Genomic DNA, 55628 nt, shown 5'->3' on the forward strand with positions numbered 1-55628 from the left:
CTGCCAGGTGGAAGTGGCCAATAGCGCGCCGCAAGAGAGCGTCAGCCGCTGGCTTGCCGCGACCACTGATATGCTCAGCTTTACCGCGAGCTGGATAGGCCGTGCACCCAGCGACGACAACACCATCGTGCTTGGCGAACAAGAAGCGCAGCGCCTAGGCGTTACCACCGGCGATACCCTACGGCTACTCGAGACCTAGGCGACGTTTACAGGAGAGTTTTTTATGCACGCCCAACAGCAGCAACTGATCAATGGCGCCTGGGTAGCTGGCGAAGCGGCCACCTTGACCAAGGTCGACCCGGTGGCCGGGTCGCTGCTTTGGCAGGGGGCAGAAGCCTCCGGTGAACAGGTCGCATCGGCCGTCAGCGCCGCACGGAGCGCCTTTCCCGATTGGGCGCGTACGCCGTTTGCCGAACGCCAGGCGCTGGTCGAGCGTTTTGTCGAGGTGCTGACCGCCCGCCGCGAAGCCTTGGCCGCCGCCATTGCCTCCGAGACCGGCAAGCCGCTCTGGGAAGCGCGCACCGAAGTGGGCGCAATGATCGGTAAAGTGGCGCTTTCACTCAAGGCTTACCACGAGCGCACCGGCGAGCGCGAAAAAGACGTCGGCAGTGCAAAGGCGGTGCTGCGCCACCGCCCCCACGGCGTGATGGCGGTATTCGGTCCCTATAATTTTCCTGGTCACCTGCCCAACGGCCATATGGTGCCCGCGCTGTTGGCGGGAAACTGTGTGGTCTTCAAGCCCAGCGACCAGACGCCGCTGACCGCCGATTTGACCCTGCAGTGCTGGCTGGAAGCCGGTCTGCCCGCAGGCGTCATCAATCTGGTGCAGGGTGGCGTGCCGGTCGGCCAGGCGCTGGCAGGCAGCCCCGATATCGATGGACTGCTGTTTACCGGCAGTGCCAAGGTGGGCGGCATGCTCCACCAGCAGTTTGCCGGTCAACTGGATAAAATCCTCGCGCTTGAGCTGGGTGGTAACAACCCGCTGGTGGTGAAAGATGTGGAAGATGAGCGCGCCGCGGTGCTGAGCATACTGCAGTCGGCGTTTCTATCCGGTGGCCAGCGCTGCACCTGTGCGCGGCGCTTGATGGTGCCAAAGGGCGAGGTCGGTGACAGGCTGATCGACGCGTTGTCTGACGCTATCGCCAAGCTGCACGTGGCGGGCCAGTTCGAGGAAGAGCCCGCGCCGTTCTTCGGCGGGTTGGTCAGCGTGGCGGCCGCGGATGGCCTGCTCAAGGCCCAGGATGAGCTGGAGTCCATGGGCGGCACGGTGATCAATCGTATGCAGCGTCTACAGGACAATACCAGCCTGCTCAGCCCCGCGCTGATCGACGTGACTGGCTTGGACGTGCCCGACGAGGAGCACTTCGGCCCGCTGCTGAAAATCCACCGTTATAGCAACTGGGATGAAGCGCTACGGCTTGCCAACAACACCCGTTACGGTCTCTCGGCCGGGCTTATTGGCGGCGAGCAGGCCGACTGGGACGACTTCCTGCTGCGCATTCGCGCCGGGATCGTCAACTGGAACCGCCAGACCACCGGCGCCTCCGGCGATGCGCCCTTCGGCGGCGTGGGTGACAGCGGCAACCACCGCCCCAGCGCCTACTATGCGGCGGATTACTGCGCCTACCCGGTGGCCTCCATGGAAGCCGATACCCTGGAAATGCCCGATACCCTGCCCCCGGGAGTCAATCTATGAACACAACGGCCATCAGCAACGTCCAGGAAGTCAATTTCGACGGCCTGGTCGGCCCGACCCACAATTACTCGGGTCTGGCCGTGGGCAATGTAGCCTCAATGAGCCATGGCGGCTTGGTCTCCAATCCCAAAGAGGGGGCACTGCAGGGGCTTTTAAAGATGAAGTCGCTGATGGAAGCAGGTTACGCTCAGGGTGTGCTGCCCCCCCAACAGCGGCCGAATATTGGCGCGCTGCGTGATCTGGGCTTCAGTGGCAGCAACCGTGAGGTGCTGGCCCGTGCCGCCAAAGAGGCACCGCAACTGCTGCGCGCCGTCTGTTCCGCTTCGAGCATGTGGACGGCAAACGCAGGCACCATCACGCCAAGCGTGGACGCGCCGGATGGCCGGGTGCACTTTACCCCGGCCAACCTGCAGTCAAGCTTCCACCGCTACCTGGAGCCACAAACCACCGGCCGCGTACTGCAGGCGATTTTCCATAACGAGCAGCACTTCGCCCACCACCCAGTGCTGCCCGCTACCCCCGCGTTTGCCGACGAAGGCGCGGCCAACCATACCCGTCTGTGCGGTGAGCATGGCGAGCCGGGCGTGCACCTGTTCGTGTATGGGCGCCAGGCGTTTGGCGGTGAAAAAGAGCCAAAACGCTATCCTGCCCGCCAAACCCTGGAAGCCAGCCAGGCGGTGGCGCGCCAGCACGGGCTGACGGACGCGCAAACGGTGTTTGCCCAGCAGCACCCGGATGCCATCGACGCGGGCGTGTTCCACAACGACGTCATCGCCGTGGGCAACGGCCCCGTGCTGCTCTACCACGAAATGGCCTTTCTTGACGAAGAGGGCACCCTGGATGAGCTGCGCGCCAAAATGGCCACGCCGCTGATTCCTGTGCGCGTGCCCTTGGAAGCGGTAAGCATGGAAGATGCGGTAGCCTCGTATCTATTTAATTCGCAGCTGCTCTCCAACCCTGATGGCACCATGACCCTAGTGGTGCCCGGCGAATGCCAGGAGCGCGAAGCAGTATGGAACACCATCCAAAATCACCTGCTGGCAGGCAATAACCCCATCAGTGAGGTGATCGTCAAAGACGTCAAGCAGAGCATGCGCAACGGCGGCGGCCCCGCCTGCCTGCGACTGCGCGTGGTTCTTTCCGAGGCAGAGCGAGCAGCGCTAACCGGCCGCGTGCTGCTCACCGATGCGCTCTATGATGAGCTGACCGCATGGGTGGAGCGCCACTATCGCGACCGGCTGGCTGTGGACGACCTTAAAGACCCTCAGCTCGCAGAAGAGTCGCTGACAGCACTGGATGAACTTACCCAGCTGTTAAAGATCGGGTCTGTTTATCCGTTTCAGTTGGGGTAGGGGCTCCCTCAAGTTGGCTATAATGAGAAGCCGTAGGCTTGCCGTGTTCAGGTCGATGCCCCTTGCAGGAGTATCCAAGGATGCTATGATTTGTGTTAATTATTAACACAGGGTTCAGATCATGCCCAGATCATCATCCAGAACAACGAGCGTTACTATCGGTGCACCACTAGACGACTTCGTGGGGAAATTGGTCGCGTCTGGTCGTTACGGCTCAACCAGTGAAGTCGTGCGTTCAGCCTTGAGGCTGCTTGAGCGCCAGGAAAACCAAACGGCCGCGTTGAGAAGTGCTGTGGAAGCCGGTGAGCGGAGCGGGGAGAGCGATTTGTCTTTGCACGATATAGCCGCCCAGGTAAAACAGAAACACGATGTATAAGCTGTCCAACCTTGCGGCAGAAGATTTTGCCTCCATCTACGAATATACTTTCCTTAACTTCGGCGCACTCCAAGCCGATGCTTACACTGATAATCTTGAGAGCTCCTTTCGTCTTCTGTCTGGTTCTCCGCTAATGGGTTATGAGTGCCCAGAAATCGCCGATGGTATACGCCGCCATGATCACCAACGACATGTCATTTTTTACCGGCAACGCGAGCAAGATATTTTCATTATCAGGATACTCCATCAGCAGATGGAGCCGCTGAAACATATCTTTGAACTGTGATGGTGAGGCGTTTTGGCTCCGACATGACCAACCGTTGTCATTGGATTCTTGATATATGGCCTTGGTCGAAGTCCGCGCTGCACTTGCAGCCGTTTGACAGATATTCAGACCTGCGCGCGGTTAGTCTATGCAAAGTACATCCAGCGTATCGGTCGTGAACCCGTACTAGGAATCGACACATGACGCCTATCATTCGACCGACGAACGACAAGGCGTTCGCGGAAGGCATCATTCGTCAGAACATGTCGGCCTACTATAAGCAGTTGGATATGCACTGGGATACAGCTCTGTTTGATAAACAGTGGGATGAGTTCGAAAGCTACGAGTTAGTCATAAATGCTTCACGAGCGGGGCTGCTATGCATAAACCACGATGAAAATGCTTACTATATTCGCGAACTACAAATTGATCAGAAGTGGCAGTGCCAAGGCGTAGGTACAGCGGCAATCCGCTACACCGAGGAAATTGCTAAACAAGCAGGCATTCACTTACTTCGGTTACGTGTATTTTGTATCAACCCCGCAAGCGCTTTGTACGAGCGTATGGGATTTCGCGTGCGTAAAACCGAGGGCGGGACTCACTATATGGAGCGGAGTATCCTTTAACGATAAAACCGACCAGGAAAAGGCGCCACCAACCAAATGTCTACCTCGAATCCTCCTTTTTCCGATGCTGAGCGGCGCGGGCTCTACCGCGCTATACATGAGCGGCGCGATGTGCGCTCGCAGTTTCTGCCCGACCCGATTCCCCCTGAAGTACTAACACGACTGTTGGAGGCCGCGCATCATGCGCCTTCCGTGGGATTCATGCAGCCCTGGGATTTCATCGTGATTGAAAGTCGCGACGTCAGGGAAACGGTGCTGGCGATGTTCGAGCAGGAGAACCAGAAGGCCGCCGAGCGCTTTGAAGGCGAGCGTAAAGCGCAATATCAAAGCCTTAAGCTGCAAGGGATTATGGAAAGCCCGTTGAACCTTTGCATTACCTGCGACCGTAGCCGTGGCGGGCCCCATGTGCTGGGGCGCAATAGCATTGTGGAAACCGACCTCTTCAGCACTTGTCTGGCGGTGCAAAACCTCTGGTTGGCTGCGAGGGTAGAAGGTATCGGTGTTGGCTGGGTGAGCATTCTTGACCAGGAACAGCTGAGCACGGCGTTAAACCTGCCTGAGCATGTTTACCCGCTGGCGTATCTCTGCCTTGGCTACGTGAGCGAGTTTTTAGATCAGCCAGAGCTTGAAGCCAAAGGCTGGCGCTCCCGCTTGCCATTAAGTGAACTCGTGCATCGGGACAAGTGGGGGCAACCGCTAGATAACGGCAGACTTACTCTATAGCGATATCATTCATTTGCCGCTACTGTATTCGCTTGTGCTAAACAAGGTAGAGCGCCATTTATGCAAAGCGATATCGCCCTTCAGCGACTGAGTGCTGACGATCCAAATGCTGAAATCGTCGCGGGTTGGACATTTGCTGCCTGGGGCCATTTACACCCTGGCCTCACTCAAGAACAGGCTATTGAACGTTTAAAAGCCGAATGTGGGCAGGCTGGGGTGCCTTCCATCTTTGTGGCGATGCAAGGCAGAACCCCGGTGGGAACCGCCAGCCTGATTGCCGATGACATGAGCATACGCCGTGAACTTACCCCCTGGCTGGCCTCTGTATTCGTCGTGCCTGAGTGGCGCGGGCAGGGCATTGCCTCTGCATTGGTGCGCCGGGTAGAAGCAGAAGCCGTTGAGAACGGCTTTGAGCACTTCTATCTCTATACGCCTGATCAACAGGCGCTTTATCGACGGCTGGGGTGGCAGGCGTTAGAAAGCCTCGAGTACCGAGGCGAAACCGTCACGGTGATGTCACGGCAGTTGACCTAACCATGTTCAGGGAAAACCGCCGTGTTGGCATCTCAATACTTTATGGGACGCGTGATGCGCTTGAGCTCAAGGTAGGCGTCCAGACCCGAGTCGCCCAGTTCGCGGCCTATGCCGCTGCACTTCATGCCGCCCCAGCTCCCCTGGGGCGGCGCTAATTGTTCGCTATTGCACCAGACGTTGCCGACCTCCAAACGCCGGGCGATGGATTCGGCGTGGTCAGGGTCGCCGGCCACCACCGTGGCGGCCAGGCCGAAGTCGCTGTCGTTGGCCAGGTCAACGGCCTCGGCATCGTCTGACACGCGGCGTGCGCAGAGCAGCGGGCCAAATATCTCCTCCTGCCACAGACGACTGGTGGTGGGCACCTTACGGTAAAGGCGTGGCACCACGAAGAAGCCACGCTTGGGCCGTGCGAGAAGGGGCGTCTCGCTGTAGAGTTCCTCCTCCGCAGCCAGGGCCACATACGCCTGCACCCGGTCCCGCTGGGCGGCGCTGACCAGAGGCCCCATATCGGTTTCCGCCGCCAGGGGATCCCCCAGATGTAGCGCTGCCATGGCGGTGTCGATAGCAGCGTAGAGATCGTCCGCCAGGCGTTCATGGACCAGCAGCCGACTGGTTGCCGAGCACATCTGGCCAGCGTTATAGCAGATGCCAGCCATCACCAGATCCCGAGCGAGTTCGAGATCGGCGTCTTCGGTGACAATAATCGGTGATTTGCCGCCCAACTCCAGGGAGACCGGCCGGACGCCCTGAGAAGCGGCGCGCATCACCGCTTCGCCTACCGGGTTGCTGCCAGTGAAGGAAAGCTTGTCGATGCCGGGATGGCGGCTAAGTGGAGCACCGATACCCTCGCCGTCGCCCAGCAGCAGATTGAATACGCCCGATGGCAGGCCTGCCTCCATGACAACCTCCGCCAGCATCTGTTCGGGGAGGGGCGTGATCTCGGAGGGCTTGAACACCACCGTACAGCCAGCGGCGAGTGCTGGCGCCAGTTTCCAGGCGCTACTGACCAAGGGAAAATTCCAGGGCGTGATCAGCCCCACCACCCCGATGGCATCCCAGTAGTGGCGCGCTTCCAGGTCGGGCTGGCCTGCGTCTTCCACTTTTCCCTGGCGTTGACCCAGAGCCACAGCGGCCTTGGCATAGTAGCGGTAACAGGCGATAGCGTCGTCCAGGTCTTGGTAAGCCTCCGCCAGAGGTTTGCCGTTGTTGCGGCTGGAGAGTTCGGCCAGTGGCTGACGGCGGGACTCAAGCCCCGCCGCGATGGCCTGTAGATACTCACCACGTTTGGCCTCTGGGGTAGTCCGCCAGCCGGGCAGAGCGCGTCGGGCCGCAACCACTGCAGCATCAACGTCCGCCGGGTCACCACAGGTCACCTCAGCGATGCGTATTTCGCGATAGGGGTCGAACACCGGGCGGTGCGTCTCGCTCTTGCTCGGCACCCAGGCGTTGTCGATGAACTGTTCGCTCAGGGTGTCGTTGTAAATGTTGATGGAAGCGGGCATGGCGTATTTCCTGGTTAGCGAATGGGCAGCCAGCGGCGTTGGGTTGGTTGCATACCGGGGAAGTTGAGCTCCACAAGGCGCAGTACCAGCGTCAGCACCACGGTGGTCGCGAGGTAGATACCGGCGATCAGCAACAATGGTTCGTAGACCAGAAACGTTTCGTCGCGAATGATATTGGCCGCCTGAAGCAAGTCCATCAGGGCGATGGTGGAGACCAGCGGGATCGACTTGAGCAGCAGGATCATCTCGCCGGTGAGGGTCGGTAGGCAGAGTTGGATGGCACGGGGTAGCCACAGCCGAGTGAGTACCTGGAAGCCGGAGAGCCCGAAAGCACGGCCCGCCTCCAGCTCGCCTGGTGGCACGCTTTGCATGGCGCCGCGGATTACCTCACCGGAGTAAGCACCCACGCTGAGGATGAAGGTCAGGGCGGCGAAGAAGAAAGGGTTACGCAGCAGTGGCCACATAAAGGTTTCGCGGATGCCCGGCACACCTTCCATCAGGTGGCCCACGCCGTAATAGAAGAAGAACAGCTGCACCAGCAGCGGGGTGCCGCGCATCACGGTGGTAAAGGCCCAGACCAGCCAGGCCAGGGGCCGAGGGCCGCGCAGCCTTGCTAGCGCCACCAAAACGGCAAGGAGCAGGCCGCCAACCGCAGAGACCAGCAGTAGCCACAGCGTATTGACGAAGCCTTCCCACAGGTAGCGCTGGTAGAAAGGATCGCTCAGCCAGGAATAATCCATGTCAGGCCTCCGTGGGTTGGCCTCGGCGTACATGACGCTCAAGGCGGGCGAAGAGTGCCGTGGAGCTCAGGGTCATCAACAGGTAGATAACACCAGCGGCGGCATAGAAAAGGAAGTAGGCGCGGCTACTGGCGGCGGCCTGTTGAATGGTGAAGAATAATTCGTTGAAGCCAATCACGCTGATCAGGGCGGTGTCCTTGATCAGAATCAGCCACAGATTGGACATGCCCGGTAGGGCGTTGGGCAGCATCCCCGGGAGCACGATGCGGTGGAAGCGAGTCCAGCGCGAGAAACCAAAGGCGTCGGCGGCCTCCAACTGGCCGCGCGGGATGGCCAGGATGGCGCCGCGGAACACCTCGGTCATATAGGCCCCCTGGACAAAAGCCAGCACGCCCACCGCCGTGGCAAAACCGGTGATCTGCACGGCACCGGCCATGCCCACATGCGTCAGCAAAGCATCCAATGCCTGGGCGCCCGCATAGTAAAGCAGGATGATCAGCAACAGTTCAGGTACGGCCCGGATGAGGGTGGAGTAAGCGGTGGCCAGGCTGCGTAAAGGCCTCCAGGGGCTCAACTTGGCGCCAGCGCCAAGCAGCCCGAGCAGTAGGCCGATGGCATAAGCCAGCACGGCGATCTGCACCGTGGTCAGGGCCCCGCTCAGGATGGGACCCGCCCAGTCGATGAGCCCCTCTGGTGTCATCGAAGTCATGGTTGTCTCTTTCCTCGGTCACGGAACAGTCAGTCACAGAATAAAACCCCCAATGCCAGTGGCGCCGGGGGATATAGAGCTTTGGTGAACGTGGTTCAGTCGTAGACGCAGACGTCGGTGCTCAGGTACTGCTCAGAAAGGCTGGCGCAGGTGCCGTCTTCGATCACTGAGGTGATCGCGACATTAAGCGCTTCGCGTAGTTCGTCCTCCCCTTGACGCAGACCGATGCCGATACCCTCACCGTAGGCCTCGTGAAGCGGCGCAGTGGCCTTGATCTCGAAGGCTTCTGCCTCGTCGCGGTCAAGGAACTGCACCATGGCGATCTCGTCGGCGAGAATGACGTCCAGACGCCCTGACAGCAGATCATTGTTGACCTGCTCGGCCTGATCATAGAGACGGATATCCACACCGCTGTCGCGTAACGCGCGGCGGGCATAGGTAGCATTGGTGGTGGCCGACTGAACGCCCATCACCAGGCCGTCCAGTCCGTCGGGAATATCCAGGGGCTGTTCGGTGGCGGCGACATAGGCACCCGGTGTGAAGTAGTAGGGGCGCGTGAAGTCGATGACCCGCTTGCGCTTATCGGTGATCGACATGGAGTTCATGATCATGTCGATACGTCCGGCATTGAGCGAGGGGATAATACCGCTCCAGCCGGTGGGCGCGATTTCGCACTCGCGGTTCATGGCATCGCACAAGGCATGGGCCAACTCCACCTCAAAACCGGTCCAGTCACCGCTGGACGCCTTGTAGGTGAAGGGCGGATAGGGCTCGCCGGAAATGCCAACCTTGAGTGGCTCGGCGGCTTGGGCGGAGTGGCCGAGGCCAAATGCGGTGACGGCGGTAGCGATCATCATCGGGAATTTCATGGACTTCTCCTGTCTTTATGTCGTTATGGTGTTTTGGAGCTATCAGGCAGCGGGCGCCATGAATTGGCGACAGCGGGGATCCGCGAAGACTTCTTGCGGAGTGCCCTCAGCGGCAATGCAACCCTGGTCGAGGTAGACCAGTTGGTCAGAGACCTCTTGGGCAAAGTGCATCTCGTGGGTAACCAGCAGCATGGTGCGGCCCTCGTCGGCGAGGCCGCGGATCACCCCCAGCACCTCGTTGACGCGCTCAGGATCCAGCGCCGAGGTGGGTTCATCGAAAAGCAGTAGACGCGGTTCCATGGCCAGTGCCCGGGCAATGGCCACACGCTGCTGTTGTCCGCCGGAAAGAAAAGCGGGATAGGCGTCCCGACGGTCAGCCATGCCGACCCGCTCCAGGTAATGCTCGCCCAGAGCTGTGGTCTGCTTGCGTGAAAGACCCTTGACCCGCATGGGGGCCTCAATGACGTTGCCCAGCACGGTTAAATGGGGCCAAAGATTGAATTGCTGGAAAACCATTGCCACCTTGGCGCGCAGTCGTTGTAGTTGCCGCCGATCCAGACCGGTGATGTCGCCCTGGGGATTGCGGGTGAAACGAATCGCCTCATCCGCAATCGCCAGTTCGCCCTGGTCAGGTCTTTCTAATAGGTTCATGCAGCGCAGTAAGGTGCTTTTGCCGGAGCCGCTGGCACCGATAATTGACGTAACGCTGCCTTCTGGCACTTCGAGGGAGACGCCCTTGAGCACCTCTAGCTCGCCAAAGTGTTTGATCAGTTGGCTGGCCACCACCGCAGGCGCGGAGGTGGGGCAGGGACGGGATGACGGCGGAAATGATGATGTCATAGGCAATCGGCCTCCGTGGCCGGGGTAGGTGACAGTTCGGCCCGGGCACGTTCGGCGCAGGCCGCCAGGCGCAGGCTGGCCGCAGTGAGGCGCTCTGCCTCGACGGTCAAGCTGAGTCGTACAAAACCGGCCGCGGACGGTCCAAACGCTTCTCCGGAGAGCACCGAGATGCCTTCCTCGTCGAGCAGGCGATCAGCAAAGCTTTGAGATGAGAGGCCTGTGGCACGAATATCCACCATCAGAAACATTCCCGCTGGTGGACGGATCGCGGTCACCGCAGTGCTTTCGGCGAGCGCCCCGCAAACAGCGTCGCGGCGCGCCCGGTAGGCCTCACGCATGGCCTGCAACTCGGCGGGCGGTGTCTGAAGGGCATCGCAGGCAGCGTCCTGAATAAAGTCGGGGCAGCCATAGAGCATGCATAACGCCAAGTGGGTGAGGTGTTCGATCAGCGCTTCGGGGCCCACTACCCAGCCCAGGCGCCAGCCGGTCATGGCGTGGGACTTGGAGAGACTGCTGACAATCACGCTGCGCTCGGTCATGCCCTCCAGCGTGGCAGGGCAGAAATGTTTGCCTTCAAAAATCAACTCGGCGTAGACCTCGTCGGTGATCAACCATAGGTCGTGGCGCCGACATAGTGCCGCGATGGCTTCCCAGGCGTCGGCGTCGATCAACTGGCCGGTGGGGTTGTGGGGACTGTTGAGCAGGATCGCCCGGGTCTGGGGTGTGATGGCGGCCTCCAGAGCGACCGGGTCGAGGCGGAAGTCTGCCTCGCCGGGAAGTGGCACCTGCACCAGTTCTGCGCCGGTGGCACGTAGCACGGCTTCGTAGGTGACATAGCTGGGTTCGGGCACCAGTACTTCGTCGCCGGGATCCAGCAGGCACTGGGCGGCGGCATACAGGCCGCACTGGGCACCGGCCATGACAATCACGTTGTCTGGGCCTGCATCAAGGCCCTGGTGGCGATAGCCGTCGGCGATCGCCTGGCGCAGTGCCAACTTGCCCTGGACATCGGAATAGTGGGTAGCACCACCGCGTAAGCTAGCCACCGCGCGCTCGATAATGGGCGTCGGGGTGGCGAAATCCGGGTCGCCCACCGAGAGCAAGGTGATGTCGTCCCCGGCGGCCTGGCGGGCCAGGGCGCGGTAGTGGATGTCCCAGGCCGCAGCACCCTCGCCGGCGATACGGTCGGTCAGTCGTGAATAGTGCATAGGGCTCTCGTTCTGATGTTGGTTAGCAGGAATCGCCAGCGTCATCCAGCCGACGTCGTTCAGCTTGCCAAGCCCGGTCGCTCCCCGCGTGGCTTGCTGCCCAGGCTTCGTACTGCTTTGCTACGTGTTCAGCCATGGTCGACGACACCAGACGCAACGGCTGGCCGGTGGCCTGAGCCGCCAACTGTGCCTGGCAACTGCGTTCCAGGTTGCGCATGCGCAGGAAGGCGTCGCCAACGCTTGCGCCGCAGGTCAGCAAACCGTGCTGACGCAGAATCATGGCCGAGTGATTGCCCAGGTCGTCAGCCAGCCGCTGGCGTTCATCGAGTGCCAGCGCAATGCCTTCGAAGTCGTGGTAGGCCAGCCGGTCGTAGAACGCCAATGACCATTGGTTGAGCGGCAGGAGGCCTTCCTCGAGACAGGAGAGCGCAACGCCAGCCACGGTATGGGTGTGGAGTACGCAGTTAACGTCGGGGCGGGCGGCATGCAGAGCGCTGTGTATGATAAAACCGGCCGGGTTGATGCCCAGTCCCGTAGGGTCGTCGAGCACCTTGCCGTCGGCGTCTACCGTCACCAGGCTGTCGGCGCGTACCTCGGCGAAACGCAGGCCGTAAGCGTTGAGCAAAAAGCGTTCGCCGGGCAGGCGCGCCGAGATATGCGTATCGATACCGTCGTCCATGCCGTCCAGAGCGATCAGCCGATAGCAAGCGGCCAGGTCTCGGCGAATTTCGCGCTCCTGTAACGTATTATCGCTCATAGCGTGGCTTCCACGGCGGCTTGAGCATCCTTGCTACCGTCGTAGGTGGTGACACCTTCAAGGAAACGGGCAACATGCTCTGGGTGTTGTTCAATCCACTCCTTGGCAACGGCATCGAGGTCACGCTCTTCCAGGCTGAAGGCGCTGATGAATTCGCTCTGCTCCTCGGCGGTGAAGGTGAACTGATCGAGCAGTCGAGTCAGGTTGGGGTTGGCTTCGGCATAACGCTTAGCGACGATGGTTTTAACGTCGCTGCGGCCGTTATCATCGCCATACACACTCTCTGGATCGTCCAGGATGTGCACATCGTACTCGGGGATCATCCAATGGGGCGTCCAGCCGTAAAACAGAATCCAGCGGCCTTCGTCCACCGCAGCTGCCACCTCGCTGAGCATGCCTGGCGTGGAAGAGGGCTTCCCCTCCCAGTTGCCCAGACCATAGGTATCTGCGTCGATGGCGCGCTCAAGCATATCGGTAACCGTTGAGCCGCTTTCGATGCTGTAGATGCGGCGCTCAAAACGCTCGGCTATTTCAGGATCCGCCAACTGCTCGGCGCTGGTTACGCCAGCCTCATGGACGTAGCCGGGTACCGCGAAACCCATGCGGGCGCCGGTAACGTTGTTGCCCAGGTCGACGATGCTGCCCGCTTCATTGGCCGCGTCATAGCTTTCCTGCTGGGCCGGTAGCCATCCGGCCAGGAAGGCATCAGCCTCGTCGCTCTGCAGGCTCTGATAGCCCACTGTGGAGCTGACTTCCAGTGCCTCAACCTGGTATCCCAGCGGCTCAGCTAACTGGGCGAAGATTTCTGATTTGACGGTGACGCCAGGCCAGGGTGGCACCACCAGGCGCAGCTCGTCGCTGGCGTCCTGTGCCGCCTGAGCGGTGATTGGCAGCATGCTGATGAGGGTCAGCGTGGTTAAAAGGGCGGTTTTATGCATATCAGGGTCCTTGTCGATTTATCGATCTATTATTGATTGCTTTTGCCACTTACAAAGCGCTCATCCAGGCGTCGGCATCTACCTCGATCAGTAGCGGTGAGTTGTCGTCGCCCAGTTGCGCGAGCGCCTCGGAAAGGGACGCGGGGTCGCCCACTGCCCGGTAGCGGCAGGTATAGGCACTGGCCAGGTGGGCAAAGTCCGGCGCCGTCAAATCGACACCCAACTGAGGCACTTCGTGCATGGCCATGTAGCGACGAATTTCTTCATAGCCCTGGTTGTTCCAGATCACCACTGCGACCGGATGGGTAAGGTCACGTGCGGTGCCCAGTTCGCCGAGAACGAACTGCAGACCACCATCGCCCACCAGTGCCACTACCGGATGCTCAGGGCAGGCCAGTGCGGCGCCGAGGGCAGCAGGCAGTCCATAACCCAAGGTGCCGTAGCCGGTGGCAGAATTGAACCAGCGACGGGGGGCAGGCAATGAAGCAAGAAAGTTGCCAGCATAGACTGGCCCGGTGGAGTCGCCCACCAGAATGGCGTCCGGCAGTGCGGCACGTAAGGTGGCATAGAGCGGCACATAGGGCGCTAGCTCCGGATCCTCGTTCAGGGCCAGGGCCTGGCGAACAGACGCAGCGCGGCGGTCAGTGGCTCGTCGGTGGGGCAGCGCCTGCAACAGGGCGGCCATGGTCTCGCCGGCGTCGGCGACCATGGCCAGGTCTGCGCTCTGGTTGCGGCCCAACTGCTGGGGGTCGATGTCCACCCGGATAAGTCGCCCGTCGAGATGAAAGCCCTCGTCAAACACCAGGTCATAGTCGGTCTCACCAAGCTCAGTACCTAGCGCCAGGATGACGTCGGCACCGGCCGCCAGGCGACGAGCGGCGGGCAGGCTCATGGTCGCACCCAGGTCGAGCGGATGATCGAGCCCCAACACGCCCTTGGCGTTGATGGTGGTCAGGGCCGGGGCCTGCAGACGTTCCACCAGGGCGCGAGCGGCCTCGGGGGCCGCCACGCAGCCGCCGCCAAGCAGCAACAGTGGGCGCTCGGCCTGGCTTAGCCACTCAGCGGCACGGGCAACGGCGCCGGGTGCCGGTGCAGGCGGAAATACCTCGATGGGACGTGGCGGACACGCGGTCACCTGGGCGTCAAACAGGTCGATGGGAATCTCGATATGCACGGGCCCTGGCCGGGCGCCGCGAAAGATCGCAAAGGCGCGGGCCAGTAGCTCCGGCAATGCGGCAGGGTCGTGCAGGGTGTGACTAAAGACACTAACGCCAGCCAGTATCTGCTGTTGGCTGGGTAGTTCATGCAGGCGACCCTGGCCACGACCCAATGTCTCGCGGCGGTTGACGCTGGAAATCACCAGCATCGGCACCGAATCGGCCAGCGCCTGGGCCATGGCTGTGGCGATGTTGGTCATGCCTGGGCCGGTGATGATAAAGCAGGCCGCCGGCCGACCACTGGCCCGGGCATAGCCGTCGGCCATGAAACCTGCGCCCTGCTCGTGGCGCGGGGTGACGTGTCGGACCGGGCTTTCGCCCAGGGCGCGGTAAAGCGCGATGGTATGCACCCCGGGAATGCCGAAGACGGTATCCACGTCGTAGGCTTCCAACAATCGCATCAGCAACTGAGCGCAGGTCTGGCTCATTGTGGCGACTCCTCGGGAAGTGGCTCGGGGAGGCCGCCGCGTGGCGTGCGACTCAGTACTCGCTCTACCATGGGGACAAAATATGTCAGGGGTAGGGTGTCGTAATCCGGGTCAAAGCTGGCCTGATCCCATTGGTCGCAGAAGCGCACGGTGCGTTCATAGGCCGGGTGATCGCGATACTGCTCCCGGGCGTGGGGATCCTGGCCGAAATGGTGGCGGTAGTGATAGCCCTGGAATAGCTCGTGGTGGCGAATCATCCAGGCGTTGAGTGGGTCGATAAAGGGCTCGAGGATGGCTGCCGCGACCTCGGCGTGGTTGGCCGGGGTCAGGTCGTCGCCGATATCGTGGAGCAGTGCGCACACCACCATCTCCTCGTCGGCGCCATCGCGCAGCGCCCGGGTGGCAGTCTGCAGGCAGTGTTCGTAGCGGTCCACCGGGTAGCCGTGATGGTCGCCGGAGAGGTTATGCAGATGGGCGAGCACCCGACGTGGCGTATCGGCGAGATAGTCGCGGAAGCGGGCATCGATTAGCGCCCAGTCTTCCCGCTGGGCTTCGCCGAAATAGCGAAAGCGCGCCTGAGTCATGCGGTTTCTCCTGTGGCCGGATGTGTGTCGAGCCGCTGACGCAGCACGCGGCGGCGGCTGGTGGTGGTATCGCGGTCGACATAGCCCTGGCGCATATGGCGTACGCCGCCCGCGAGCTGGAAGGCACTACGGCCGTGGAGCAGACGATAGTTGTCGATGATCAACATCTGGCCCGGGTCGAGCTTGAGGTTCAGCGTCAGTTCGTCGCCGGTGATCAACTGATAGAAGGCTTTGCGGGCAGCATAGTAAGCCTCCAGCTCTTCCGCTGGCAGCGCCGGAACGCCTTCGGTACGGTTGGAGTAGCGCACCCGGACCGGCTCGTTTCGGCTGTCCAGTTCGATCAGCGGGCCCTCGCTCTCCAGGTAAGTATCGGCGTCGCAGTAGCGAAAGCTGGGGGTCACCCGAGTGAGGCAGGCATAGGCACTTGGATCGCGCTGACGCAGCAGGCGGGCCGCCATAAAACCGTCGGCCAGGGTGCTGTCGCCGCCTTCGGCAGCGTTGGTCAGGCAGTGCAGCCAAATATAGCCGGGGATGGGGTCCCGGTAGGGATTGTCGGTGTGAGGCTCCAGGCCGCGCTGAGTCATGGTCAGGTCGTAGGCGTTGGCCACCGATTTGACGTCGGCGATGCCGCCCCAGTTGGTGCGCCGAAGTGGACCAATACGATCAATCAGTGGCTGCATGCCGTCCTCGTTGGAGGGGACCCCGGAGACGATTACAAAGCCGTAGCGATGTAGCGCATCGAGCATTGCCAGCAGAGCGGAGTTGTCGTCAAGGGCTGTGGCAAAGTCTGCTTCGGGGTGTGGTGCGCCGGCGGCATCCCAGAGTTCACGTGGCGCATCGCCGACCTGCTCGTCGAGCAGGTCGGCGAGTTCGAAAGTGGTGAGGTGCCCGTCACTGAACCTTAGCCTTAGCTGTCCGTCAGCCACATCGGCCGTCTCAATCGTCAGGTCCAGGGGTAGCTCGGCAGCTTCGACCAAGCGTTGGCCGGTATAGGGGTCTCGGGTGGCATCATCAGGGCTGCGTTCACGTAACCAGAGGGGGACAAAGTCGCGATGATGGCTGTCAGCCTCAATCCGTAGGCGACGGCCCTGTGCTTGAAGGTTGACGGTGACGGACTGGGACATGAGGACGGCTCTCCGCAAATGATCGGTTGCTGACGGCTGTGTTGGTTAGGCGCAACGTTGCCTTGTCGACGTCTACCCTATCGCTGTTTTGGGTAGCCAACTTGATAAAATTAGCCTTTTGTTGAATAATTTTCGCCATGAAGGATAATTTACCTGAGGGCTGGCCCTATCCACGCCCGGATTCGCCGCCCCTACTGGATTTTGTAGAGGCCGAACAAACTCTGAATGTCTGGCTGCTCCCCAAGTTTTCCATGCTGACCCTTTTCTGCCTCCTGGAGCCGTTACGGGTCGCCAATCGATTTGGGCGTAACCTCTTTGCCTGGCGCTTACTGTCCTCGGCAGGGGAAGCCGTGGTTGCGAGTAATGGGGTTCGCATTGATGTTGATGGGTGTATCGATGATGTTGATCAGAACGCTCATCTAATGGTGGTCTCCTCTTACGAACCAGAGGTCACAACCACGTCGCATGAGCGGTCGATATTAAGGCAGGTAGCCGCTCATGGCGGCTGGCTCGGTGGGCTGGATACTGCCCCGTTTATTCTGGCTCGGGCAGGGGTGCTGGAAGGACACCGGATCGCAATGCACTGGGAGTGTATCCCGGCTTTTCGACAGGAATTTCCTGACCTCACTATTAGCGATGCCCCCTATGAATTTGGTCACGGGCGCTTGACCGGGTCGGGCGGTGTGGCCAGCATCGATATGATGCTGACCTGGGTGGAGCGCTCTTATGGGCCCGCGCTAGCCGATGCGGTAGGGCGGCAAATCGTCCACCAGCGGGGCAACGCGGATGGCGCATCGAGGGCACAGAGCCGTCAATTGGCGCATCTGCCACGTACAGTGGTTCGAGCATTGGCGGTTATGGAAGCCCACTTATCACAAGTCATACCCATTCCCGATATTTGTCGCATGATCGGGCAATCACAACGGCAATTGACCCGACTGTTCATGGCCCATTTTGGAGAAACCCCGAAGCAGTGTTACCTGGGTATGCGGCTCGACGAGGCGCAACGTATTCTGGCCGATAGTCGTTGCCGGGTGACCGAGGCAGCAATGGCGACCGGGTTTACTCAGCCGACCCATTTCGCACGCGCGTATCGCCAACGCTTCGGGGAAGCGCCCAGTACCACCGCTGAGCGGGGCAGCCTGTCGGTAGGTAACTAGTCAGTGGCGGCGACACGTTCTTGTCGCTTGGTGCGTTGCACAATGCGATAGCGTGAGCGAACTTCGTCGCGTTCCAGATAGCAACCCTGCAGCCAGCGCTGTCCGCTGCTGCCTTCGAAGGCGTCACGCGCATGCAGCAGCCTGCGGTTATCGAAGATGACCAGGTCACCAGGACGGTAGGTGAAGCGCATCGCAAAGCTGGGGTCACGCAAGCGACGTTGTAATGCCATTAACGCTTCATAGGCTGGCTCGACTTGGTTGAAATCGGTCTGCAAAGGCCCCCTAAGGAAGTCGGCGATGCGGACTTCAAGCAGCTCGCCATGCGCATCGCAGCGGATTACAGGCTCATGCCATACATAATCGGTGGTCTGGGCGGTATTGGCGAAGCACCATCGAACCTGGCTCAAGGTGTCGAAGACCTGAGGTTCTTCATCGCGCAGTGCTTCGGCAATGGCAAAACCATCCATCATCACTGCCTGACCATCCGTAACCGTATTTTCCAGACAGTGAAGCAGCTGTAGTCCCGGCTGGTATTCGCGTGTCGGTAGATCCACATGCGGTGGCAGCGCAATCGACGTATAGGCGTTTGAATCCGGGTTGGGTTTGGCCTTTACATCGAAGAGTTCGCCGAAGTTCGTCGGCCGGATAGGACCAATTCGCCGGGCGATGCTGGCCAGCGTACCGGGGGCGGTGGGCAGGTTTTGTAACCTGACGAGACCTTGGCTTAAAAGGCTTTCCAACGCTGGTTCCAGCAGGGCTGTGTCAACAGGGCTGCCTGATGGGTGATCAAGCCAGCCACCGGCATCGAACGTATCAGGGGCCTGCTTATCACTACCCCGCCATGTCGTGACGGTCACCAGCGGTGCATCCTGGGTGTGGCCGTTGGAATAGTCGTGGGCTCGCAACCAACCGGGATGAAAGCGTAGTTGTCGCTGTTCCGGTGCAAAGGTCAGGCAGACGGCGCCACTTTCCTCAAGCGCAGCACTGTCGATTGTTGGCCAGGCGTTCAGGCTTGAAAGGTCAAGTATGCGTTCACGGGTGGCGGGATTGATCGTGGAATCATCGGCGGCATTTTCGCGCAACCAGACGCTGTGATAGCGGCTAAGCCGCCCATCCTGCCAGTAAACATGCAACTCTCTTGGTTGATGTTCAATCGATGCAATCGAGACATCGACAGGCCAGGCATCGTAATCAGGCGTAGGTGGCAAGGAATCGTGGGGCTCGATGGGCATGACTGGCGCTCCGTAATGAGGGTTGGCATTCGCTTTTGATGCGTACCACATTGCCAGCAGGATGATGGTGCTGGTGCGCGCAATGCGTCATGGACTGTGCTGAATATGCCTTTTTTAAGGCGCTAAGCGTTCAGCGGGTGCGACGTTCGGTCTGTCGTGATGACGAACGTCACTGGGTGTATAGCCGAAATATTGCCGGAAGGTGCGAGAAAAACTCGATGCGGTATTGAAGCCGCAGGCGAGGGCGATTTCGATGATGTCGCGCTGAGTTTCACGCAGCAGTTGGCGGGATCGCTCGAGCCGTAAAACGAGATAGTAACGGCGCGGGGTACTGCTCAACTCTTGCTCGAATACCCTTTGCAGTTGGCGTAATGAGATATTGACCTGTTCGGAGATGTCGGCAATTGTTAGGGGGTGTTCGAGGTTTGCCTCCATCAAGGCGACGGCGCGTAATAGCGCGGGTTTACGCGAGCCGAGCCGACCGGATAGCTCGAAACGCTGGCGGTCTTCAGGGTGACGAATATGCGCATGAATGAGCTGTTCCGACACCTGCTGAGCAAGCGTATCGCCATGACGCCTGGCAATCAGGTCAAGCGACATATCCATGGCGGCCGTGCCCCCGGCACAGGAAAAACCGGATTTGCTGACTTCAAAGAGTGATTCGACGGCATGCAAGTGCGGATACGATTCACGGAACACCGGTAGGCTCTCCCAGTGCAAGGTGATCGTCTGGTCGTCCAGCAGTCCAGCGTGTGCCAGTACAATGGCGCCGGTATCCATGCTTCCGAGCACGCATCCGCGTTGAGCCTGGCGGTGCAGCCACTGGGTTATGTGACGGGAAATCGCTTCCTCGGGTTCGAAGCTGGCACAGACGGCCAGGCTGGATACATCGGGATAGGGGGTCAACCCTTCATCGGCCATCAGGGTCATTCCATTGCTGGCTGTCACGGGGGCCCCCGATTCACTAATCACGTGCCACTGGAACAGTTCGTGCCCGGCAATGCGATTAGCAATGCGGAGCGGTTCTACGGCTGAGAAAAAAGCCACCATGGCAAAACGGGGGAGCAGCAAAAAACCGATACGCTCAGGGAGCTGGCCTTGGTAATGGAGTCGCATGCGGAGAAGTTCCTTGAGGCTGATCGGTAAATGAACTCGTTAAAATAGATGTTCTTGCGTCGGAGTGGAATAGCATATAAATGTGTGAAGACAACCAAGGCCTGTTGAACAAGCGCTTGGTAGACAACTGGAGCTTTTTTCAGCGGTCAAGCGTTTCATCTTGCCCGTGGCGACACTCGCCCGAAAGACAAGATGTTAAGTCACGTGACTTAATCTCTTAACGTTTGTCGCCTACGCTTAGACAAGACAGCATTTATGCACCCACAAAGGCATCGCAATGAGTCATGCACTAACGGGACACAACCGCCCCCAGCAAGTGATTGAAGCCATCCAGCAAGCCAACGCGCCCTTGGACGCGGCGACCCGCCAAGCCAAATATGCCAAGATGGCGGCATCGCCATATCGTTTTTTCCGCGGTACCAATCATATGTACTGGCAAGACGTATGGCACGACTGGCGCTTTTCGCTGTTTGGGGGGTGGCCCAATACCCAAACCTGGTTGCAGGGTGACGCCCATGTCTACAACTTTGGTGCTTACGGTCATCATGATGACCAGGTGCGCTACGGCATGGACGACTTTGACGATGCGCTAATCGGCGATTATCAATACGACCTGTGGAGGCTGGCCATCAGCGTGGTATTGGATGGTCGTGAAAATGCCGAGCTTAGCCCCAAAGCCATTGATAAAGCCCTTGGCAAGTTACTAGAGGGTTACTATTACACGTTGGCGGATTATACCGACGATGTGCCCATCGAGGCAGTCACGCTGGATAGCGCCAAAGGTCAGTTGAAGCCTTTCATGAGCAAGGTGGCGGATAAGCAGAGCCGTGCGCGCATGTTGGAAAAATGGACCACGCTTGACGACCAGCGAGGTCGGCAGTTTGCGGAGCGCCCCGGTAAGCTCGCTAACCTGCCCGCTGATATGGCCAGTCAACTGCGTCGACTGATAGAGCAGGAGTACCAGCAAACCCTTCAAGACGCTGCAAAAGAGAGCGACCCCCGCCATTTCCGCGTCAAAGACACCGCGCGTCGGCTGGACGCAGGTACCGGTTCGCTCGGGGTAGAGCGCTACTATGTACTGATTGAAGGCGGGGTCGACCACGAGCACGACGACATCATTCTGGATGTCAAAGAGCAGGTAACCCCGGAAGCCTATCGCTTCATGAGCAAGGCCCAACAGCAGGCGTGGCGCAAGCTATTTCCCAATGAAGGTATTCGCCATGCGGCGGCGTTTCATGCCATTGCGGAACACCCGGATGCCTACCTTGGCTGGTTAACCATGAATGACAAGGTGTTTTCGGTCCGCGAGCGCTCTCCTTTCAAGAAGGACTTCCCTACCCATAAACTTTCCAGCGGAAAGCCGTATCGCAAGCTCGCACACCAGTGGGGGCAGATTCTCGCCCGGGAACACCTGCGGGGGGCGAAAGCGCTGAATAGCGGGGATCATAGACCTTTTGCCATGGCGATCTGCCAGCGACTTAAAGGGCGTGAGGAGCAGTTTGTGGAGGTGGTGTCGACCCTCGCGGTGGCTTACGCGGATTGCGTCGAACAGGACTATGGTGTGTTCATTGATCATTTTCTGGCGACCGATTCCCCCTAGGCCTGAGGCGCTACTTGGATTAACTGAAGACAGGTTACTGTGGTTGCCGTCGGCCAAGTATAAAGCCATGTTCCTCGAATGACTCAGACCATACCACGCAGCGGTTACGGCCGCTGCGTTTGGCGTGATAAAGCGCTTCATCAGCGAGTCGAAGAAGCTTATGCGGGTTTTGAGCATGATCGGGGTAGGTGGCAATGCCGCAAGACAGCGTGATTGGCCTGAGCGGGACGCCTTGATGAGCACAGGCGCATTGGGCGACGGCGTCTAACAGCGCATTGGCACTGGACTCGGCCGTATCGGCCGAGGCTTCCGGGAGCAGGGCAACAAACTCTTCGCCTCCGATTCGGCAGACCACCCCTAACTCCATAAAATGCTGGCTGAGTAACGCGGCCATTTTAACCAGCACCGCATCGCCTGCATCGTGGCCAAAGTGATCGTTGATGTCTTTAAAATGGTCCAGGTCCAACATGAGCAGAGAAAGCTGGCTGCCATGCTGTTGAGCGCGGCGGCACTCATGGTCGAATACCGTATTGAAATGGCGTCGGTTGTGAAGGCCGGTGAGAGGGTCTTCAAACGAAAGCCCCTCCAGCTCCTGAACAAGCTGGCCAAGTTCTGCTGTGCGTTCGGTAACTTGCTGTTCAAGGGTTTCGTTGGCCGTTGCCAGTTGCTGCTGGGTGCGTCGGTAGTGCCACAGAAATATAGTCGCAATTGCTAGAGAAAAAGCTAAGCTGCCATAGCTTAATGGCACCGTTCGCCAGGCCACGAAGCCATGGGCGACAACCATGTCGGCGAGCAGCAGGGGAGCAAAAAAGGTGAAGCTTAGCACCAGCAAGCGCTGTTCGAGATTGAGCCTGCTGAAGCGAAATAGCGCGAGCAGCAGCATGAACGGCATGGTCACGGCGAGCAAGACATCAAACACAGGGAAGGTTATCGATAGGCTGATAACGCCTAACTGCACCAGGCCAATGGCTATCGCCAGGTAGGCCAGGTGTAAGGCCCAGAGTCGCTTGATCCAGCGCTTGGCGGTGCCTTCAAGCCAATGGCTGAGCAACATCCCCAGCGCGATCGGAAGGGTATAGTAGCTGCCTGCTCTGAGCATATCCCAGGCCAGGGGGCCATCGGCGATCAACTGGCGGACGGGGGCTTCGGCGAGCAGCATCAGCCCGGAGGCGTAGGCAAACAGCGCGATGGCCAGGAAACCACGCCGTTCAGGCCCGATAAGGGCGAAAAGGGTGGCCAGAATGCCCAGCACCAATACGAGCGCACTGACGCCAAGATCCTGGGCGGACTCATGGATGACGTGTTTGAGTACATCGATACGCTCCATTATCTGCACTTCGCCCCAAAGCCCAATGCTGGTGTAGTAGGAATAGAGCCGGAAAGTGAGTACCTGGCCAGCCGCCCCTTCAGGCAGGTCGATCATATGCCAGGGCCAGCCAGCAAAATCGCCTCGCCCCTGGTCGTCAAATTCGCCGTACTGATAAATCAGCTCATCGCCGAGGTAGGCCTGGCCGATTAAATTGATACTGGTGATATAAAGGACGGGGTCATTCCAATCGCCCTCAGGCAAGGTCGTGCGTAACCAAAGGTGCTGATGCCCTTCACGGCCTGGTGGGTTGGAAGGGGAGGCTGTTGATTGCCAGTCGGCGGATTCATCATCTAGCCACTCGGGCTCGCCGTTCGCATTCAGGGGGGAGTCGCCCCAGCGGTACTCCCAGTCCATTAGCGGCTGAGGTAGGGCTTCCGCTTTGAGGCCATCAGAGAGTATCGCCAACACAATAAATGAGACGATCAGCAGAATGAGATGTCGTATGGCGAACCCACGGCGCAGCATGGCGAACGTCCTCGTATTATAGCGATCATTCCGCTGATGGAAGGCATCAACAATATACGGCGAGAGGCTGATGCAGCGAGGTACAGTAGCGTTAGTACATTGATCCCAATCTTAACTAAAAAGCGAGCCAAGGTGGTGCTGTTTCTTCAACGATTTTTTGTCCCGTCCCCATGAAAAGGCCATAAAAAAACCGGACTGTCGCCAGCCCGGTCGGATCGCGTTGCTTCGAGGGCGCAAGGATCATCACCAGGCGCCTCCTTTTCTAATACCTACTGGCCGCTGGCAGCCCCGCCAACGACACCGCTCTGGAAGCCGCTTTCGCGACTGCCGTTACGGTTTTTGAGGTGGCTAGCCACGGTGTCTTCCGGCGACCCCGCCATTTCGCGGAACATGCCCATGGAGCCAAGCAGGGCAGAGGACTCGTAGGGCACGAAAACCCGTTCGCCGTCTTTGGCCATGTTGGGCAGCCCCTTGATATAGCTCTGGCCCAGCAGATAGCCCACTACAGTGCGCTTGTTCTCTTCGCTATCGCCAATCGCGCTGAGCACCAGCTTGATCGATTCCTGCTCGCCCTGGGCGCGCAGAATGGCAGATTCTTTATCGCCCTCGGCATTCAGGATTGAGGATTCACGCTGGCCCTGCGCCATGGCGATGGCGGCGGATTTTTCGCCTTCTGCCTCGGTAACGGTGGCACGACGCTTACGCTCGGCGGCCATCTGAAGACGCATGGCGGACTCGACTTCATCCGGCATGGCGATATCCTGCACTTCAACGCGGGAGATTTTGACGCCCCACTTGGAGGCAGGCTCTTCCATGGCCGCCTGAATCTCGTTGTTGACCTCTGCGCGGGACTCGAACAGCTTATCCAGCTCCATCTTGCCGACCACCGAACGCAGCGTGGTCTTGGCCAGTACTTCCACTGCCTGACTCATGTTCTCGACTTCATAGACCGCACGTTTCGGGTCGATGATCTGATAGTAGAGTGCGCCATTGATGCGCACGGTGACGTTATCGGTGGTCACCACCGGCTGGCCCGGGAAATCCATCACCGTTTCGCGGCGGTCGATACGCGTTTCATCGCTGGTAATGGCCGTGTAGTCCTCGCCCATTTTGCGGTAGCGAAGCATGGTGATGGCACGCGGCTGCTCGATAAACGGCACAATAATATTGATGCCGCTTTCGAGTACGCGATGAAACGAACCGAGTCGCTCGATGACCATCACCTCGGATTGGCGAACGATCACCAGGCCTTTCGAAATGATCAGTATGCCGATGACGACAATGATCAGGCTTATCAGTAGGCCTGGGCTAATGGGTAAATCCATTTTTATAACTCCTTGCGTTGGGAAGTATCGTCCTGACGATCGGTGTCGGCGGAGGCGAGACTGACGAGAGCTGTTGTGCCGTCAAAGCGTTTAAACAGCACTGGCGTGCCTTGGGGGAGGTCGGTATCACCGCTTTCCAATACCTTTAATCGATAAAAATCACCGTTAACCTTGATGCCGGTAGCGTTATCGAAGTCGCGTTTCAATGTGGTGTAGTGGTTGCCCTTCTCAACACCGGTGCCGGTGGTGCCGTAGTGTACGCCCTTGGGTGAGAAGTGCGGGCGAATGACCATCACCCCCAGGGGCACCAGCACACCGGAAAATATTCCCATGCTGATCAACTGCCAGGTTAGCGTCAGGCCAAGCGCTGTGACCGCTGCCGTGAACGCCGCGGCCACCCCCAGGGCAAGCAGCAACATCGCGCCAGAGGTTAGCTCCGCCAAGCTCAGTAGCAGGGCGAGTACCAACCAGCTATAAGCAGGGTTCCAGTCCATGGGCACTCCGTTGTCAATCGATAAAGGTATTACGACGACAGCCTAACCTAATGTGTATTAACACGCCTATCATAGGCGTTTTTATATTCGTGTTTGGCTCGGTAAGGCGGGTGCTATTCTGCCCGCATTCAAGGGCCGTGGATAAAAAGGAGCATCGCGTGTCGGGTATCGTTTATTGGTTGGATATGGCGGGGGTGATCGTGTTTGCTCTATCCGGGGTTGTCCTGGCATGCCGCTCGCGGATGGATCCATTCGGTATGCTGGTGTTGGCAGCTGTGACGGGGATAGGTGGCGGTACGCTGCGCGACTTGGTGTTGGGGGTGAGGCCGGTATTCTGGGTGGCTGATCCAACCTATCTGTGGGTGATTTTGGCCACCGTGTGCGCCGCGCTGGTGGGGTTTCACTATATCCACCGGCTGTCTCGGGGCTTTTTGCCGATTGCTGATGCCTTTGGCCTGGCGTTATTTACCGTGATTGGCGCTCACAAAGCGCTATTGTTGGGGACATCCGGCGTTGTGGCGGTGCTGATGGGCATGATGACAGGGGTGGCGGGTGGCATGATCCGCGATGTGCTGGCCCAGCGTGTCCCCATGGTGCTGCGCGAGGAAGTCTACGCCACGGCGGCGATGGCGGGTGGCACGGCTTACGTGGTGCTAGATGCCCTGCAAGCGCCGCTGCCCCTGACCATTGCCGCCTCGTTGACGGTGACGCTGGGATTGCGAATCGCGGCGATTCACTGGCACTTGGCGCTGCCGGTATTTGCCTGGGTGACCCTGCCCCCGAAACCTGCCGATGATTCGGCCGCTCCCCTTTCCACGCCGCAAAAAGCCAAACAGCGGGTCAGGATGATTCGCCGTGAGCGAAATCGCCGTTAAGGCCTGGGAAAACGCTTTGCCTCCCGCCAGCGGTCGAACCAGCGCCTGGGTTGCAGGACTTTCAGGTCGGGCTCGCTGTCGATCAGCTCGACGCCTGTTCCCAGGGCGCCGATTCGGGCATAAAGCGCGCCGTTGGCCTGTTTCTCGGCCAGGGTGACATCGGCAAGCAGCAGAAGGGGCCCGCCGGTTAGCGTCAGGTCGTAAAGACGAATGCGCTCGCCGTCGATCTGCAGCCGCGCGTCACCGTTGATGTCGTGGACGTTCAGCAATCTGCCTAACCAGCCGCTTTCCCGGGCGCGCGCCAAGAAGAGCCGGGCCAGTAAACCGGTATCACGCATGCCAAGACGTAGCTGGCTGGTGAGGTTGATAGCATTGCGCCACTCAAGCTGTGCGTCGTCCAGGTTCAGTTGGACCCACCAACCGGCGTCCTGTGCGCCTTCTGCACTCTGGCGAAACACGTTTTCCAGACGCAGGAATGAGTTGTCGGCGTTAAAGCGCCGTGTGTCCAGGTCACCTTCGTCAAGTTGCAGATGCAGTTCGACATCGCCCTTGAGACGCTGGTCGAGCAACGCCAGGTCGGCACCAAAGGCGCGCAGGTTGATCTCGCCCTGAGCGGTCAGGCCCTCCAGCAGCCATTCGCTGGTCAGGCTTGCTTGGCCCCCGAGCAGACGGATGCCTGCTTCTTCGGGTAGATAGTGGTTATAACGGGTGAAGTCAGGCACCTGGGTAATGGGCAGCGCGATACGCGTGGTGAAGAAGGCAGGCTCGGGGGCTGCCAGTACCTCGCTGAAACGTTCGGTCTGGGTCGTCAGGGCAAAGTGGCGACCCTCCAGGTGGGGCAGGTCGTCGTCCTGGCGCATGAGCGTAAAGTGCGGTATGCCCAGCGAAAGCTGGGCGTGTTCGGCACTATCCAATTGAGCCGTCAACTCGCCGCGGCCCGTGGCCAGATAGTCCAGAAAGCCGACCTCCAGCTGGTTGGCGTTGACCCTCAGGCGGGTGGGCGCCAGCAGGCGGTCATCGCGGAATGCCCCTTGAGCAAATAGCTGGCCGTTTCCCGCGAGCTTTAATCCGTGGGCCTCGGGCAGGAAAGCATTCAAAAAGCCCAGCTGCTGTACGCTGCCCTCCATGGAAAACTCACCGCTGACGCGACTGGCGTCAGCGATTTTCTCTCGCTCGAAACGGCCTTCATTGAGTACCAGGGTACTCTGTAACGTCTCAGAGGGAGCGTCTGTATCCGCAACTTGCCAACGCAAACGTGATCCGCTGATGTCCAGCGCGGAGCCGTCGAGCGCTGCCCGACGCATCGCCAGGCTGAGCTGGGCGCTGCTTTCCAGCGTGCCGTCCTCATCGCCGTGCTGCCAGCGCGTGGTCAACTGCTCCCCGGCTAAATAGATCTCGCCGCTCATCTCCTCTGTCGTGAACGCCAGCTGGCCGTTGCTGGTGGCTTGACCGTCAAGCAACTGCAGCGGGCCGGGGCCGGGTAATATTGCGCCCAGGTAGGGTTGCAGCACGCTGATGTCTGGCAGGCGGGCAGATTGCCAGGCCAGCCGGGCGGTGGCGTCCTCCCGAGCTTGCACAGGGTCAACCGGGCTGCGCGCGTTGAGGGTGATCGCGGCATCCGCCAGCAGCGTTTGCTCATGGTGGAGCAGGGTCCCATCAATGAACGTAAGTGTCGCATCGATGACCTCGTCGGGGGTTAGCTGTGCCGTCAGGGAACCGCTTCCCCTGGCGTTGAAATCCAGCAGTTCCGCGGCCAGTTCGGGTGCCTGAATCGACAACGAGGCACGGTGAGGCTGGGCGTCACGTAGCGTTATGCTGGCGTCGACTTGACCCTTCCCGGCCAGGCGAACACCCTGACCGTCAAAGGTATCTGCCAGGTAGCGGTCAAGCATATCCAGTCGGGTCACCTGGCCTTGCAGCTCAAGGGTGGCGCTCGTTGGTAGGTCCAACTGGTCCAGGCGCTGGTTGGGAATGCCGGTCACCAGGCCTAGTTGGGTATCGTCAGCGTAAGGATGGCTGTCAGCCAACACCACGTTGTTTAACTGAGTGGAAAAGGTCAGCGTATTGTCCTGTGCGGCCAGACGAACGCGCCCTTCGCCGACGGCGGTATGAAGCGGCGGAGAAGAGTCGGGAGTCATCCAGCGCGGTGAGTCACTGGCATCGGACGTCAGGCGTTGCTCATCCACCGATAAGCGTAAGGCCGACGCCACCAGGGTGAGCTGGCTACCGTGCTGTAACTTGCCAGCATCAAGCGCAAGCTCGCCCGTCAGTGCGCCGCTGCCATCAAGCGTTAACCAGGGCAGTGCTTTCAAATAGGGCATGAAGACGTCCCAGGCGTCGGCCTGGGCATTGATGGTCAGCTGTGCTGAAAGGGCGCCAAGCAGGCTGGCGATAAGCTCATCTCGTGGGGCCTGTGCGGTGGTTACGCTTTCCAGGTTGGCACTGGCGGCTAACCTGATATCGCGCGCCAGGGTGGCTTGGTCGCTTAGCCGTACCAAACGCCCTTGGTTAATATCCAGCGATACATGGGGCACGGCCAAGGCGTCACGGCTGAACTGAGTGTCCTTTATCTGGAGTTGGCCCTCGGCTTCAAGCGCAATATCGCCAACGGTCAGGCGGCGGAGCCCACTGGCCTCCAGCGCCTTGATATGCAATTCGCCGCGCAGCAGGTCGAGCAAGGACAGCGAAAGGGTGGCTCGCCGGGCGTCAACGGTGACGGGCATCCGATCGTCTTCACGGGCGAGGTAGAGATTCTCGACCTCCCAGCGCCCAGGGTGCAGGCTTTGGGCATTTGACCAGCGCACCTCGACACCTTCGATCTTTGAGAGCTGCTGCGGCAACCATTGGCTATTGAGCAGCCAGGCACTACCGAGTAGCCAGATGAGCGCCACTGTCAAAACGCCTACCAGGGTGATGAGCAGAAGGTGTGAAAGACGTTTTGACCTGGGACGCTGATTTGGCATACGGCTTCCTTGCAGATGACTCCTGCTGATCGACGTTTTATGGCATTATGCGCGTCGTAAGCCCACCTTCGACTTTTGATTTCAACGCTGAGCAGACAACCTACGCCATGTTCAAGGAATTTTACACGCAGCGCGGAGAGTATGTGGTGATCTCCGCTGAGCAGGCCAGCCGCTTCGCTAAGGGCGTCGCAGGTGACTATAACCCGATCCATAATCCGGATGCGCGGCGTTTCTGTGTGCCGGGGGATCTCCTTTTTGCGCTGGTATTGGCAAAGTTTGGTTTGTCGCGGCACATGGAGTTTCGTTTTACCAGCATGGTGGGGGCCGATACTCCGCTTGTGTTCAGCGAATCTGAAAATGGTGAGCTTCACGTATACGATGAAGACGGTAAATGTTATCTACAGGTTAAGCGGCGAGGGGAGTGGACCGACGATGCCTCGGTGATAGAAGCCTTTGCTCGCTGCTACGTGGCATTTTCGGGCAAGAATTTTCCTCACTACCTCAAGCCGCTGATGGAAGAGCACGGGGTGATGTTCAACCCCAAGCGCCCGCTGGTGATCTACGACAGCATGGGGTTCTCGCTTTCGCGCCTGAACGCTGTGTCGCCTGGTTTGACGCTCAGCCATTCGTCGTTGGATGTGCAGGGAAAGCGCGCCGACGCCCTGCTTGAATTTGCCATTGAGTCAGCAGGTGAATCGGTGGGGGTCGGCTCCAAAAAGCTGGTTGTCAGCGGGCTGTGCTCCTATGATGCGGATGAAATGGCGGCGATTGTGGATGAGTTTTATCGGCTCAAGGCGGCCTACCTTGCGTCAGTCTGAACGGGGTTAATCGGAACGGCCAGGCCGGATGCGACGTTGGTGGTGATAACTGCCCTCAACGCTTGGTGTAGGGTATTCTTAGCCTCATTCATCATAATGCGGTCCTTGGAAGCGACCGCGCCAATTACAAGAGGCGAGTTATGCATCACTGCAAACGGTTGACCCTTGCGCTTACTGCCACCGCGTTGGCCGTAACGTCCTTCAATGCCCAGGCGCGTGATTTTCGTTTAGGCCTGATCACCCCCGCCCAGCACCTTTGGTCAACCGAAGCGGAAGCCTTTGCCCAAACGCTGAAGGAGCGTTCCGATGGCGAGCATAGCGTGTCGGTTTTTCCTGCCCAACAGTTGGGTAATGAAGCGCAGATGGTCCAGCAGTTGCAAAGCGGCGCGCTGGACATGGCGTTCCTGACCATTGCCGAAATCTCCAATCGGATTCCCGACTTCGGTGCGCTTTATGCGCCTTATCTGGTTGATGACGTCAACCACGCCGCCCGCTTGCTGCGTTCGGACGCCGCCGGCGAACTGCTCGACCTGATGCCGGAAGGTGTCGGTCTGGTCGGCGTCGGTTACGGTATGGTGGGCATGCGCCAGGTGCTCAGCCGTGACCCAATCGAGAGCGCCGATGACCTGGAAGGCCAGCGCCTGCGGATCACCCCCTTCGAGCCGATCCGTGATTTCTATACCGCCACCGGTGCAGCCCCCGCGCCCATGCCGTTGTTGGAAGTGTACGACGCTCTGGCCAACGGCCAGGTAGACGCCATCGACATGGATTTCGACTCCATCCTGATTCTCAAATTCTACGAACAGGCCGATAACCTGCTGATTTCCAATCACATGATGTTCCCCATGGTGGGAGTGGTGTCGGGTCGCGTATGGCGGGAGCTATCCGAGGAAGATCGTGAGCTGATCGACACGACCATGGCCGAGCATCTGGAGAACGTGCTGGTAGGCTTTGAAGAAAAAGACGCTGCTCAGGAAGAAGAGATCCGCGCCCTGGATATCAACATCGTCGAAGCGGATGCCGAATTCTTCTCAGACGCGATAGCCGAGTGGGAAGCTATCTGGGCACCCAAGGCACCGATGCTGGAAACCCTGCGCGAAGAAGCCGAGCGTCTGCGTGAGTAACCCGCTGACAAGTCAACCACTCGACCACTGACGAGGATTCTCCACGATCATGTTGCAACGCCTTTCATCGGGGCTTGCCCGCTTTGAAGAGACCGCCGCTGCCGCCCTGGCTGCGGCGGTGACGTGTTTGATCCTGATCAATATTGTCTTTCGTGTGCTGGGTAACCCGCTTTACTGGATAAGCGAGTTATCGATTTACGCCATGATCTGGATGACGTTTCTGATTGCGGGTGCGGTGTTCAAGCGTCGCCAGGGAGTGGCAGTGACCTTGTTGAGCGATGGGCTGCCCCGTATCGGACGACAACTGATAGGCCTCTGGGTAGACGTCGTGGTGCTGGTATTTGCGCTGCTACTCGTTTGGCTTTGCTGGCGCTGGTATCAGCCATTCACGCTTGCTCGATTAGGCTTCGACACGGGGGCTTTTCAGGGGCAGACCTTCAACTTCATTTACGCCGAGAACACCTCGACGCTGGGCGTGAAAAAGTTCTGGGTATGGCTGATCGTGCCGTGGTTTGCGCTATCCCTCAGCCTGCATGGGCTGGCCAACGTCTGGCAGTCGGTCACCCAGTGGCGCCACCCTGGCGACGAGCCGACGGTCGAAACACTGCCATGAGGTGGGCGCGCTTATGACCATTGCCGTATTTTTACTGTTACTGCTGAGCGCTGTCCCGATTGCCCTGGTGCTCGCACTGACGGCGATGGTGTACATCTACGTGTCGGGCAATAGCGTGCTGTTCGAGTCTTATCCGCAGCAATTATTCAGCGCCATCGAGAGCTATGGGTTGTTGGCGATCCCGCTATTCATGCTGGCCGGCGAGCTGATGAACGAAGGCGGTCTCACCAGGCGTTTGATCGCCCTGGCACGAATTCTGGTGGGCGGTTTCCGCGGTGGTCTTGCGTATATCAATCTGGTGGCCAACATGATGATGGCGGCCATTATCGGCTCGGCGGCGTCGCAAATCGCGATCATGTCCCGGGCCATGGTGCCCGCCATGGAAGAAGAGGGCTACGATACGCCTTACAGCGCGGCGATTACCGCGGCAGGTGGCCTGCTGTCGCCGATTATTCCGCCCTCGATGCTGTTCGTGCTGTTTGGGGTGATGGCTCAGGTGCCTATCGCCGAGATGTTTATTGCCGGATTGCTGCCGGGGTTATTGCTGGGAGCGAGTTTCTTCGTCGTGATCGCGCTGGTCGGGCTGGTGCAGCAATACCCCAAGGGCCAGTGGCCCAGTCGTCGTCAGGCAGCACACGACGCACTTTGGGGACTGCCAGCACTGCTGATTCCGGTCATCATCATTGGTGGCATTTTATTGGGCATTGCCACGCCCACCGAGTCGGCGGCGCTGGCCTCGCTTGCGGCCTTGATCATGGGGCGTTTTGTATATGGCGAGCTGCGCCTGGTTCAAATGCCTCAGGTGCTCAAGCGCACGGCGGTCAACGCCGGTTTGGTCATCATGTTGATTGCTGCCGCCGGGGTGTTTGGCTGGGTGGTGATCTACGAGCAGTTGCCGCAAATGGCGGCCGAGTGGATCGCCGCCCTCACGGCCGACCCCTTTGTGTTTCTGCTGATGATGATTGGCGCGTTGCTGCTGGTGGGCATGGTCATCGACGGCATCGCCGCGCTGATTCTGGTGGTGCCTATCCTGATGCCGATTGCCGAGACGCAATTTGCCATTAGTCCTTATCAGTTTGGCGTCGTGGTATGTCTGACCCTGGTATTGGGGCTGTTAACGCCCCCTGTGGGGGCCGGGCTGTTTATTGCTTCATCCATGACCGGCGCTCCGCCACTGAAAATCTTCCGTGCCCTGCTGCCGTTTTTGCTGGCGACATTGGTCACCCTGGTCTTGCTAGCCTGGTTTCCCTGGCTCACCAACGCCTTGATTCAGCGTTAACCAACGCGTGTTAAGCATGGTCTCCATCCTTTACTTTCCTGGTGGCTACTCCATGCATCGGACAGCTAAAGGCTTGTTCCCATGGAAGGGCTAATTGACGCCGCCCGATAGATTCTGTTTACTCTTGCGTTAGTTCGTTGACGTTTACGTCAACTTTCTAATACAACGACAACAGGAGCAACGCCATGCCCATTCGCGATATCCCCATGTTTATCGATGGCCAGCCGGTCACGTCCCAGAGCCAGGAGTGGCGTGATGTGGTGAACCCAGCCACCCAGGAAGTCGTCGCCAGGGTGCCTTTCTGCACCGCCGACGAAGTCGAGCGCGCCATTGCCAGTGCCGCAACGGCTTTCAAGGAGTGGCGCAAGGTTCCCCTGGGTAAACGCATGCGCATCATGCTCAAGCTTCAGGCGCTGATTCGCGAGCACACGCCTGAACTGGCGGCGCTGATTACAGAAGAGCACGGCAAAACCCTGCCGGACGCTGAAGGCGAGGTCGGGCGCGGGCTGGAGGTGGTCGAGCATGCCTGCTCCATTACCTCGCTACAGCTTGGCGAGCTGGCCAATAATGCCGCCAACGAGGTCGATGTCTACACCATGCACCATCCGCTGGGCGTCGGGGCGGGCATTACCGCCTTCAATTTCCCGATCATGCTGCCTTGCTTCATGTTCCCGCTGGCCATTGCCACCGGCAATACGTTTGTCCTGAAACCCTCGGAGCAGGATCCCAGCTCGACCATGCGGCTGGTGGAGCTTGCCCATGAAGCAGGCATTCCGGCGGGCGTATTGAATGTGGTTCACGGCGGCCCCGAAGTGGCGAACCAGATTGCCGATCACCCGTCGATCAAGGCGCTGTCGTTCATTGGCTCATCCCACGTAGGCTCGCTGCTGTATAACCGCGCCGCCGCGGCGGGTAAACGCATGCAGGCGATGATGGGCGCCAAGAACCATTGCGTGGTCATGCCCGATGCCAATCGCAGTCAGGCCATCGACAGCCTGCTGGGCTCGGCATTTGGGGCGGCCGGGCAGCGCTGCATGGCCAACTCGGTGGTGGTGCTGGTGGGCGAGGCCCGTGAATGGTTAGACGATATTGTGGAAGGCGCTCGTGGCATGAAGGTCGGGCCTGGCACTCAACGCGATGCCGACCTGGGCCCGCTGGTATCCCCCCAGGCCAAGGAACGTGTCGAACGCTTGATTGGCGCAGGCGAGCAAGAGGGCGCCAAACTAATGGTCGACGGCCGCGGTTGCTCGGTTGATGGCTTTCCGGAAGGTAATTTTGTGGGGCCGACACTGTTTTCCGACGTGACCGCAGACATGACCATCTACCGTGAAGAGATCTTTGGCCCGGTACTCTGCGTGGTCAACGTGGAGACGCTGGACGACGCGGTTGCCTTCATCAATGCCAACCCCAACGGCAACGGCACCTCGATCTTTACCAACTCGGGCTGGGTGGCACGGCGCTTTGAAAACGATATTGACGTGGGCCAGATTGGTATCAACGTACCGATCCCTGTGCCGGTTGCCTATTTCAGCTTTACCGGCTCGCGAGGCTCAAAGCTCGGCGACCTGGGGCCTAACGGTAAGCAGGCGATTGCCTTCTGGACACAGACCAAGACGGTGACCGCCCGCTGGTTTGAGCCCGAAAACGTCTCCAGCGGGATCAACAGCACCATTTCGCTTGGCTGATATTACTCGCCGGGTTGTCGCTTCCTCGGCCTTAAGGGGCCGAGGGAGCGACAATGCGAGGGCTAAAAATCCTGAAACAGCGGTAAGCTTTCTTCCAGCAGCCGTTCAATCGGATCAAGCTGACTTTCGTGCAGCACCAACATCGAGGGCTCTGAGGCAAAATGCTTGCCGGTCGGCACCAGCAGCGCAAACTCACCTTCTTCAAGATGAAATTCGTGCATCTCACGTAATCCATCGGCGGTATAGCACTGCGTACAGCGGTATGCTTCGTCCTCGCCATATACCAGGCGGTGGTACATCTTGAACAGCGTATAGAGGGCCAAACCGCCTTCAAAAGCAGGCCAGCGGGCTGGGATAGTGCGCGTTTCTTCATCCAGCGTTTGCCCGTCTGCCTCGGCATTGGCGATCGCATCGTCAAGTGGGGCTTCCAGCAGGGCGTCTTCATCAGCGGGGAAGGCAACGTTGTCTTTTGAAGCCTGGGTGAAGTCCTTTACGGCGCGTTTGAAGTCGGCCACGGTGTTAATGGCGTAGTCGACATGCTGCAAATCAGCCGGCTCGAAGCCACCATTTTCCCAGCCGTGTATGACACGCAGCGTCATCAAGCCGCGCTCCATGGGGCGTGCCAGCAGCAAATACAGCGCAATATGCAGATGTAGTTGCCGCTCGTCGGTATCGTTTTCAAACGCATTGTAAGGGTCAGCAAACAACGCATGTAGCCTGCCCGGCGTATGTTCCTTGGCTTCTGTATAGCGCATTAGAGATTTCCCTGTGAGCGAACCGTGTCGCTCCGGGCGCACGGTTTCTATAACGTTATTAGATTACCTACTGAGTATGGCCAGCGATGACGCGGATTAAAAGCCCCGGGCGTTTGAAATGCCGGGGGCTTGCGCGTAATGGCATATACTCGCCACTTTACGCTGGCGCGATTCTCGTTGAGAATAATACCTGTTCATGAAGTTCTTTCACACACTGTCGCCAGGGGAGCCTCCAAGAGGCTGAGAGTGCGCTTGCGCTAACCCTGGAACCTGATCCGGATCATACCGGCGGAGGAAGCGCGACATGCCCTACCTGACATTAGCTGCGCTGGCCGCGGCACTCGGCATTTTTATCATACTTGGCCTGCGGGCTCGCTGGGCCGGTGGCACGGTCGATGATTACATTACGGCCCGCAATTCCCAGTCCGGGGCGACCCTCGGGTTATCGTTTCTTGCCTCCGGGATGGGCGCATGGATTCTGTTTGCGCCGCCGGAGATCGGCGCCTTCGTTGGTCCCGTGGCCCTTTCCGGTTATGCCATCGGTTCCGCGCTGCCGTTTATCGTACTCGGTCTTTACGGACCGGCCATTCGCCGCACGCTGCCCGAAGGCAGAAGCATCGCCGAGTTTGCCCAGGCGTGCTACGGCACCAGCGTGCGGCGCTGGGTGTCACTGGTGTCGGTGGCCTACATGTCCTGCTTTTTGGCTGCAGAGCTGACGGCCATTGGGGCGATAACCGCATTACTCTCCGATGTGCCGCCTGCTCTGGTTGTCCTTGGCGTCGCTTTGAGCACGCTTGCCTATACCGTGCTCGGCGGGCTGAGGGCGAGCCTTGCCACCGACCGCTGGCAGGCCTGGCTGTTGATCGCTCTGCTGCTGATCGTCAGCAGTGTTGCCTTCACCTATTTACCCACCCTGCCAGAGGCATCGTCGATGCCGAGCGCCCCGCTGGGCGACGCACTGAGTGTGGCGGTGACACTGGTCATTGCCGTCACGGCGGCGAACCTTTTCCATCAGGGTTACTGGCAGCGGGTGTGGGCCGCGCAGGATTCACGCAGCCTGGGCCAAGGTGCCTGGCTGGGGGGTGGGTTGACCGTCGCCGTAGTGATGATAATAGGCGGCCTGGGGATGCTTGCTGCGATGAGTGGCGTGGCGTTGGGTGAACCGCCAATCCCGTTTTTTGCTCTCCTGGGCAGCGCGCCGTCGTGGCTCGCCATGCTGGCCCTGGTGCTGGCGGTGACACTGGTGGCGTCCAGTGTCGATACGCTGCAGAACGCGATTGCCTCGCTGATCGTCTCCCAGCATGAGCAGCAGGGCAGGTCGCTGACCACGGCCCGCTGGTGGACCGTCGCGCTGATGGTGCCGGTGGTAATCATCGGCCTGCAGGGGCTTTCCGTATTGCGGCTATTCCTGATCGCGGACTTGCTGTGTGCCGCGATTGTGGTACCGGTATTGCTGGGGTTATGGAAACGGATGTCCACCGCGGCGGCGATCGGCGGCGGCATTGCGGGGCTATTAGGCGCCGTGTTACCCGGCTGGATAGCCAGCGGCAGCCTGGCAGCGGGGCTCATGGCGGCGACCTTCCCTGCAGGTATTCCCACCCTGGGGCCTTTCCTCGGTGCGCTATTGGCTTCTTCACTGGTGAGTGTCGGCTGGGCGAAAGTGGTCGGTCACCGGGCGTCTTGGGCAAAGCATGGCTGATCACGTTATGATGGTAGGTTATCGTCTACCATCATGGGCCACAGTCAATGAACTACCCTATTCTTCCCGACGAAGAAGCTCGGCTGGCGGCGCTTTACGAATTGGCGCTGCTGGATACGCCGGAAGAACCCGCATTCGATCGGGTGACCCGCCTGGTCACCCAATTACTGAATGTACCTACCTCGACCGTCACGCTGATTGACGCCAAGCGGCAGTGGATAAAATCTCGTGTGGGGACAGAGCTTCTCGAAACATCACGTAGCGTGGCCTTCTGCGCCCATACCATTGCGGAATCTGCGCCGCTGATTGTTGAAGATACCCGAAAAGATCCGCGTTTTGCCGATAATCCGTTGGTGACCGTGCCAGGCGGGGTGCGTTTTTACGCGGGTATTCCGCTGCGTACTTCAAAGGGGTTGGCGTTGGGGTCGCTGTGTGCTGTGGATACAAGACCGCGTCGCCTTAGCGCCGCCGAGCTCAATGCGCTGAAGGACCTTGGGTCGATCGTGACCGATGAAATTCACCTGCGCGAGCGCTTCCTGTTTGAAAAACAGCGTCGGGAAGCGTCACAGTCGTCCCTCGAAGCGCTGCATCTGGATCTCGAAAACCAGATTGAGCGGCGCACCCGGGAGCTGAACCTGGTGATCGAGTCGGCCTATGACGCCTACATCAGCATTGACGATAATGACATTGTGCTTGACTGGAATCGCGCCGCGACGACGATGTTTGGCTGGACGCGCAGGGAAGCGCTGGCGCGTCCCATCCAGCAGCTGATTTTCCCTGATGGCGTGCCGGAAGGCGACCAGCAGATGCCCGTGACCTACTACGCCGCGCGTCGTGATGGCAGCTCGTTGCCGGTGGAAGTACGCATCAAGTCGCTCGATATTGAGGGACGCAATCAGCGTAGCCTTTTTCTCCACGATGTTACCGAACGCATACAGCTTGAGCGCCTGCGCGACCTGGAAGCCCGTGAAGACGCACTTACCCAACTGCCCAACAGGCGGGCCCTGGATGAACGGTTGCCAGAGGCGATGGCGCGCACCCGGCGCCAGCAGACTGCGCTTGCCGTGCTGTTCATGGATCTTGATGGCTTCAAGGCCGTCAACGACCTGCATGGCCATGCGGCCGGTGACGAGCTGCTGCGTGAAATCGCCAAACGTCTAGGCGCCGCCGTGCGCGAAACCGACTATGTCGCCCGCTGGGCCGGAGATGAGTTTGTCGTACTGCTGGAAAACATTGCCCTCGATGCCGCCGAGCGGCTTGCCCGGCAGTTGGTTGATACCCTCGAGCAGCCGGTACAGTTGCAGGCGGCGAAGGTGCATATCAGCGCCAGCATTGGCGTGGCGCTGTATAAGCCAGACGTAAGCGAAACGGCGCTGGAATTGCTCAAGCGCGCCGATGTTGCCATGTATAACGCCAAACACGCCGGTAAAGCACAGGCCTGTATGGCAGACGCGCCCGAGTGAACATGCCTGCCAAAACGTCATCCGTTAACCTTCAAGGACGATCATGATTCGGACATTGCTAACGACTCCTGAGGGGGACGTACACGAAGGCGACGAACAGCTCATCGATCTGTGGCGACAAACGCCGGGCAGTCATATCTGGGTGGATATGCAGGGCGAAAGCCAGGCCGTCGAGCAGCGTTTTCTGGAAGACTTCGAATGCCATCCGATGGCGATTCAGGATGCTCAAAAAGAGCGTCATCCACCCAAAATCGAAGAGTTTGAGCACCATACGCTGATCATTTACCGCGGTATTTCCTCGTTCGATGCCCAGTTGAACTTCGTGCCCCAGCAGGTAAGCTTTTTTGTCGGCGAGCGCTTCCTGGTCACCCTGCACCCGGGTGAGGCGTTAAGCATCAAGCGTCTGTTCAACGAGCAGGGCAGTGCACTGCTGGCGCACTCCCCAGAGCACGTGGCATTGCGGGTGATGTACCTGTCGGCCGGGTATTACATCGACAGCCTGCTGGAATTCGAAGTCGCCCTCAGCGATCTGGAAGATGAACTGCTTGATAACGGCAATGATGTCTTGATGCGGCGTATAACCGCCTACCGCTCGCGGCTGGTGAAAATGCGTCGAATCTTCAGCTACCACAAGGGCATTACCCAGGAGCTGACTGCCTACGACTATGCCCACCTGCCGCGGGATAAAAACGACACCCTCCACGCGATTACCGATGTGGAAGAGCGCTTTGAACGGCTCTATACCCTCACGCAAATGTATTACGACATCTGCGGCGATCTGGTCGATGGCTACATTTCGATTTCATCGCATCAACTGAATATCACCATGCGCGTGCTGACGGTGATTACCGCTATCTTTGTGCCGCTTACCTTCATTGCCGGTGTCTACGGCATGAATTTCGAGTACATGCCCGAGCTTGGCTATCGCTACGGTTATTTCTTTGTCTGGGGAGTGATGCTGGGAATCGGCGGGATGCTGATCTGGCTATTCAAGCGCAAGCACTGGTTTTGACACCCTCGGTGGCCTGATGGAGAGGGCGCAAAAGTTTGTTATGGTCATTATCAGGCACAACAGCTTTATCTGTTAGTCAAGTCAAGAGGAGCCCAGCGAATGGCAGACGTTACTACTCGTTCAACGCCGCCGACCATGGCGGCCATGCTGCTAACCGGGCATGGCGGTATTGAGAAGCTCGAGTACCGTCAGGATGTGGCGACCCCCGAACCCCAAGCGGGCGAGGTGCTGGTGCAGGTGACGGCGACGGCGAAGAACAATACCGACCGTAAAGCCCGCGAGGGTCTCTACCCCACCAAGGACAAGGGCGACGTGACCTCCTTTGCCATGGGCGGCGAGCCCACGCTGACGTTCCCACGCATTCAGGGCGCGGATGTGGCGGGCCGTGTCGTGGCGGTGGGCGAGGGCGTTGATACCTCGCGGATCGGTGAGCGGGGGCTTCTGGATTTCAATCTGTATGCCGATGATCGCCGCGATATCAACCTGACCCCGGACTACTATGGCCACGGGGCAGATGGCGGCTTTGCCGAGTACATCGCTGTGCCGTCTGATCAGTTCCACCACGTGCCCAACCCGGAACTGCACGATGCCGAGCTTGCCGCCATGGGGATGTGCTCCTACCAGACGGCCTACCACATGATGACATCCGCCGGGATTGGCGGCGGAGAGCGCGTGCTGGTCACCGGTGCCAGCGGCGGGGTAGGCACGGCGCTGATTCAGCTTTGCCGGGTGGTCGGCGCGATTCCCTACGCCGTCAGCCAGCCCGACAAAGCCGATGCGTTGATCGCGTTGGGGGCCGAGGCCGTGATCGACCGCGGCGACTTGCCGACCTTTGTCGACCGCGTACTGGCCACCACTGGCGGTCAGCCCATCGACGCGGTGATGGACCTGGTCGGCGGGGAGATGACCAACCTGTTTATCGACACCATGATTGTCGATATGCAGCACCGCAAACGCTACCCGCGGCTTTCCATCGCCGGGGCCAGCGGTGGCAACCTCAGCGAGATCATGTGGACGCGTATCTATCTCTACCAGGTGCAGATCTTTGGGGTTTCCCACGGCACGCGGGAAGAGGCCGAACAGCTCATGGCGTGGATTCGTAGCGGCGAGTTGAAGCCCGTCTTGCATGCCGCCTTCAAGCTGTCCGAACTCCATGACGCCGAGCGCTATTTCGTCAATCGTGGCAGTAACTACCTAGGCAAGATCGTGATTGTCCCGGATAGCCAGTGGGAATCCCATGGCGCTCCGTTTGCCCTTAACGCTTCCTAACCGCAAAGAGTCCGGCGAATGAATACTCAACACACCATCCAGTTAATGGACACCCACGCGGGCGGTGATGTCAGCCGCATTGTCACGGGTGGTATTGATCACCTCCCGGGCAATAGCGTCCGCGAGCAGATGGAGTATCTGCGCGATGACGCCGATGGCCTGCGTCGGCTGTTGCTTGAAGAGCCCTACGGCATTCCCGAGATGTCCGTGGACCTGCTGGTGCCACCCTGCGACCCGGAAGCTGTCGCCGGATATATCATCATGGAAGTCATGGGCTATCCCATCTACTCGGGTTCCAATACCCTGTGTACCGCCACCGCGGTGCTGGAAAGCGGTATCGTTCCCAAGCAGGAAGGTCTTCAGCGCTTCAAGCTCGAAGCCCCTGCGGGGCTGGTGCAAGTGGAAGCCAGGGTTCATAACGGGGTCGTAGAGTCGGTCACCTGTGGCGGACTGCCGAGCTATATCGACACCTACCGTGAGACGATCGACGTGCCCGGCATTGGCCCCGTGACCTATTCGGTCGCTTACAGTGGCGGCTTTTATGCGCTGGTGGATGCCGCTGAATTAGGCTTCAAGCTGACCCTGGAAGAAGAGTCGGCGCTGGCGCTGTGCGCGCATAAAATCGTCGAAGCCATCAAGGCTGAGCGCGGTTTTTCCCATTACACCCTGGGTGATGTCGGGCCGCTGCCGTTCCTGCATTTCATGGGGCCTGAAGAGCAGGTCGCTGAAGGTTATGTACGTTCTCGCTCAACGACCTACGTACATCCTGGCGTTATTTGCCGCAGCACCACCGGCACGGGGACGTCCGCGCGGCTGGCGCTGATGCATTACGAAGGGCGGCTCAGGCAGGGCGACAAGCTGGAAACCGTGTCACTGCGCGACACCGGCTTTATCGGCACCTTCATCGATACCCACCAGGAAGGCGCTTATCAGGTGGTGGAAAACACCATTACCGGGCGCAGCTATGTGCTGGCCCACTCGGATATCGTGATCAACTGCGTTGATCCCTTGGTTAACTGCGGCGAGCTGCATCACATCCTGAGTGACCGCCATCACCCGCCCCGCGCTGAATTACTTTCAGAGACGACATAGCCTTCGGCCTCGATGCGTTCCCACACCGGGGCCTTGTCGGCCTCGGTCATCTGCCCCCAGCGAGCGATTTCATCCAGACGCCGCCCGCAACCTTCACAAAGTGATTGGGTCGGTTCTATGCGGCATATCTGACGACAGGGGGAGAGCGGACGGTCAGGGAGCGATGAAGTCACAGGTATCGTTTTACCTCTTGGATATAACAAAACGGCGGTTAAAACTGCCAGTGCCAAGGGTACCATGTCTTTGTGCATTCGCAGGGTGTGGTAGCGTGATGACTTCTTTTGTCTGCGATGAGGAAACACCATGCACTATTTGCTCGACGAGACGCCGCTGGAAGTGGGCACCCTGTATCGGCTGCTATCCGGCTCGGTTTGCCCACGCCCGATTGCCTGGGTAGCGACCCAGGACCGCCAGGGCAATGCCAACCTTGCCCCTTTTTCGTTCTTCAATGTGGTCAGCGTCGATCCGCCCGTGCTGGGATTTTCACCGTTACAGAATGGCCAGGGCCGCAGCAAGGATACCGTGCGCAACCTGGAAGAAAATCCCGAATGTGTGGTGCATGTGGGTAGCGAAGCGCTGGTAGAGGCGCTCAATACCACCAGCGCAAGCCTGCCTCCCGGCGAGGATGAGTTTACTCTGGCAGGGCTCGAAAAAGCCGCCATGCCCGGTGTATCAGTGCCCCGCATTGCCAAGGCCCCGATCGCGTTTGGCTGCCGCTTGCGCGACATCATTCGCTTTGGCGACCAGCCCATGTCAGGCAACCTGGTGCTTGCCAACGTGATTTCCCTGCATCTTGATGACGATGTCTGGGACGGTCGACACGTCAGCCTGGAAGTCCTCAACCCCGTGGGTCGACTGGCAGGCAGTGACTATGTTCGCACCACCGACCGTTTCGCGCTGCAGCGCCCCCGCTAACCTGGCAAAGATTGATTAGCTACAGCTTTAACAAACGTTTGTTTACATACTTCGCGACAATGTCTACTTAGAAATTAAGGATAATTGTCCTTTAGTCCTATATTCTGCGGCCGATAGAACTGTTGAGGGTGATCACGCAGTGGTTATGCGTGGTGACCTCTACATCGCTATAACACTGTTTTAAAAGTGTTCTTAAAAGTGTTCTTAAAAAAGTGCTGAGACAGCCGTGCTTGGCAATCAAGCGGGTACTCGGCAATAAAGCGGGCAAGCAGATAAAGGAGGGGGCAATGCGACGATTTTGGATAGCGTTACTGGCGAGTGTGGTGTCGATTTCGACAGCCCACGCGGAACTCAAGTTTGCCATTGTAGCACCTGACAGCGGGTCGGCCGCCTCGCTTGGGCAGGGCATGAAAAAAGGGATCGACACCTACTTCGCTGAAGTCAACGCGTCCGGAGGCGTCAATGGCGAAACGCTGACACTTGCCGCCTTTGACGATCGGTATGACCCGCTCACCGCTGCTCGCCATACCCGCGACGTGGTTCAGGACGAGGATGTCCTGGCAGCGATAGGCAATGTGGGGACCCCCACCGCGACCGTCACCATTCCGATTTACAACGAAGCCGAAACGCTGCTGTTTGGCGCTTTCACCGGCGCGGGGGTGCTACGCAAATCGCCACCCGACCGTTACATCATCAACTACCGCGCAAGCTATGTGCAGGAAACCGCCGCCATGGTGGATGGCCTGATAGAGGCGGGCATCGAGCCGCAAGAGATCGCCTTTTTTACCCAAAACGACAGTTTTGGCGACGCGGGCTATAACGGCGCGAAGCAAGCGCTCGAGGCGCAGGGCTTTACCGGCACCGATAACCTGGCCCACGGCCGCTTTTCTCGCGGTACCCGCAATGTCCACCAGGGGCTGGCCACCATACTGCAAGCCGCTGAAACGCCCAAGGCGGTGATTATCGTGGGTACCTATGGTCCCGCCGCCGACTTTATTCGCGAAGCGCGCCAGGATATGCCCGACGCCGTATTCCTCAATGTGTCCTTCGTGGGCAGTCAGGCGCTGTTGAACGAGCTGGGTGACCAGGCAGACGGCGTGATCGTGACGCAGGTTGTGCCGCCACTGGATTCCGATCTGCCGGTGGTCGACGAATATCGCCAGGCGCTCGATGAGTATGCCGATGGCAGTGAGCCCGACTTTGTTTCCCTGGAAGGTTATCTGGCGGCAAAACTGTTCGTGGAAGGGGTTAAGGCGGCAGGTGATTCGCCGGATCGAGAAGCCATTGTTGACGGCCTGCTTGGTCTTGGCGAGATCGATATCGGCCTGGAGGAGCCGCTGCATCTGGGGCCTGACGATCACCAGGCCAGTGACAGTGTCTGGCCGACGATTATTGCCGATGGCCAATTTGAGTTAGTCGAGTGGTCAACGCTGCTGCGCTAACGCTCATACCCGCCGCTGTTACGTCATTTACCCTGATACGAGCGAAGCTAGTCTAATGAAAAAAACACTCAGTTTACGTGCCATGTTGATAGGCCTGTTTCTGGCCGCCGTTGTCGGTGCCGTCGTGCTGGCCGTCACTGGCTGGGCAACCAATCAGCGCCTGATCGACTCGCAGCGTTACATCACCAATGATGTGATGCCCTTGCAGAATGCCAGCCGTGAAATGGTCTCGACGATGGGCGCTTTTGGCCAGCGTCATGCCGATCTGCTGGTGGCTGAAAGCGAGGCTGACCTGGCAGACATTACGCCACGCGAAACGCTTGATGAGCGTTTCAGCCAGGCGCGTAATGACCTGGCCGCCGACGATGCCGAAACTCAGTCAAGCCAGTTGGCCGCTCTTGATGAGCACTATCAGACCCTGCTTGAAAGCGATGCCTCGCTGCAAAACGTCCGCCAGGAAGAGTTGGCCCTGCAAGCACAGATGAATGAAAAGCTAGCCGAGATGCAGGCGCTGATCGGTGAGGTCATGAACAGTGCCGGCGATATCGCCGGGCGAACCGCGCTGGTTCAGGTGCGCGAACAGCGTGCGCTTGAAGACCGCCTGAATGCCTGGCGCGAAGACGGAATGACCACATTGCCTACCGGCCTGCTGGATAACCTGTTCAGCAATGAAGCGGATGTTACCCGGCTAAGCAGTGAAGTGCGTATCGCCGTGGCGATGCTCGCTGATTTGGGGCGACGCTTGATGCAGGTCGAAAGTGAAGATGAGCTGGTTAATCTGCGTTACAACCAGATTGGCCAGCAAATTGGCCTGGCCCGCCAATCACTGGCAGGTATCACCCGTTCGCCAAGCACCGACACCGAGCAGATGGCACTGGTGAACGGGCTGGATGACATTATTGTCGAGCTGGAAAGCTTGATGATCGGCGGCGAAAACTCGGTTTATGCCTTACGCCAGCAGCAGTTGGACCGCCAGGCACAAGTCCAGAACGAGCTGAATAACGTCAGCCAGGCAATGGCGCAAATGGGCGACGCCTTGACCGACGTGGAAGCCTACGCTGTCGAGCAGGCTGACACGGCCGCTGAACAGGCCGAAACGCTGGCCAATGCAGGGCGCACGCTATTGATTATCGTGACCCTGGTGGTGATCGCGCTGTTGGCAATCTTCGGCTGGCGTACCATGGTCCGCGTGCTGGGCCCGCTGACGACCATGCGCCGTCAGATGGAAAATATCAGCGGAGCCGCCGGTGAAAACGCCGACCTTTCCATGCGCCTGGATCTGCAGCGTAATGACGAAGTCGGGCAAACGGCCCAGGCCTTCAACCGCATGATGGATACCTTCGAAGGCATGGTGGCGCAAATACGCCAAAGCGCCGAGGCGATTGCCGCGAGCAGCCGTCAGATTGCCACCGGCAATGAAAACCTTTCCCAGCGTACCGATCAACAGGCGGCTTCGCTGGCGGAAACTGCCTCCAGCCTTGAGCAGATTACCGCGACGGTCAAGCAGACCGCCGATTATGCGGATCATGCCAAAGGCGCGAGCACCAGCGTTGACCAGCGCGCCCGTTCTGCGGGCGACGTTGCTCAACGCACGACCGAGGCGATGGGCAACATTCGCGAATCCAGCGAAAAAATCACCAGCATTATCAAGGCCATTGACGATATTGCCTTCCAGACCAACCTGCTGGCGCTGAATGCCTCGGTGGAAGCGGCGAGAGCGGGCGAACAAGGTCGCGGTTTTGCCGTAGTGGCCCAGGAAGTCCGCAAGCTGGCGGGGCGAAGTGCTGAAGAAGCGGCACAAATTCGCCATCTGGTCGACGACAGCGTGGCCAAGGTCAGCGAAGGCGAGCATTTGGTCAACGCCTCCAGTACCCACCTGCAGGAAATCGTCGAGAGCCTGGGTGAAGTCACGCGCTACGTGACGGAGATCGCGCAGGCGACCCATGAGCAGTCTTCCGGCATCGAGCAGATCAACCAGGCGATTGCCCAGTTGGATCAGGTGACCCACCAGAATGCCCGCCTGGTTCAGGAAGCCTCCACCGAAAGCCAGACCCTCGACGAGCGAGCCGGCGACATGAACCTGCTGGTAAGCCGATTCCGGGTTGGTGACGACGCCGGTCAGCGGCATTTATCGCTACCGGAGCAAAAAGCCGCCCCCCGTCTTAGCTAGAAAGCCTGTGTACCCGCCGCATCACGCAAGGTGATGTGGCGGGTGTAGTAACGGCCTACTACCCGTCTTTTATCTACGCTTGCTACGCTCAGTACACACGCGACTCCGCGTGGTAATGCTATCTTGAGCAATGCGGTTGTTGATCGCTGATTGATAACCTCGTTGCTGATAACAAGGAGACTTGAGATGAGCAGCAAGCGCATTTTAATGATTACCGGCGACTTCACCGAAGATTACGAAACCATGGTGCCGTTCCAGGCGCTGATGGCGGTGGGCCACCAGGTAGACGCGATATGCCCCGACAAAAAGGCGGGGGATAGTGTGGCGACGGCGATCCATGATTTCGAAGGCGACCAGACCTATACCGAAAAACCCGGCCACCGGTTCGCGCTCAACGCGACCTTCGCCGATATCGATCCGGCGGATTACGATGCGCTGGTGGTACCCGGTGGTCGCGCGCCGGAGTATCTTCGCCTGAACAAGCAAGTGCTCACCATGGTGCAGCACTTTTTCGAGGCCGATAAACCGGTAGCCGCGATCTGTCACGGGGCGCAGCTGCTAGCGGCTGCCAAGGTGCTGGACGGCAGGCAGTGCTCCGCTTATCCGGCCTGCCAGCCTGAGGTAGAGCTTGCCGGGGGACGCTTCGCCAACCTGGAGGTGACCGATGCAGTGACCGATGGCAATCTGGTGACCGCGCCCGCTTGGCCTGCACACCCCGCCTGGCTTGCCCAGTTCATGGCGGTACTGGATCGCTGACATCATCGCCGCTAAACGATTACGCCCAGGTTATCTGGGCGTAGTCCTCCATGGCGGCTATGCTGGACATATGAATCACGGTGAAGAGACGTTGCGATGTGCAAACTGTTTATCGATGCAGACCCGACGCTTTGGCAAAGCGCTAGCCACTCGCTGCGCATTGACGGCATGGTGACCAGCGTACGGCTGGAAAATTATTTCTGGCAGATACTCGGTGAAATCGCCCGGCGTGACGGTATGAACACGGCGCAAATGATCACGCGGCTGTATCACGAATCCATCGCCGCCGGGCATGATGCGGGCAACTTCACATCATTCTTGCGCGTATGTGCGCTGCGCTACCAGGCCTTACAGCTAAGCGGTGATATACCGCAAGACCTGGAGGTGTCGATTGCGTCGCTGGATACCGAGCCGTTGGTTCGTCGCGACACTATTCCACAGGCAAAGCAGGTCCACTGACGTTCTATTCAAGTCGCTCACGCAGGCGATCAAGGAAGGTTTCAATGCGTAATGCGTTGGTGCCGACATCGCTTGCGCCCAGCCGCGACGCCGAGCGCATATCCACCCGTACGCCATTTTCCTGCTCTGTCAGGCGAATCACCACGTCATCCTTGAAGCCAAACCAGGGGGTGGTGGCCGTTGCCTCAATGGTATTGTCAGTCACCTTCTCGATTTGCCAGCCAGCGGCTTCCACCTCCGCCTGAGCCGCGCCAAGAACGCTCGGCGCCGGTGCCGATACCACCAGAGGCGCCACCTCAGGGTAAGCTTCCTGTTGTTGGCGGGCGGTTTCTTCACCGGGATAATCAGCGGCGTTGGGCGCGGCTTCTCTGGCATCGCGCAAGGCATCAAAGGCCGGTGGGTTCTGCGTGTCGGTGGTAATATCATGAATCACCGGTGCCTGCTGAGCACGCTGCCAATGCTGCCACGGCAAATAAAGCAGCGCGACGGTGCCTGAAAAGACGACAATCGCCACGACACCCGCGCCAAAGCGACGGGTTATCGCACCGACGATCAGCAGTAGTAGGCTCAGCGCCCCGGCAGCGGCGGCCAGGTACACGCCATAACGCAGCAGGCTGAAGGCATCGCCGAGTGCGATGAGCTCCCAGCGGTAAGCGGGGCCTGCAAGGCCCATCAGTATGGCGGCCCCGAGCAGAGCAAGCACGCTCAGCCATGCCAATCGGGTGGGCCATTTGCCCCCTTTCGGGTGCTGAGCGCTTGATGGTGTTGCCATGCCTTTCTCCCTGCGTTCAAAGCGTTAACATGTTCAAGATATCTACAGCATAACCAGCTATTGATCGGTATGCCTGTTTTCCCGACAAGAGAGCCTCTGACCACGATGACCCAACGCGATACCCCCTCCGCCATAGCAAAACAGGTGCGCGCATTGCTGGCAAACGCGCCTCGCGATGCATTGCCCATGACCTATCAGCAGGTGGCAAATGCGCTAGGGCTTATGCCACCCCGCACGATCCAGCGCGTTGCTCAGGCGCTCGAGCAGCTCATGGAAGAGGATGTGGCTGCCGGTCGGCCAATGGTCGCGGCATTAGTCATCAGCCGCCAAGGTGCGGGGCTTCCCGCCGCGGGCTTTTTTGAACAGGCGGTGGCCCTGGGGCGTTTCCCTGCTGATGCCCGCCAACATGAAGCACTCTATATCGCTGAGCGTGACAAGGCGCTTGAATCGCGACACGCTTGAATCTCGAAAGGGGCCGTTGCGCAACCACGCTATACTTTGCGCAGTGGGTCGAGCAGGCCGCTCAGGCCGTTATGGTCGATCTCATGCATTAAGTGCAGCAGTTGACCGATTTCGCCCGCAGGGAAACCCTCCCGGGCAAACCAGTTCAGGTAGGGCCCGGGCAAGTCGGCAATCAGCCAGCCTTCATACTTGCCGAAGGGCATTTTACGCGTCACCAGTTTTTCCAGGTCTTCCGGGTTCATCTGTTGATTCCTTTGCACGCTCGATTGAAGCACCTTTTAGCGTTTCAAAACGCTATTATCAACGCGTAATGGATTTTATTTTTGCGCGGCGCGCTCTAGGATAAGGCAACCCGGCCTGGATGGCGCAAGGCGTTAGCCAACCCAAAAGTGCCATAAACACAATTCATGTTTCAGGAGATAACCATGAGCCTTTCCCCGTTCCATCTGGCAATTCCCGTCTACGATCTGAATGCCGCGCGTGCGTTTTATAACGACGTCTTTGGCTTGTCCGAGGGCCGCTCAAGCGATCATTGGGTCGACTTCAACTTCTTCGGTCACCAGTTGGTGATCCATGAACACCCCAAAACGCCAGGCCAGGAAGAAGTCCACACCAATCCGGTCGATGGTCACAATGTACCGGTACCGCATTTTGGTGTGGTGCTTGGCTGGGACGAGTGGGAGGCGCTGGCAGAACGCCTCAAGGCCCGTGACACCGACTTCGTGATCGAGCCTTACGTACGTTTCAAGGGCGAAGTGGGCGAGCAGGCCACCATGTTCCTGCTCGACCCGTGTGGCAACGCGCTGGAGTTCAAAGCCTTCAAGGACATGAGCCAGTTATTCGCCAAATAGCCCTTTTTTCGAGATAACACAGTCTCAAGAGCGCATGCTCAAGAGCGCATGGCCTGTTCCTGGCGACGATGCTGCAACGGCGCGTCGCCAAAATAGCGCTTATAGTCGCGGCTGAATTGCGGCACGCTGCGGTAGCCCACCGCCTGTGCCGCTTGGCTGACGTTATGGTCGTCCTGCAGCAATAGCTGCTGGGCCTTGATCAACCGCAGTTGCTTGATGTATTGGGTCGGCGATGCGCGGGTGATTTGTTTGAAGTGCTGATGAAAGGTCGAAGGGCTCATATTTGCCTGCCGGGCTAGCTGATCAACGCTGTAATCGTTGGCAAAATCGCGATGCAGCAACGACAGCACCTGAACGATGCGAGCGTAATGGCCGTGCCCGCGCACCAAGGCCTTTAGCGCTGGCCCCTGTTCGCCTTTCAATGCCTCAAAGACCACATCGCGTATCCGAGCCGTGCCCATTGTGCTGAGTTCTGCAGGCTCATGAAGGGCTCTCACCAGACGGGATACGGCCGCTTGCATGCCTGGCGTCATGGCCACCGATGCCATGGGCAGCGTGGCTTGGTTGTGGTTGGGTGCATCGCCCATGGTGGTGACCATCTCGCTGAGCAGGGCGGGCTCCAGTTGGATAGAGACGCCAAGCAAGGGTGCTTCAGGCGAGCCGTAGGTTTCACATTCAAACGGCAAGGGCAGGGTCTGCACCAGGTACTGGCCCGGGTTGTAATGAATTTCCCTATCGCCCAGATAGCCGATCTTTCGCCCCTGGGCGATGATAATCAGGCTAGGCTGATAAAGCAGAGGCGTGCGCGGTTGGTGGCGGTCAAGGCTGAGGAGCGATACGCCGCTCAATGGGGTAGGCGTCATGCCTTGTTGACCCACCAATGGGGTGATGGCTTCGGCCAGCTCGCTGATGACCGGCGCCTCGTCGACGCCAGGGCTGGCTATGTCGTTTTGCATAGCGGCCTCATGATAATATTTCCATTAATGGACATAATTGTGACAGGTTTTTAGGTATATTTTGTTATTTTATAGCAATTATATGGAGGATCGTGCAAAAGTTTCGTAGCTTCATTCATCGCTAAAAGTGTCCATGGGGTCAATACTGGGTATCAGTCCCTAGCTATCAGGGAATCACCTCAACAAGGAGCCTTATTTGATGAGTGAAGCAAAAGCCTACGCCGCCTTTTCTGCTGAAAAACCGCTAGCCCCGTTTACCTTTGACCGCCGCGAGCCCCGCCAGGACGATGTCGCCATCGATATCATGTATTGCGGCGTTTGCCACAGTGACCTGCACTTCGCTAAAAACGATTGGGGGATGACCCAGTATCCGATTGTCCCCGGGCATGAAATCGTCGGCCGCGTTACATCTGTTGGCGACAAGGTAAGCCGCTTCAAAGAAGGCGATATTGTCGGCGTTGGTTGCATGGTGGATTCCTGCCGTACCTGCTCGGCCTGCCAGGATGGCGTGGAACAGTACTGCCTGAACGGCTTTACCATGACTTATGGCAGCGAAGACCGCCAGGATGGCACCATGACCCAGGGGGGTTACTCCAACAAGATCGTGGTCAGCGATCACTTTGTGATGAAAATGCCCGATGGCATTGACCTGGCGTCTGCTGCGCCGATCTTGTGCGCCGGTATTACTACCTACTCGCCGCTCAAGCACCACGGTGTGGGTGAAGGTCACAAGATTGGCATCATTGGCATGGGTGGCTTGGGCCATATGGGCGTCAAACTGGCCAAAGCGCTGGGTGCCGAAGTCACGGTATTTACCCGCTCGGATGCCAAGGTGGAAGAAGCCAAGCGTAACGGTGCCGACCACGTTGTGGTATCCAGCGACCAGGCGCAGATGGACGCCGTAGCAGAAACCTTCGACTTCATGCTCGATACCGTGCCGGTTCAGCACGACATCAACCCTTACCTGGCGTCTCTCAAGTATGACGGTACGCACATTATTGTGGGTCTGCTGGAGCCGATTGAACCGGCCATTGAAGGGTTCAACCTGGTCTTCAAGCGCCGTGTGGTCGCCGGGTCGCTGATTGGCGGTATTGCAGAAACCGAGGAAGTGCTGCAACTGTGTGCCGACCAGGGGATTACCTGCGATGTTGAAATGCTGGATATCAACAACATCAATGAAGGTTTTGAGCGTATGGAGAAAGGCGATGTTCGCTACCGTTTCGTGATCGACATGGCAACTATCTAACGTTTTAAAGTCAATCCCTAACGTTTTAAAGCCAATCCAGCGCTAGCTTAGGTGACTGCCCGATGACGAGCCGACCGCTCGTCATCGGGCTTTTTATTAGACCAAAGTCTATATTTCTCTGGTGCGACTTCATTTTCTGTGTTCCCTGCCGATAGGCGTTGATACCTATTTTTAAAAAAGCCAAGGGATCAACAGGATGAAGCACCTCTCGATTAAATGGAGCCTGACCGCCGCGCTGGTTATCTTACTGCTGATGATCGGGCTGATTGGCGGGCTGGGCTTCTACTCGAACACCACCAGCGAAAACGCGCTGCACGAACTGGCCATCAACAACGGAGAGCTGACCAACGCCGCCAACCGCACCCAGGTCAACGCACTGCGTGCCCAGACTTTTCTTGATCGCTATGCCAGTTTCAGCATGCAAGGGAACCCGGAAAAAGGTCAGGAGAGCCAGGCGATGGCCCAGGCCGCCGTTGAGGCCGCCGACGAGCGTTTTGAGCAGTTCCGACAGGTCGAGCTTGCCGAGGATGATCCCCGCACCGAATACGTTAACGACATGGTGGCGACCTACGATGCGTTCGTGACCGAGGGTATTAAACCTCTGCTGGAGGCGGCACCGTTCCAGGTTCAACGCCGTCAGGAAGAGTTAAGCGAGCTGGGTATGGCCTTTGACGAGGCCATGCAGGCGTTCACCAATTATGCCAATCAGCGCAGCGATGCCATGCTGGTCGAGGTCTCTTCGCTGAACCGTATCGTTGGCATCATTGCCATTGTCCTGTTGGTCACGGCCGTACTGGCGACGTTAGTCATGCGCATGGTGATTGTACGTGGGCTGGTCACGCCGCTGCGTGAAGCCGTGGGGCACTTCGAACGTATTGCCAGCGGCGATTTGACTGTCGACATCGAAGACCGGGGGCGTAACGAGGTAGGTCAGCTCTATAAAGGGTTGGCTTATATGCAGACCAAACTTAAATCCCTGGTGGTCTCGCTGCGCGAAAGCAGCGATAGCGTGTTCAGCGGTACCGGCGATATTTCCGCAGGGAGCCAGGACCTTTCCGCGCGCACGGAGCAGCAGGCCGCCGCGCTTCAGCAAACGGCCTCCAGCATGGAGCAAATGGCCACCACCGTGAGCCGTAATACCGAAACCGCGCAAGAGGCGGATCAGCTGTCGGTGTCGGCTTCGCAGTCAGCGGAAAGTGGTGGCAAGGAAGTGGCCCATACGGTGCAGTTGATGCGCGATATTGCCACCAGTGCAGAGCGCGTCAATGACATCATTGGCGTGATCGACTCGATTGCTTTTCAAACCAATATTCTGGCGTTGAACGCCTCGGTGGAAGCGGCGCGTGCTGGCGAGCAGGGGCGCGGGTTTGCTGTGGTTGCCAGCGAAGTGCGCCAGTTGGCAAGCCGCAGTGCCGAATCGGCCAAAGAGATCCGCCAATTGATCGAGGCCACCACCGGCCAGATTCATCAGGGCGCGCAACAGGCCGAGAGAAGTGGTGAAACGATCAACGACACCGTGGATTCCATTCGCCAAGTCACCACGCTGGTCAGCGAAATCTCCACCGCCACGCGGGAACAGAACAACGGCATCGAACAGATAAACGCCGCCTTGACGGAAATGGACTCGGTGACCCAGCAAAATGCCGCGCTGGTGCAGCAAACCAATGTGGCCGCTGCCTCGCTGGAAGGTCAGGCAAAACAGCTTGCCGCGCTGATGGCCACCTTCCGCCTGGAAGAAGGCGATGTTGCACAGCCCGGCACTGATACTCACAAGCCTGACACCTCGCCCTCACAGCCCAACGCCACACTGGCGGCGCCGGGTGCAGAACGTCCGCGCAGCAAGCAGCAACCGGCTACCGCGCAGCAGGATAACGATGAGTGGGATGAGTTCTAGCAAGGTGTAAGGCGTGGCCTCGCCTCAAGCGAGGCGGGGCCGCGCGGGTCAGACGCTAGCCGATACCCTTAAACGTACGTAATCGGCGGTCCAGTTGCCCTGCGCATCGCGCAGGCTGTGGGCCAATAGCAGTTGGGTGTTGTCGATCACTGATTCACGCAAATCATCCTCCAGGCCATGAAAGAAAGGGCTGGCGAAGGTATTCAGCCAGCCGGTCATGCCGGTGGGGAGCCGCGTTGGACGGGGGATAAGCTCAATCGACTCGACCTTGAACCCGGCGGTTTCCAGCAGGTGGCGATAATCTTCCGCCGTGGGGAAATACCAAGGGTAGCGGCCGCGGGCGCTGATACCGCGAAACTGCAGCGCGCCAATCAACGCGGTGCAAATAGCGGCGACATTGCCATGCCCGCCAAATTCGGCGACAAAACGCCCGCCCGGTTTCAGGGCACGTTTGATACTGGCCAGTACCGCTTGAGGGTCGAGCATCCAGTGCAGCGCCGCGTTGCTGAACACCGCGTCGAATTCCTGATCGAACGGCATCTGGTAGGCATCCATGATGCGTGCATTGAGCCCGCGCTCCTGGGCGGCGCTGACCATCTCTTGCGAGGCATCGATCCCCACCACCTCAGCCCCGCTCTGGGCGATGCGTTCGGTTAACACACCATCGCCGCAACCCAGATCCAAAATCCGCTCACCCTGCTTGGGGGCAAGCAACGCAAGCACCTCGCTGCCCATGTCAGGGACGAAGTGGGCATGCTGGGCATATCCTTCGGGATTCCAGGATTGCCGAATCGACTGGCGTGATGTATCGGTCATAAATGCATCCAAGCGTGGTGTTCCGTTAAAACCATTGGCTAATTATAGCGTGACATCAGGTTTGGTGCGTTGTTCTCAAGGCGTTTTACTGCAACTCAAGGGTTGGTTTTTGTATCTGAAGCGACCTGATGCGAGCAGGTCGATCCGTTAGCAAATCGCTGTCCAATCTTCGGGGTTGCCGCTAGGCTAGTAGCCCGTTGTTTTGTTGGATCTTTGGATTGTTTGCAGAGGACGCAAGGTTATGAGCCAGGAAGTACATCACGCAGAAGATGATTTCGAAGGTGGCCTGGATGCGGAAGCGGCCGGTGAGCAAGAGACCGACGGCAACATCGAGCGCGCCAAGCGAAACCCCAAAAACGCCGAGCAACAAGAGGCCAAAGAGTTGCCTTCCCAGGCCGCCGCCGTTCACCAGCGCCTGCGCATGGATGGGCAAAAGGAGCTGGCGCGCGGTTCGATGGCACTGCTGCTTTCAGCGGTGGCCGCAGGCATATCGATGAGCTTTTCCATGGTGGCGCGGGGTGTCATGCACGCCAGACTGCCGGATAGTGATGTGGGGTTTCTGATCGAGTGCCTGGGTTACACCATTGGCTTTATTGCCGTGATTCTCGCCCGCCAGCAATTGTTCACTGAAAATACCGTGACGGCCGTGTTGCCTGTGATGAGCAACCCGACCCGGAAAAACTTCGCTTTCCTGGGGCGCCTTTGGAGTGTGGTGCTTTTGGGTAATTTATTGGGCGCTGCGCTTTCTGCTGCCACGTTTCTATATATGCCGATGTTTGACGCGGCCACCCATGAGTCATTTATCGCGATAGGCGAGCACATGATGGAAAACTCGCCCTTCGAAATGTTCGCCAAAGCCATTCTCGCGGGCTGGATGATCGCCACTCTGGTGTGGCTGATTCCCGCCGCCGGGCAAGCCAAGGTATGGGTCATCATTATCATTACTTACGTCATGGCGATTGGCGAATTCACCCATATCGTGGTGGGCGCGAG

General features: G+C 59.0%; 54 protein-coding genes and 1 riboswitch (2 of these 55 running past the window's edge). Of the genes, 31 read left to right on the top strand and 23 right to left on the bottom strand.

Annotated features, from left to right (window positions below):
* From astA to ADS46_RS15525, 8 genes are all read left to right on the top strand, one after another.
* Nucleotides 1-199, top strand: partial view of an arginine N-succinyltransferase gene (gene astA / locus ADS46_RS15500; RefSeq protein WP_066321540.1) — the 3' end only. It extends 833 nt beyond the left edge of the window; the window shows 199 of its 1032 coding nt (coding positions 834-1032); the start codon falls outside the window, past its left edge; it ends in the stop codon at nucleotides 197-199.
* Nucleotides 200-223: 24 nt separating this feature from the next.
* The gene (gene astD, locus ADS46_RS15505; RefSeq protein WP_066321542.1) at nucleotides 224-1696 is read left to right on the top strand and encodes a succinylglutamate-semialdehyde dehydrogenase; all 1473 of its coding nucleotides are present in this window, start codon (nucleotides 224-226) and stop codon (nucleotides 1694-1696) included.
* The gene (gene astB, locus ADS46_RS15510; protein WP_066321544.1) at nucleotides 1693-3048 is read left to right on the top strand and encodes an N-succinylarginine dihydrolase; all 1356 of its coding nucleotides are present in this window, start codon (nucleotides 1693-1695) and stop codon (nucleotides 3046-3048) included. Before astD ends, astB begins: the two co-directional genes overlap by 4 nt.
* A gap of 121 nt (nucleotides 3049-3169) precedes the next feature.
* Nucleotides 3170-3424: a type II toxin-antitoxin system ParD family antitoxin gene (locus ADS46_RS18620; RefSeq protein ID WP_082926112.1), complete on the top strand. Its 255-nt coding sequence runs from the start codon at nucleotides 3170-3172 to the stop codon at nucleotides 3422-3424.
* On the top strand, nucleotides 3417-3710 hold the full coding sequence (locus ADS46_RS18625) for a type II toxin-antitoxin system RelE/ParE family toxin (RefSeq protein ID WP_082926113.1): 294 nt from the start codon (nucleotides 3417-3419) through the stop codon (nucleotides 3708-3710). The genes ADS46_RS18620 and ADS46_RS18625 overlap by 8 nt, the downstream gene beginning before the upstream one ends.
* 179 nt (nucleotides 3711-3889) lie before the next feature.
* Complete coding sequence (locus tag ADS46_RS15515) at nucleotides 3890-4315, top strand: GNAT family N-acetyltransferase (RefSeq protein ID WP_066321546.1); 426 nt, start codon at nucleotides 3890-3892, stop codon at nucleotides 4313-4315.
* A 36-nt stretch (nucleotides 4316-4351) separates the two neighbouring features.
* On the top strand, nucleotides 4352-5038 hold the full coding sequence (gene bluB / locus ADS46_RS15520) for a 5,6-dimethylbenzimidazole synthase (protein ID WP_066321548.1): 687 nt from the start codon (nucleotides 4352-4354) through the stop codon (nucleotides 5036-5038).
* Between the two features lie 60 nt (nucleotides 5039-5098).
* Nucleotides 5099-5572, top strand: a complete 474-nt coding sequence (locus tag ADS46_RS15525) for a GNAT family N-acetyltransferase (protein ID WP_066321549.1) — start codon at nucleotides 5099-5101, stop codon at nucleotides 5570-5572.
* 32 nt (nucleotides 5573-5604) lie between these two features.
* Here the strand turns inward: ADS46_RS15525 and ADS46_RS15530 are convergent, their stop codons facing one another.
* From ADS46_RS15530 to tmpA, 11 genes are all read right to left on the bottom strand, one after another.
* Entirely contained in the window at nucleotides 5605-7074 is a 1470-nt protein-coding gene (locus tag ADS46_RS15530) for an aldehyde dehydrogenase family protein (protein ID WP_066321550.1), read from the bottom strand.
* A 14-nt stretch (nucleotides 7075-7088) separates the two neighbouring features.
* Nucleotides 7089-7814: an ABC transporter permease subunit gene (locus tag ADS46_RS15535; protein WP_066321551.1), complete on the bottom strand. Its 726-nt coding sequence runs from the start codon at nucleotides 7812-7814 to the stop codon at nucleotides 7089-7091.
* Nucleotide 7815: 1 nt separating this feature from the next.
* Complete coding sequence (locus ADS46_RS15540; protein ID WP_066321552.1) at nucleotides 7816-8523, bottom strand: ABC transporter permease; 708 nt, start codon at nucleotides 8521-8523, stop codon at nucleotides 7816-7818.
* 95 nt (nucleotides 8524-8618) lie between these two features.
* Nucleotides 8619-9392, bottom strand: coding sequence for a transporter substrate-binding domain-containing protein (locus tag ADS46_RS15545; RefSeq protein ID WP_066321554.1), 774 nt, complete (start codon nucleotides 9390-9392; stop codon nucleotides 8619-8621).
* Between the two features lie 42 nt (nucleotides 9393-9434).
* Complete coding sequence (locus ADS46_RS15550) at nucleotides 9435-10232, bottom strand: ABC transporter ATP-binding protein (RefSeq protein WP_066321555.1); 798 nt, start codon at nucleotides 10230-10232, stop codon at nucleotides 9435-9437.
* The gene (locus ADS46_RS15555) at nucleotides 10229-11440 is read right to left on the bottom strand and encodes a pyridoxal phosphate-dependent aminotransferase (protein WP_066321556.1); all 1212 of its coding nucleotides are present in this window, start codon (nucleotides 11438-11440) and stop codon (nucleotides 10229-10231) included. The genes ADS46_RS15550 and ADS46_RS15555 overlap by 4 nt, the downstream gene beginning before the upstream one ends.
* Nucleotides 11441-11462: 22 nt before the next feature.
* The gene (locus ADS46_RS15560; RefSeq protein WP_066321558.1) at nucleotides 11463-12197 is read right to left on the bottom strand and encodes a class II aldolase/adducin family protein; all 735 of its coding nucleotides are present in this window, start codon (nucleotides 12195-12197) and stop codon (nucleotides 11463-11465) included.
* Complete coding sequence (locus tag ADS46_RS15565) at nucleotides 12194-13135, bottom strand: ABC transporter substrate-binding protein (protein WP_066321559.1); 942 nt, start codon at nucleotides 13133-13135, stop codon at nucleotides 12194-12196. Before ADS46_RS15565 ends, ADS46_RS15560 begins: the two co-directional genes overlap by 4 nt.
* A 49-nt stretch (nucleotides 13136-13184) precedes the next feature.
* Nucleotides 13185-14780, bottom strand: coding sequence for a 5-guanidino-2-oxopentanoate decarboxylase (locus tag ADS46_RS15570; RefSeq protein ID WP_066321561.1), 1596 nt, complete (start codon nucleotides 14778-14780; stop codon nucleotides 13185-13187).
* A complete protein-coding gene (locus ADS46_RS15575; RefSeq protein ID WP_066321562.1) occupies nucleotides 14777-15364 on the bottom strand; it encodes an HD domain-containing protein in 588 nt (195 codons plus the stop codon). The genes ADS46_RS15570 and ADS46_RS15575 overlap by 4 nt, the downstream gene beginning before the upstream one ends.
* Nucleotides 15361-16488 (bottom strand): TauD/TfdA family dioxygenase, encoded by a 1128-nt coding sequence (gene tmpA, locus ADS46_RS15580; RefSeq protein ID WP_066321564.1) that lies wholly within the window; start codon nucleotides 16486-16488, stop codon nucleotides 15361-15363. Before tmpA ends, ADS46_RS15575 begins: the two co-directional genes overlap by 4 nt.
* A gap of 137 nt (nucleotides 16489-16625) precedes the next feature.
* On the opposite strand from tmpA, the gene ADS46_RS15585 reads away from it, so the two are divergent.
* Nucleotides 16626-17648: a GlxA family transcriptional regulator gene (locus tag ADS46_RS15585; protein ID WP_066321565.1), complete on the top strand. Its 1023-nt coding sequence runs from the start codon at nucleotides 16626-16628 to the stop codon at nucleotides 17646-17648.
* On the opposite strand, the gene ADS46_RS15590 is transcribed toward ADS46_RS15585, so the two are convergent.
* Together ADS46_RS15590 and ADS46_RS15595 are read right to left on the bottom strand one after the other, a co-directional pair.
* A complete protein-coding gene (locus ADS46_RS15590) occupies nucleotides 17645-18880 on the bottom strand; it encodes a TauD/TfdA family dioxygenase (RefSeq protein ID WP_066321567.1) in 1236 nt (411 codons plus the stop codon). The genes ADS46_RS15585 and ADS46_RS15590 overlap by 4 nt on opposite strands.
* 114 nt (nucleotides 18881-18994) lie before the next feature.
* Nucleotides 18995-19996 (bottom strand): GlxA family transcriptional regulator, encoded by a 1002-nt coding sequence (locus tag ADS46_RS15595; RefSeq protein ID WP_066321568.1) that lies wholly within the window; start codon nucleotides 19994-19996, stop codon nucleotides 18995-18997.
* A gap of 277 nt (nucleotides 19997-20273) precedes the next feature.
* Here ADS46_RS15595 and ADS46_RS15600 point away from each other — a divergent pair, with 277 nt between their 5' ends.
* A complete protein-coding gene (locus ADS46_RS15600) occupies nucleotides 20274-21596 on the top strand; it encodes a DUF2252 domain-containing protein (RefSeq protein ID WP_066321570.1) in 1323 nt (440 codons plus the stop codon).
* Between the two features lie 34 nt (nucleotides 21597-21630).
* Here ADS46_RS15600 and ADS46_RS15605 read toward each other — a convergent pair whose 3' ends face one another.
* The 3 genes from ADS46_RS15605 to ADS46_RS15615 form a co-directional block, all read right to left on the bottom strand.
* Nucleotides 21631-23430 carry a GGDEF domain-containing protein gene (locus ADS46_RS15605; RefSeq protein ID WP_066321571.1) on the bottom strand — a complete coding sequence of 600 codons (1800 nt, stop codon included), beginning with the start codon at nucleotides 23428-23430 and terminating at the stop codon, nucleotides 21631-21633.
* Between the two features lie 269 nt (nucleotides 23431-23699).
* The gene (locus ADS46_RS15610; protein ID WP_066321572.1) at nucleotides 23700-24755 is read right to left on the bottom strand and encodes an SPFH domain-containing protein; all 1056 of its coding nucleotides are present in this window, start codon (nucleotides 24753-24755) and stop codon (nucleotides 23700-23702) included.
* A gap of 2 nt (nucleotides 24756-24757) precedes the next feature.
* Nucleotides 24758-25249, bottom strand: coding sequence for an NfeD family protein (locus ADS46_RS15615; protein WP_066321573.1), 492 nt, complete (start codon nucleotides 25247-25249; stop codon nucleotides 24758-24760).
* Between the two features lie 158 nt (nucleotides 25250-25407).
* Here ADS46_RS15615 and ADS46_RS15620 point away from each other — a divergent pair, with 158 nt between their 5' ends.
* Nucleotides 25408-26124 (top strand): trimeric intracellular cation channel family protein, encoded by a 717-nt coding sequence (locus ADS46_RS15620; protein WP_066321575.1) that lies wholly within the window; start codon nucleotides 25408-25410, stop codon nucleotides 26122-26124.
* On the opposite strand, the gene ADS46_RS15625 is transcribed toward ADS46_RS15620, so the two are convergent.
* Nucleotides 26121-29087, bottom strand: a complete 2967-nt coding sequence (locus ADS46_RS15625) for a hypothetical protein (protein ID WP_066321576.1) — start codon at nucleotides 29085-29087, stop codon at nucleotides 26121-26123. The genes ADS46_RS15620 and ADS46_RS15625 overlap by 4 nt on opposite strands.
* A gap of 107 nt (nucleotides 29088-29194) precedes the next feature.
* Here ADS46_RS15625 and ADS46_RS15630 point away from each other — a divergent pair, with 107 nt between their 5' ends.
* The 5 genes from ADS46_RS15630 to ADS46_RS15650 all read left to right on the top strand — a co-directional run bounded on the left by ADS46_RS15630 (nucleotide 29195) and on the right by ADS46_RS15650 (nucleotide 34606).
* A complete protein-coding gene (locus ADS46_RS15630) occupies nucleotides 29195-29905 on the top strand; it encodes a DUF3581 family protein (RefSeq protein ID WP_066321799.1) in 711 nt (236 codons plus the stop codon).
* A gap of 140 nt (nucleotides 29906-30045) precedes the next feature.
* Nucleotides 30046-31029 (top strand): TRAP transporter substrate-binding protein, encoded by a 984-nt coding sequence (locus ADS46_RS15635; RefSeq protein ID WP_066321578.1) that lies wholly within the window; start codon nucleotides 30046-30048, stop codon nucleotides 31027-31029.
* Nucleotides 31030-31078: 49 nt separating this feature from the next.
* Complete coding sequence (locus tag ADS46_RS15640; RefSeq protein ID WP_066321580.1) at nucleotides 31079-31642, top strand: TRAP transporter small permease; 564 nt, start codon at nucleotides 31079-31081, stop codon at nucleotides 31640-31642.
* A 13-nt stretch (nucleotides 31643-31655) separates the two neighbouring features.
* Entirely contained in the window at nucleotides 31656-32921 is a 1266-nt protein-coding gene (locus tag ADS46_RS15645; RefSeq protein ID WP_066321581.1) for a TRAP transporter large permease, read from the top strand.
* Nucleotides 32922-33106: 185 nt separating this feature from the next.
* On the top strand, nucleotides 33107-34606 hold the full coding sequence (locus ADS46_RS15650; protein WP_066321582.1) for a CoA-acylating methylmalonate-semialdehyde dehydrogenase: 1500 nt from the start codon (nucleotides 33107-33109) through the stop codon (nucleotides 34604-34606).
* 62 nt (nucleotides 34607-34668) lie between these two features.
* Here the strand turns inward: ADS46_RS15650 and ADS46_RS15655 are convergent, their stop codons facing one another.
* Entirely contained in the window at nucleotides 34669-35361 is a 693-nt protein-coding gene (locus ADS46_RS15655; protein WP_066321583.1) for a hypothetical protein, read from the bottom strand.
* 212 nt (nucleotides 35362-35573) lie between these two features.
* Nucleotides 35574-35676: riboswitch (TPP riboswitch) on the top strand.
* On the opposite strand from ADS46_RS15655, the gene ADS46_RS15660 reads away from it, so the two are divergent.
* The 5 genes from ADS46_RS15660 (at nucleotide 35666) to ADS46_RS15680 (ending at nucleotide 41896) form a co-directional block, all read left to right on the top strand.
* On the top strand, nucleotides 35666-37060 hold the full coding sequence (locus ADS46_RS15660) for a sodium:solute symporter family transporter (protein ID WP_066321585.1): 1395 nt from the start codon (nucleotides 35666-35668) through the stop codon (nucleotides 37058-37060). It overlaps the preceding riboswitch by 11 nt.
* Before the next feature lie 47 nt (nucleotides 37061-37107).
* Nucleotides 37108-38523, top strand: coding sequence for a diguanylate cyclase domain-containing protein (locus ADS46_RS15665; protein ID WP_066321587.1), 1416 nt, complete (start codon nucleotides 37108-37110; stop codon nucleotides 38521-38523).
* Nucleotides 38524-38566: 43 nt separating this feature from the next.
* Nucleotides 38567-39535 carry a magnesium transporter CorA family protein gene (locus ADS46_RS15670; protein ID WP_066321589.1) on the top strand — a complete coding sequence of 323 codons (969 nt, stop codon included), beginning with the start codon at nucleotides 38567-38569 and terminating at the stop codon, nucleotides 39533-39535.
* Between the two features lie 99 nt (nucleotides 39536-39634).
* Nucleotides 39635-40804, top strand: a complete 1170-nt coding sequence (locus ADS46_RS15675) for an alcohol dehydrogenase catalytic domain-containing protein (RefSeq protein ID WP_066321590.1) — start codon at nucleotides 39635-39637, stop codon at nucleotides 40802-40804.
* An 18-nt stretch (nucleotides 40805-40822) separates the two neighbouring features.
* Nucleotides 40823-41896, top strand: a complete 1074-nt coding sequence (locus ADS46_RS15680; RefSeq protein ID WP_066321591.1) for a proline racemase family protein — start codon at nucleotides 40823-40825, stop codon at nucleotides 41894-41896.
* On the opposite strand, the gene ADS46_RS18630 is transcribed toward ADS46_RS15680, so the two are convergent.
* The gene (locus tag ADS46_RS18630; protein WP_234346855.1) at nucleotides 41857-42069 is read right to left on the bottom strand and encodes a DUF1289 domain-containing protein; all 213 of its coding nucleotides are present in this window, start codon (nucleotides 42067-42069) and stop codon (nucleotides 41857-41859) included. The genes ADS46_RS15680 and ADS46_RS18630 overlap by 40 nt on opposite strands.
* Before the next feature lie 130 nt (nucleotides 42070-42199).
* On the opposite strand from ADS46_RS18630, the gene ADS46_RS15685 reads away from it, so the two are divergent.
* The 5 genes from ADS46_RS15685 (at nucleotide 42200) to ADS46_RS15705 (ending at nucleotide 47638) form a co-directional block, all read left to right on the top strand.
* Nucleotides 42200-42811, top strand: a complete 612-nt coding sequence (locus ADS46_RS15685) for a flavin reductase family protein (RefSeq protein ID WP_066321592.1) — start codon at nucleotides 42200-42202, stop codon at nucleotides 42809-42811.
* 287 nt (nucleotides 42812-43098) lie between these two features.
* Nucleotides 43099-44253, top strand: a complete 1155-nt coding sequence (locus tag ADS46_RS15690; RefSeq protein WP_066321594.1) for an ABC transporter substrate-binding protein — start codon at nucleotides 43099-43101, stop codon at nucleotides 44251-44253.
* A 55-nt stretch (nucleotides 44254-44308) separates the two neighbouring features.
* Entirely contained in the window at nucleotides 44309-46423 is a 2115-nt protein-coding gene (locus tag ADS46_RS15695) for a methyl-accepting chemotaxis protein (RefSeq protein WP_066321597.1), read from the top strand.
* A 186-nt stretch (nucleotides 46424-46609) separates the two neighbouring features.
* On the top strand, nucleotides 46610-47179 hold the full coding sequence (locus ADS46_RS15700) for a DJ-1/PfpI family protein (RefSeq protein ID WP_066321598.1): 570 nt from the start codon (nucleotides 46610-46612) through the stop codon (nucleotides 47177-47179).
* A gap of 96 nt (nucleotides 47180-47275) precedes the next feature.
* Nucleotides 47276-47638: a ribbon-helix-helix domain-containing protein gene (locus ADS46_RS15705; protein ID WP_066321600.1), complete on the top strand. Its 363-nt coding sequence runs from the start codon at nucleotides 47276-47278 to the stop codon at nucleotides 47636-47638.
* A gap of 4 nt (nucleotides 47639-47642) precedes the next feature.
* Here ADS46_RS15705 and ADS46_RS15710 read toward each other — a convergent pair whose 3' ends face one another.
* On the bottom strand, nucleotides 47643-48410 hold the full coding sequence (locus ADS46_RS15710) for a DUF1499 domain-containing protein (protein ID WP_066321601.1): 768 nt from the start codon (nucleotides 48408-48410) through the stop codon (nucleotides 47643-47645).
* A gap of 105 nt (nucleotides 48411-48515) precedes the next feature.
* Between ADS46_RS15710 and ADS46_RS15715 the strand changes: the two genes are divergently transcribed.
* A complete protein-coding gene (locus ADS46_RS15715) occupies nucleotides 48516-48872 on the top strand; it encodes a hypothetical protein (RefSeq protein WP_066321603.1) in 357 nt (118 codons plus the stop codon).
* 29 nt (nucleotides 48873-48901) lie between these two features.
* Here the strand turns inward: ADS46_RS15715 and ADS46_RS15720 are convergent, their stop codons facing one another.
* A complete protein-coding gene (locus ADS46_RS15720; RefSeq protein ID WP_066321604.1) occupies nucleotides 48902-49114 on the bottom strand; it encodes a DUF3820 family protein in 213 nt (70 codons plus the stop codon).
* A 183-nt stretch (nucleotides 49115-49297) separates the two neighbouring features.
* Here ADS46_RS15720 and ADS46_RS15725 point away from each other — a divergent pair, with 183 nt between their 5' ends.
* Entirely contained in the window at nucleotides 49298-49723 is a 426-nt protein-coding gene (locus ADS46_RS15725) for a VOC family protein (protein ID WP_066321605.1), read from the top strand.
* Nucleotides 49724-49761: 38 nt separating this feature from the next.
* Here the strand turns inward: ADS46_RS15725 and ADS46_RS15730 are convergent, their stop codons facing one another.
* Nucleotides 49762-50679: an AraC family transcriptional regulator gene (locus ADS46_RS15730; RefSeq protein WP_066321606.1), complete on the bottom strand. Its 918-nt coding sequence runs from the start codon at nucleotides 50677-50679 to the stop codon at nucleotides 49762-49764.
* A gap of 199 nt (nucleotides 50680-50878) precedes the next feature.
* Here ADS46_RS15730 and ADS46_RS15735 point away from each other — a divergent pair, with 199 nt between their 5' ends.
* Both ADS46_RS15735 and ADS46_RS15740 read left to right on the top strand, forming a co-directional pair.
* Nucleotides 50879-51925: an NAD(P)-dependent alcohol dehydrogenase gene (locus ADS46_RS15735; RefSeq protein WP_066321607.1), complete on the top strand. Its 1047-nt coding sequence runs from the start codon at nucleotides 50879-50881 to the stop codon at nucleotides 51923-51925.
* Nucleotides 51926-52121: 196 nt separating this feature from the next.
* Nucleotides 52122-53819, top strand: a complete 1698-nt coding sequence (locus tag ADS46_RS15740) for a methyl-accepting chemotaxis protein (RefSeq protein ID WP_066321608.1) — start codon at nucleotides 52122-52124, stop codon at nucleotides 53817-53819.
* Between the two features lie 48 nt (nucleotides 53820-53867).
* On the opposite strand, the gene ADS46_RS15745 is transcribed toward ADS46_RS15740, so the two are convergent.
* Nucleotides 53868-54635: a class I SAM-dependent methyltransferase gene (locus ADS46_RS15745; protein WP_066321610.1), complete on the bottom strand. Its 768-nt coding sequence runs from the start codon at nucleotides 54633-54635 to the stop codon at nucleotides 53868-53870.
* A gap of 241 nt (nucleotides 54636-54876) precedes the next feature.
* Between ADS46_RS15745 and ADS46_RS15750 the strand changes: the two genes are divergently transcribed.
* On the top strand, nucleotides 54877-55628 hold the 5' portion of the coding sequence (locus ADS46_RS15750) for a formate/nitrite transporter family protein (RefSeq protein ID WP_082926115.1). 166 nt of this gene lie beyond the right edge of the window; the window shows 752 of its 918 coding nt (coding positions 1-752); the start codon lies at nucleotides 54877-54879; its stop codon lies beyond the right edge, outside the window.

The sequence above is a fragment of the Halomonas sp. G11 genome (assembly GCF_001663515.1).
Lineage (GTDB): Bacteria > Pseudomonadota > Gammaproteobacteria > Pseudomonadales > Halomonadaceae > Vreelandella.

Excerpts from the sequence above, each read along its gene's own strand:
- ADS46_RS15570 (WP_066321561.1), bottom strand. The coding sequence starts at position 14,780 with ATGAGCCAGACCTGCGCTCAGTTGCTGATGCGATTGTTGGAAGCCTAC.
- ADS46_RS15535 (WP_066321551.1), bottom strand. The coding sequence starts at position 7,814 with ATGGATTATTCCTGGCTGAGCGATCCTTTCTACCAGCGCTACCTGTGG.
- ADS46_RS15675 (WP_066321590.1), top strand. The coding sequence starts at position 39,635 with ATGGCAGACGTTACTACTCGTTCAACGCCGCCGACCATGGCGGCCATG.
- ADS46_RS15720 (WP_066321604.1), bottom strand. The coding sequence starts at position 49,114 with ATGAACCCGGAAGACCTGGAAAAACTGGTGACGCGTAAAATGCCCTTC.
- ADS46_RS18620 (WP_082926112.1), top strand. The coding sequence starts at position 3,170 with ATGCCCAGATCATCATCCAGAACAACGAGCGTTACTATCGGTGCACCA.
- ADS46_RS15555 (WP_066321556.1), bottom strand. The coding sequence starts at position 11,440 with ATGCACTATTCACGACTGACCGACCGTATCGCCGGCGAGGGTGCTGCG.
- ADS46_RS15690 (WP_066321594.1), top strand. The coding sequence starts at position 43,099 with ATGCGACGATTTTGGATAGCGTTACTGGCGAGTGTGGTGTCGATTTCG.
- ADS46_RS15625 (WP_066321576.1), bottom strand. The coding sequence starts at position 29,087 with ATGCCAAATCAGCGTCCCAGGTCAAAACGTCTTTCACACCTTCTGCTC.
- ADS46_RS15740 (WP_066321608.1), top strand. The coding sequence starts at position 52,122 with ATGAAGCACCTCTCGATTAAATGGAGCCTGACCGCCGCGCTGGTTATC.
- ADS46_RS15615 (WP_066321573.1), bottom strand. The coding sequence starts at position 25,249 with ATGGACTGGAACCCTGCTTATAGCTGGTTGGTACTCGCCCTGCTACTG.
- ADS46_RS15735 (WP_066321607.1), top strand. The coding sequence starts at position 50,879 with ATGAGTGAAGCAAAAGCCTACGCCGCCTTTTCTGCTGAAAAACCGCTA.
- ADS46_RS15610 (WP_066321572.1), bottom strand. The coding sequence starts at position 24,755 with ATGGATTTACCCATTAGCCCAGGCCTACTGATAAGCCTGATCATTGTC.
- ADS46_RS15665 (WP_066321587.1), top strand. The coding sequence starts at position 37,108 with ATGAACTACCCTATTCTTCCCGACGAAGAAGCTCGGCTGGCGGCGCTT.
- ADS46_RS15550 (WP_066321555.1), bottom strand. The coding sequence starts at position 10,232 with ATGACATCATCATTTCCGCCGTCATCCCGTCCCTGCCCCACCTCCGCG.
- ADS46_RS15715 (WP_066321603.1), top strand. The coding sequence starts at position 48,516 with ATGACCCAACGCGATACCCCCTCCGCCATAGCAAAACAGGTGCGCGCA.
- astD (WP_066321542.1), top strand. The coding sequence starts at position 224 with ATGCACGCCCAACAGCAGCAACTGATCAATGGCGCCTGGGTAGCTGGC.
- ADS46_RS15515 (WP_066321546.1), top strand. The coding sequence starts at position 3,890 with ATGACGCCTATCATTCGACCGACGAACGACAAGGCGTTCGCGGAAGGC.
- ADS46_RS15530 (WP_066321550.1), bottom strand. The coding sequence starts at position 7,074 with ATGCCCGCTTCCATCAACATTTACAACGACACCCTGAGCGAACAGTTC.
- ADS46_RS15545 (WP_066321554.1), bottom strand. The coding sequence starts at position 9,392 with ATGAAATTCCCGATGATGATCGCTACCGCCGTCACCGCATTTGGCCTC.
- ADS46_RS15645 (WP_066321581.1), top strand. The coding sequence starts at position 31,656 with ATGACCATTGCCGTATTTTTACTGTTACTGCTGAGCGCTGTCCCGATT.
- ADS46_RS15635 (WP_066321578.1), top strand. The coding sequence starts at position 30,046 with ATGCATCACTGCAAACGGTTGACCCTTGCGCTTACTGCCACCGCGTTG.
- ADS46_RS15590 (WP_066321567.1), bottom strand. The coding sequence starts at position 18,880 with ATGCCCATCGAGCCCCACGATTCCTTGCCACCTACGCCTGATTACGAT.
- astB (WP_066321544.1), top strand. The coding sequence starts at position 1,693 with ATGAACACAACGGCCATCAGCAACGTCCAGGAAGTCAATTTCGACGGC.
- ADS46_RS15695 (WP_066321597.1), top strand. The coding sequence starts at position 44,309 with ATGAAAAAAACACTCAGTTTACGTGCCATGTTGATAGGCCTGTTTCTG.
- ADS46_RS15680 (WP_066321591.1), top strand. The coding sequence starts at position 40,823 with ATGAATACTCAACACACCATCCAGTTAATGGACACCCACGCGGGCGGT.
- ADS46_RS15725 (WP_066321605.1), top strand. The coding sequence starts at position 49,298 with ATGAGCCTTTCCCCGTTCCATCTGGCAATTCCCGTCTACGATCTGAAT.
- ADS46_RS15585 (WP_066321565.1), top strand. The coding sequence starts at position 16,626 with ATGAAGGATAATTTACCTGAGGGCTGGCCCTATCCACGCCCGGATTCG.
- ADS46_RS15700 (WP_066321598.1), top strand. The coding sequence starts at position 46,610 with ATGAGCAGCAAGCGCATTTTAATGATTACCGGCGACTTCACCGAAGAT.
- ADS46_RS15595 (WP_066321568.1), bottom strand. The coding sequence starts at position 19,996 with ATGCGACTCCATTACCAAGGCCAGCTCCCTGAGCGTATCGGTTTTTTG.
- ADS46_RS15575 (WP_066321562.1), bottom strand. The coding sequence starts at position 15,364 with ATGACTCAGGCGCGCTTTCGCTATTTCGGCGAAGCCCAGCGGGAAGAC.
- ADS46_RS15640 (WP_066321580.1), top strand. The coding sequence starts at position 31,079 with ATGTTGCAACGCCTTTCATCGGGGCTTGCCCGCTTTGAAGAGACCGCC.
- ADS46_RS15685 (WP_066321592.1), top strand. The coding sequence starts at position 42,200 with ATGCACTATTTGCTCGACGAGACGCCGCTGGAAGTGGGCACCCTGTAT.
- ADS46_RS15630 (WP_066321799.1), top strand. The coding sequence starts at position 29,195 with ATGTTCAAGGAATTTTACACGCAGCGCGGAGAGTATGTGGTGATCTCC.
- ADS46_RS15605 (WP_066321571.1), bottom strand. The coding sequence starts at position 23,430 with ATGCTGCGCCGTGGGTTCGCCATACGACATCTCATTCTGCTGATCGTC.
- ADS46_RS15560 (WP_066321558.1), bottom strand. The coding sequence starts at position 12,197 with ATGAGCGATAATACGTTACAGGAGCGCGAAATTCGCCGAGACCTGGCC.
- ADS46_RS15705 (WP_066321600.1), top strand. The coding sequence starts at position 47,276 with ATGTGCAAACTGTTTATCGATGCAGACCCGACGCTTTGGCAAAGCGCT.
- ADS46_RS15650 (WP_066321582.1), top strand. The coding sequence starts at position 33,107 with ATGCCCATTCGCGATATCCCCATGTTTATCGATGGCCAGCCGGTCACG.
- ADS46_RS15710 (WP_066321601.1), bottom strand. The coding sequence starts at position 48,410 with ATGGCAACACCATCAAGCGCTCAGCACCCGAAAGGGGGCAAATGGCCC.
- ADS46_RS15565 (WP_066321559.1), bottom strand. The coding sequence starts at position 13,135 with ATGCATAAAACCGCCCTTTTAACCACGCTGACCCTCATCAGCATGCTG.
- ADS46_RS15600 (WP_066321570.1), top strand. The coding sequence starts at position 20,274 with ATGAGTCATGCACTAACGGGACACAACCGCCCCCAGCAAGTGATTGAA.
- ADS46_RS15540 (WP_066321552.1), bottom strand. The coding sequence starts at position 8,523 with ATGACTTCGATGACACCAGAGGGGCTCATCGACTGGGCGGGTCCCATC.
- ADS46_RS15655 (WP_066321583.1), bottom strand. The coding sequence starts at position 35,361 with ATGCGCTATACAGAAGCCAAGGAACATACGCCGGGCAGGCTACATGCG.
- ADS46_RS15745 (WP_066321610.1), bottom strand. The coding sequence starts at position 54,635 with ATGACCGATACATCACGCCAGTCGATTCGGCAATCCTGGAATCCCGAA.
- ADS46_RS18625 (WP_082926113.1), top strand. The coding sequence starts at position 3,417 with ATGTATAAGCTGTCCAACCTTGCGGCAGAAGATTTTGCCTCCATCTAC.
- ADS46_RS15670 (WP_066321589.1), top strand. The coding sequence starts at position 38,567 with ATGATTCGGACATTGCTAACGACTCCTGAGGGGGACGTACACGAAGGC.
- ADS46_RS15730 (WP_066321606.1), bottom strand. The coding sequence starts at position 50,679 with ATGCAAAACGACATAGCCAGCCCTGGCGTCGACGAGGCGCCGGTCATC.
- tmpA (WP_066321564.1), bottom strand. The coding sequence starts at position 16,488 with ATGTCCCAGTCCGTCACCGTCAACCTTCAAGCACAGGGCCGTCGCCTA.
- bluB (WP_066321548.1), top strand. The coding sequence starts at position 4,352 with ATGTCTACCTCGAATCCTCCTTTTTCCGATGCTGAGCGGCGCGGGCTC.
- ADS46_RS15525 (WP_066321549.1), top strand. The coding sequence starts at position 5,099 with ATGCAAAGCGATATCGCCCTTCAGCGACTGAGTGCTGACGATCCAAAT.
- ADS46_RS15660 (WP_066321585.1), top strand. The coding sequence starts at position 35,666 with ATGCCCTACCTGACATTAGCTGCGCTGGCCGCGGCACTCGGCATTTTT.